Origin of the sequence: Flavobacterium sp. UBA2787, from assembly GCA_002352205.1 — a bacterium.
Classification (GTDB): Bacteria; Bacteroidota; Bacteroidia; order Flavobacteriales; family Flavobacteriaceae; genus Flavobacterium.
Map to the genome: position 1 here is coordinate 1 of DEHZ01000006.1, position 52867 is coordinate 52867.

General features: G+C 32.8%; 50 protein-coding genes and 1 CRISPR repeat array. Of the genes, 28 read left to right on the forward strand and 22 right to left on the reverse strand.

Features of this window, described 5'->3' with window-relative positions; translation table 11 throughout:
- Positions 1 to 189: 189 nt before the first annotated feature.
- Complete coding sequence (locus tag B4N66_RS05475) at positions 190 to 549, forward strand: hypothetical protein (RefSeq protein WP_291092987.1); 360 nt, start codon at positions 190 to 192, stop codon at positions 547 to 549.
- A 65-nt stretch (positions 550 to 614) separates the two neighbouring features.
- Here B4N66_RS05475 and B4N66_RS05480 read toward each other — a convergent pair whose 3' ends face one another.
- On the reverse strand, positions 615 to 1805 hold the full coding sequence (locus B4N66_RS05480; protein ID WP_291092990.1) for a pyridoxal phosphate-dependent aminotransferase: 1191 nt from the start codon (positions 1803 to 1805) through the stop codon (positions 615 to 617).
- A 124-nt stretch (positions 1806 to 1929) separates the two neighbouring features.
- Here B4N66_RS05480 and B4N66_RS05485 point away from each other — a divergent pair, with 124 nt between their 5' ends.
- On the forward strand, positions 1930 to 3258 hold the full coding sequence (locus tag B4N66_RS05485) for a PDZ domain-containing protein (RefSeq protein ID WP_291092991.1): 1329 nt from the start codon (positions 1930 to 1932) through the stop codon (positions 3256 to 3258).
- Positions 3259 to 3288: 30 nt separating this feature from the next.
- Here the strand turns inward: B4N66_RS05485 and B4N66_RS05490 are convergent, their stop codons facing one another.
- A complete protein-coding gene (locus B4N66_RS05490; RefSeq protein ID WP_291092992.1) occupies positions 3289 to 3723 on the reverse strand; it encodes a DUF1573 domain-containing protein in 435 nt (144 codons plus the stop codon).
- 179 nt (positions 3724 to 3902) lie between these two features.
- Between B4N66_RS05490 and B4N66_RS05495 the strand changes: the two genes are divergently transcribed.
- Positions 3903 to 6533, forward strand: coding sequence for a valine--tRNA ligase (locus B4N66_RS05495; RefSeq protein ID WP_291092993.1), 2631 nt, complete (start codon positions 3903 to 3905; stop codon positions 6531 to 6533).
- 53 nt (positions 6534 to 6586) lie between these two features.
- Here B4N66_RS05495 and B4N66_RS05500 read toward each other — a convergent pair whose 3' ends face one another.
- The 3 genes from B4N66_RS05500 to B4N66_RS05510 form a co-directional block, all read right to left on the reverse strand.
- A complete protein-coding gene (locus B4N66_RS05500; protein ID WP_256466602.1) occupies positions 6587 to 6721 on the reverse strand; it encodes a hypothetical protein in 135 nt (44 codons plus the stop codon).
- A 66-nt stretch (positions 6722 to 6787) separates the two neighbouring features.
- Positions 6788 to 7198, reverse strand: a complete 411-nt coding sequence (locus B4N66_RS05505) for a thiol-disulfide oxidoreductase DCC family protein (protein ID WP_291092995.1) — start codon at positions 7196 to 7198, stop codon at positions 6788 to 6790.
- Positions 7199 to 7204: 6 nt separating this feature from the next.
- Positions 7205 to 9376: an endonuclease MutS2 gene (locus tag B4N66_RS05510; RefSeq protein ID WP_291092996.1), complete on the reverse strand. Its 2172-nt coding sequence runs from the start codon at positions 9374 to 9376 to the stop codon at positions 7205 to 7207.
- Positions 9377 to 9483: 107 nt separating this feature from the next.
- Here B4N66_RS05510 and B4N66_RS05515 point away from each other — a divergent pair, with 107 nt between their 5' ends.
- On the forward strand, positions 9484 to 10149 hold the full coding sequence (locus B4N66_RS05515; RefSeq protein ID WP_291092997.1) for a uracil-DNA glycosylase: 666 nt from the start codon (positions 9484 to 9486) through the stop codon (positions 10147 to 10149).
- 8 nt (positions 10150 to 10157) lie between these two features.
- Here the strand turns inward: B4N66_RS05515 and B4N66_RS05520 are convergent, their stop codons facing one another.
- Positions 10158 to 10532 carry an RNA-binding S4 domain-containing protein gene (locus B4N66_RS05520; RefSeq protein ID WP_291092999.1) on the reverse strand — a complete coding sequence of 125 codons (375 nt, stop codon included), beginning with the start codon at positions 10530 to 10532 and terminating at the stop codon, positions 10158 to 10160.
- Between the two features lie 113 nt (positions 10533 to 10645).
- Between B4N66_RS05520 and B4N66_RS05525 the strand changes: the two genes are divergently transcribed.
- Positions 10646 to 11629 (forward strand): FKBP-type peptidyl-prolyl cis-trans isomerase, encoded by a 984-nt coding sequence (locus B4N66_RS05525; RefSeq protein WP_291093001.1) that lies wholly within the window; start codon positions 10646 to 10648, stop codon positions 11627 to 11629.
- Positions 11630 to 11701: 72 nt separating this feature from the next.
- On the opposite strand, the gene B4N66_RS05530 is transcribed toward B4N66_RS05525, so the two are convergent.
- Both B4N66_RS05530 and B4N66_RS05535 read right to left on the reverse strand, forming a co-directional pair.
- Positions 11702 to 12655 (reverse strand): transketolase family protein, encoded by a 954-nt coding sequence (locus B4N66_RS05530; RefSeq protein WP_291093003.1) that lies wholly within the window; start codon positions 12653 to 12655, stop codon positions 11702 to 11704.
- 16 nt (positions 12656 to 12671) lie between these two features.
- Positions 12672 to 13520, reverse strand: a complete 849-nt coding sequence (locus tag B4N66_RS05535; RefSeq protein WP_291093006.1) for a transketolase — start codon at positions 13518 to 13520, stop codon at positions 12672 to 12674.
- 191 nt (positions 13521 to 13711) lie between these two features.
- On the opposite strand from B4N66_RS05535, the gene tgt reads away from it, so the two are divergent.
- The 7 genes from tgt to B4N66_RS05570 all read left to right on the forward strand — a co-directional run bounded on the left by tgt (position 13712) and on the right by B4N66_RS05570 (position 21435).
- Positions 13712 to 14842, forward strand: coding sequence for a tRNA guanosine(34) transglycosylase Tgt (gene tgt / locus B4N66_RS05540; protein ID WP_291093009.1), 1131 nt, complete (start codon positions 13712 to 13714; stop codon positions 14840 to 14842).
- 51 nt (positions 14843 to 14893) lie between these two features.
- Positions 14894 to 15970 carry an LptF/LptG family permease gene (locus B4N66_RS05545; RefSeq protein ID WP_291093011.1) on the forward strand — a complete coding sequence of 359 codons (1077 nt, stop codon included), beginning with the start codon at positions 14894 to 14896 and terminating at the stop codon, positions 15968 to 15970.
- The gene (locus tag B4N66_RS05550) at positions 15957 to 16844 is read left to right on the forward strand and encodes a DMT family transporter (protein WP_291093014.1); all 888 of its coding nucleotides are present in this window, start codon (positions 15957 to 15959) and stop codon (positions 16842 to 16844) included. The genes B4N66_RS05545 and B4N66_RS05550 overlap by 14 nt, the downstream gene beginning before the upstream one ends.
- 58 nt (positions 16845 to 16902) lie before the next feature.
- On the forward strand, positions 16903 to 17286 hold the full coding sequence (locus B4N66_RS05555) for an agenet domain-containing protein (protein WP_291093016.1): 384 nt from the start codon (positions 16903 to 16905) through the stop codon (positions 17284 to 17286).
- Positions 17287 to 17387: 101 nt separating this feature from the next.
- On the forward strand, positions 17388 to 18341 hold the full coding sequence (locus B4N66_RS05560; protein ID WP_291093018.1) for an acetyl-CoA carboxylase carboxyltransferase subunit alpha: 954 nt from the start codon (positions 17388 to 17390) through the stop codon (positions 18339 to 18341).
- A 140-nt stretch (positions 18342 to 18481) separates the two neighbouring features.
- Positions 18482 to 20026, forward strand: a complete 1545-nt coding sequence (gene dnaB, locus B4N66_RS05565) for a replicative DNA helicase (protein ID WP_291093022.1) — start codon at positions 18482 to 18484, stop codon at positions 20024 to 20026.
- 224 nt (positions 20027 to 20250) lie between these two features.
- On the forward strand, positions 20251 to 21435 hold the full coding sequence (locus tag B4N66_RS05570; protein WP_414654095.1) for an asparagine synthetase B: 1185 nt from the start codon (positions 20251 to 20253) through the stop codon (positions 21433 to 21435).
- Positions 21436 to 21539: 104 nt separating this feature from the next.
- Here the strand turns inward: B4N66_RS05570 and cphA are convergent, their stop codons facing one another.
- Positions 21540 to 24164, reverse strand: a complete 2625-nt coding sequence (gene cphA, locus B4N66_RS05575) for a cyanophycin synthetase (protein WP_291093026.1) — start codon at positions 24162 to 24164, stop codon at positions 21540 to 21542.
- A gap of 285 nt (positions 24165 to 24449) precedes the next feature.
- Here cphA and B4N66_RS05580 point away from each other — a divergent pair, with 285 nt between their 5' ends.
- Positions 24450 to 25322: a cyanophycinase gene (locus tag B4N66_RS05580; protein WP_291093029.1), complete on the forward strand. Its 873-nt coding sequence runs from the start codon at positions 24450 to 24452 to the stop codon at positions 25320 to 25322.
- A 76-nt stretch (positions 25323 to 25398) separates the two neighbouring features.
- Entirely contained in the window at positions 25399 to 26241 is an 843-nt protein-coding gene (locus B4N66_RS05585) for an isoaspartyl peptidase/L-asparaginase (RefSeq protein WP_291093030.1), read from the forward strand.
- Between the two features lie 185 nt (positions 26242 to 26426).
- Here B4N66_RS05585 and B4N66_RS05590 read toward each other — a convergent pair whose 3' ends face one another.
- From B4N66_RS05590 to B4N66_RS05600, 3 genes are all read right to left on the reverse strand, one after another.
- The gene (locus tag B4N66_RS05590) at positions 26427 to 27038 is read right to left on the reverse strand and encodes a response regulator (RefSeq protein ID WP_291093032.1); all 612 of its coding nucleotides are present in this window, start codon (positions 27036 to 27038) and stop codon (positions 26427 to 26429) included.
- A complete protein-coding gene (locus tag B4N66_RS05595; RefSeq protein ID WP_291093033.1) occupies positions 27035 to 28660 on the reverse strand; it encodes a tetratricopeptide repeat-containing sensor histidine kinase in 1626 nt (541 codons plus the stop codon). Before B4N66_RS05595 ends, B4N66_RS05590 begins: the two co-directional genes overlap by 4 nt.
- Positions 28661 to 28836: 176 nt before the next feature.
- The gene (locus B4N66_RS05600; protein WP_291093034.1) at positions 28837 to 29319 is read right to left on the reverse strand and encodes a hypothetical protein; all 483 of its coding nucleotides are present in this window, start codon (positions 29317 to 29319) and stop codon (positions 28837 to 28839) included.
- A gap of 371 nt (positions 29320 to 29690) precedes the next feature.
- Here B4N66_RS05600 and B4N66_RS05610 point away from each other — a divergent pair, with 371 nt between their 5' ends.
- A complete protein-coding gene (locus B4N66_RS05610; RefSeq protein WP_291093036.1) occupies positions 29691 to 30074 on the forward strand; it encodes a nucleoside triphosphate pyrophosphohydrolase family protein in 384 nt (127 codons plus the stop codon).
- A gap of 50 nt (positions 30075 to 30124) precedes the next feature.
- Here the strand turns inward: B4N66_RS05610 and B4N66_RS05615 are convergent, their stop codons facing one another.
- A complete protein-coding gene (locus B4N66_RS05615; protein WP_291093037.1) occupies positions 30125 to 31192 on the reverse strand; it encodes a branched-chain amino acid aminotransferase in 1068 nt (355 codons plus the stop codon).
- A 300-nt stretch (positions 31193 to 31492) separates the two neighbouring features.
- Here B4N66_RS05615 and B4N66_RS05620 point away from each other — a divergent pair, with 300 nt between their 5' ends.
- The 5 genes from B4N66_RS05620 (at position 31493) to B4N66_RS05640 (ending at position 34248) form a co-directional block, all read left to right on the forward strand.
- Positions 31493 to 31987 (forward strand): DUF4920 domain-containing protein, encoded by a 495-nt coding sequence (locus B4N66_RS05620; RefSeq protein WP_291093038.1) that lies wholly within the window; start codon positions 31493 to 31495, stop codon positions 31985 to 31987.
- A complete protein-coding gene (locus B4N66_RS05625) occupies positions 31987 to 32439 on the forward strand; it encodes a hypothetical protein (RefSeq protein WP_291093040.1) in 453 nt (150 codons plus the stop codon). Before B4N66_RS05620 ends, B4N66_RS05625 begins: the two co-directional genes overlap by 1 nt.
- A 3-nt stretch (positions 32440 to 32442) precedes the next feature.
- Positions 32443 to 33102 carry a tRNA (5-methylaminomethyl-2-thiouridine)(34)-methyltransferase MnmD gene (mnmD, locus tag B4N66_RS05630; protein WP_291093042.1) on the forward strand — a complete coding sequence of 220 codons (660 nt, stop codon included), beginning with the start codon at positions 32443 to 32445 and terminating at the stop codon, positions 33100 to 33102.
- 54 nt (positions 33103 to 33156) lie between these two features.
- Positions 33157 to 33948 (forward strand): TIGR00266 family protein, encoded by a 792-nt coding sequence (locus tag B4N66_RS05635; RefSeq protein ID WP_414654094.1) that lies wholly within the window; start codon positions 33157 to 33159, stop codon positions 33946 to 33948.
- 102 nt (positions 33949 to 34050) lie between these two features.
- Positions 34051 to 34248 carry a hypothetical protein gene (locus tag B4N66_RS05640; protein WP_291093044.1) on the forward strand — a complete coding sequence of 66 codons (198 nt, stop codon included), beginning with the start codon at positions 34051 to 34053 and terminating at the stop codon, positions 34246 to 34248.
- A 33-nt stretch (positions 34249 to 34281) separates the two neighbouring features.
- On the opposite strand, the gene B4N66_RS05645 is transcribed toward B4N66_RS05640, so the two are convergent.
- Positions 34282 to 35226 (reverse strand): LysR substrate-binding domain-containing protein, encoded by a 945-nt coding sequence (locus B4N66_RS05645; RefSeq protein WP_291093046.1) that lies wholly within the window; start codon positions 35224 to 35226, stop codon positions 34282 to 34284.
- 106 nt (positions 35227 to 35332) lie between these two features.
- On the opposite strand from B4N66_RS05645, the gene B4N66_RS05650 reads away from it, so the two are divergent.
- The 4 genes from B4N66_RS05650 (at position 35333) to can (ending at position 38499) form a co-directional block, all read left to right on the forward strand.
- Positions 35333 to 35812 carry a Dps family protein gene (locus B4N66_RS05650; protein ID WP_291093048.1) on the forward strand — a complete coding sequence of 160 codons (480 nt, stop codon included), beginning with the start codon at positions 35333 to 35335 and terminating at the stop codon, positions 35810 to 35812.
- 66 nt (positions 35813 to 35878) lie between these two features.
- Positions 35879 to 36169 carry a hypothetical protein gene (locus B4N66_RS05655; protein ID WP_291093049.1) on the forward strand — a complete coding sequence of 97 codons (291 nt, stop codon included), beginning with the start codon at positions 35879 to 35881 and terminating at the stop codon, positions 36167 to 36169.
- Positions 36170 to 36240: 71 nt separating this feature from the next.
- Positions 36241 to 37842, forward strand: a complete 1602-nt coding sequence (locus B4N66_RS05660; RefSeq protein ID WP_291093050.1) for a SulP family inorganic anion transporter — start codon at positions 36241 to 36243, stop codon at positions 37840 to 37842.
- 21 nt (positions 37843 to 37863) lie between these two features.
- Positions 37864 to 38499, forward strand: coding sequence for a carbonate dehydratase (can, locus tag B4N66_RS05665; RefSeq protein WP_291093051.1), 636 nt, complete (start codon positions 37864 to 37866; stop codon positions 38497 to 38499).
- A gap of 30 nt (positions 38500 to 38529) precedes the next feature.
- Here can and B4N66_RS05670 read toward each other — a convergent pair whose 3' ends face one another.
- Both B4N66_RS05670 and B4N66_RS05675 read right to left on the reverse strand, forming a co-directional pair.
- Positions 38530 to 39723 carry an LETM1-related biofilm-associated protein gene (locus tag B4N66_RS05670; protein ID WP_291093053.1) on the reverse strand — a complete coding sequence of 398 codons (1194 nt, stop codon included), beginning with the start codon at positions 39721 to 39723 and terminating at the stop codon, positions 38530 to 38532.
- An 84-nt stretch (positions 39724 to 39807) separates the two neighbouring features.
- Positions 39808 to 40896 (reverse strand): M42 family metallopeptidase, encoded by a 1089-nt coding sequence (locus B4N66_RS05675; RefSeq protein WP_291093054.1) that lies wholly within the window; start codon positions 40894 to 40896, stop codon positions 39808 to 39810.
- Between the two features lie 86 nt (positions 40897 to 40982).
- Here B4N66_RS05675 and B4N66_RS05680 point away from each other — a divergent pair, with 86 nt between their 5' ends.
- Positions 40983 to 41678 (forward strand): DUF4294 domain-containing protein, encoded by a 696-nt coding sequence (locus tag B4N66_RS05680; RefSeq protein ID WP_291093056.1) that lies wholly within the window; start codon positions 40983 to 40985, stop codon positions 41676 to 41678.
- A 47-nt stretch (positions 41679 to 41725) separates the two neighbouring features.
- Positions 41726 to 42661 carry a TerC family protein gene (locus tag B4N66_RS05685; RefSeq protein WP_291093057.1) on the forward strand — a complete coding sequence of 312 codons (936 nt, stop codon included), beginning with the start codon at positions 41726 to 41728 and terminating at the stop codon, positions 42659 to 42661.
- 539 nt (positions 42662 to 43200) lie between these two features.
- Here the strand turns inward: B4N66_RS05685 and B4N66_RS05690 are convergent.
- From B4N66_RS05690 to B4N66_RS05715, 6 genes are all read right to left on the reverse strand, one after another.
- Positions 43201 to 46503 (reverse strand): T9SS type B sorting domain-containing protein, encoded by a 3303-nt coding sequence (locus B4N66_RS05690; RefSeq protein WP_291093058.1) that lies wholly within the window; start codon positions 46501 to 46503, stop codon positions 43201 to 43203.
- Positions 46504 to 46897: 394 nt separating this feature from the next.
- Positions 46898 to 47371, reverse strand: coding sequence for a PA2169 family four-helix-bundle protein (locus B4N66_RS05695; RefSeq protein ID WP_291093059.1), 474 nt, complete (start codon positions 47369 to 47371; stop codon positions 46898 to 46900).
- A gap of 820 nt (positions 47372 to 48191) precedes the next feature.
- The gene (locus tag B4N66_RS05700) at positions 48192 to 48401 is read right to left on the reverse strand and encodes a hypothetical protein (protein ID WP_291093061.1); all 210 of its coding nucleotides are present in this window, start codon (positions 48399 to 48401) and stop codon (positions 48192 to 48194) included.
- Complete coding sequence (locus B4N66_RS05705) at positions 48398 to 49012, reverse strand: hypothetical protein (RefSeq protein ID WP_291093063.1); 615 nt, start codon at positions 49010 to 49012, stop codon at positions 48398 to 48400. Before B4N66_RS05705 ends, B4N66_RS05700 begins: the two co-directional genes overlap by 4 nt.
- A 79-nt stretch (positions 49013 to 49091) precedes the next feature.
- The gene (locus tag B4N66_RS05710; RefSeq protein WP_291093065.1) at positions 49092 to 49496 is read right to left on the reverse strand and encodes a hypothetical protein; all 405 of its coding nucleotides are present in this window, start codon (positions 49494 to 49496) and stop codon (positions 49092 to 49094) included.
- Between the two features lie 12 nt (positions 49497 to 49508).
- Entirely contained in the window at positions 49509 to 50312 is an 804-nt protein-coding gene (locus B4N66_RS05715) for an endonuclease/exonuclease/phosphatase family protein (RefSeq protein ID WP_291093067.1), read from the reverse strand.
- 104 nt (positions 50313 to 50416) lie between these two features.
- Here B4N66_RS05715 and cas1 point away from each other — a divergent pair, with 104 nt between their 5' ends.
- Positions 50417 to 51301, forward strand: a complete 885-nt coding sequence (gene cas1, locus B4N66_RS05720) for a type II CRISPR-associated endonuclease Cas1 (RefSeq protein ID WP_291093069.1) — start codon at positions 50417 to 50419, stop codon at positions 51299 to 51301.
- Positions 51292 to 51621 (forward strand): CRISPR-associated endonuclease Cas2, encoded by a 330-nt coding sequence (gene cas2 / locus B4N66_RS05725; RefSeq protein WP_291093070.1) that lies wholly within the window; start codon positions 51292 to 51294, stop codon positions 51619 to 51621. The genes cas1 and cas2 overlap by 10 nt, the downstream gene beginning before the upstream one ends.
- Positions 51622 to 51726: 105 nt before the next feature.
- Positions 51727 to 52816: a CRISPR direct-repeat array (repeat unit 36 nt; unit sequence AATATCGTGTTTTCTAATCTTTAATCAAACCACAAC).
- Positions 52817 to 52867 lie beyond the last annotated feature (51 nt).

Below are 52867 nucleotides of genomic sequence, written 5' to 3' on the forward strand. Positions count from 1 at the left end.
ATTTTTCATTAAAAAGATAGAAATTAAAGCTAATAATAAAAAACTCCTGATTAACGTCAGGAGTTTTTTTTATCGATAAAAATCACTTCACTTTGAGTTAAACGTTTAAATCTTCACTTGAACGACTTTAGTGTTTATTATTTTTTCTAATGATTAGATTTACAGCAGTATATTTCTAAATATAGTTTAATGAAAAGGATTGTAGTAGTTTTTATAATAGGATTAATTTTAATTGGATGCGAATCAGAATCTGCGGAACTTGATACGCAAGGATTTAATTTACCAGAATGGCTGAAAGGAGATTACGAAGGAGTTCATACTGGTGAATATCTTCAAATTTCAAATCAAAACATTTTATTTAAAGTAGAAGAAGAAGTTTATCAATTTCAACCTAACATGATTATATCGGAAGAAGAAAATGAAAATAGATATATCATAATCACCGAAACCGATATTTTAATTTTTAACAAAACAACATTAGAAGAAGAAATAAACTTTCAGTTTAATGATTTGAATTTAGGCTGGTTCCGAAATGAAAAAATCGAATAACATCAAAATAAAAAAACCCAACAATTCAGATAATCGTTGGGATTTTTCATTTATGAATAATATTCCTATTTGTTGTAAACCTTTAAAGCTTCTTTTAAAATTCTAACAGATTTAATAAGGTCTTCTTTCTTTAATACATAAGCAATTCGCACTTCATCTAAACCAACATTTGGAGTAGAATAAAACCCAGCTGCAGGTGCAACCATCACAGTTTCGCCATTAAAATCATATGATTCTAATAACCACTGTGCAAAATTATCTGCATTTTTAACCGGAAGTTTAGCAATACAGTAAAAAGCTCCTTTTGGAGTAGCTACTTTTACACCTTCAATTTGATTTAATTCCGCAATTAAAGTATCTCTTCGGTCTTTGTATTCTGTAATTACTTCATCAAAATAGCTTTGAGGTGTATCTAAAGCTGCTTCACTTGCAATTTGAGCAAATGTTGGAGGACTCAATCTGGCCTGAGCAAACTTCATTGCAGCTGCCATAACTTCTTTGTTTTTTGAAACAATACAACCAATTCGAGCTCCACACATACTATATCGTTTAGAAACAGAATCAATCATAATAGCATGTTGTTCAATTCCAGGAACATTCATCACAGAGAAATGTTTGTCACCATCATAAATAAATTCGCGGTAAACTTCGTCAGCAATTAAAAATAAATCATGCTTTTTTACTAATTCAGCTAACTGAAATATTTCTTCTTTTGAATATAGATATCCGGTTGGATTTCCGGGATTACAAATTAAAATTGCTTTTGTTTTTGGTGTAATTAATTTTTCAAAATCAGCTATAGGAGGAAGGGCAAAACCTTCATCAATAGTTGAAATTACCGGTACAACTTTTACGCCTGATGCGGTTGAAAAGCCATTATAATTGGCATAAAATGGTTCAGGAATGATAATTTCATCATCGGTATCCATTGTGCTTCCCATAGCAAATAACAAGGCCTCAGAACCACCGGTTGTAATGATGATATCTTCAATATTAATTGGTAAATTATGTTTTTGATAATACTCAGATAATTTTCTTCGGTAACTTTCAAATCCGGCAGAATGACTGTATTCTAATACTTCTATATCAATATTTTTGATAGAATTCATAGCTACTACCGGGGTTTTAATATCGGGTTGACCAATGTTCAAGTGATACACTTTAGTACCTCGTTTTTTTGCAATTTCTGAATATGGAACCAATTTTCTGATTGGTGATTCTGGCATTTGTTGACCTTTTTTGGAAATCTTAGGCATACTGATTATTTTTTGAAATGCAAATTTGCGATTTTTTTTATTCAGACCCAATGCTTTTTAAGGATATATTTATATGAATTGGTTTTTAGAGGCAAAATTTGTATTTTTATTTAAAATATTGCTTATGAAATTCACTTTTGTCATTCTTTTATTTTTTTTATTTCCAACTTCATTTTACAGTCAAGAAGGATTTCAATATTATTCTAAGAAAGATAAAATTGTAATTCCGTTTAAATTGATAAATAACCTGATTTTCATTCCATTAGAAGTTAATGGTGTTGACTTAACCTTTCTGCTCGATACTGGTGTTGAGGAATCAATCTTATTCAGTTTGGAGGACAAAGAAGAATTGAAATTTAATAATGTTGAGAAAATAAAATTACGAGGTTTAGGAAGTTCTGACTTTATTGAAGGATTAAAGTCATCAGGAAACAGAGTGGTTTTTAAAGATGCTATTATTGATCAAAAACATGACATTTACATTATTCTTGACGAAGAATTTAACTTTTCCAGTAGTGTAGGAATTCCTGTTAATGGCATTATAGGTTATCAGTTTTTTAAAAATTTTAGAGTCGAAATTAATTATCTCAAACAGAAAATATTTGTTTACAATCCATCTAAGGAAATTAAAAGTAAAAAAATAAAAAAGTTTGAAGAGTTTACTATTTCTTTTCATAATAGTAAACCATTCATAAGTTCATTATTTGGATTTGATTCTGAAAAAGTTGACGGTAGATTACTTTTAGATTTGGGGAATAGTGATGCTTTTTGGTTTTTTTCTAATAGAATAAAGGATTTCAAATTTTCTGCCAATGCATTTGATGATTTTTTAGGAAGAGGTTTTAATGGTGCTATTTATGGTAAAAGAACAAAACTTGATTCTTTTACATTTGATAAATTCTGTTTTAAAAGTCCTTATGTTGCAATACCTGACTCAACCTCTTTACAAAATATAAAATGGGCGGAAAACAGAATTGGTTCAATTGGAGGTGAAATTTTTAAACGTTTTTCAGTCATTTTAGACTTCCAATCAAGCAAACTCTACTTGAAAAAGAATAAAAACTTTAATATGCCTTTTGAGTATAACATGAGTGGTATTGAAATTAATCACGCGGGTTTACAATGGATTCAAGAAGAAGTGAAATTGAATGTATTAACAAAAGATAAAACATCGTATGATAATTTAATTAAAGGGAGTGATAGCTTTAAATATAAATTTGTTCTAAAACCGGTATACATAATTGCTCATATCAGAAAAGATTCTCCGGCTGATATTTGCGGTTTAAAAAAAGGTGATATAATTGTTTCAATTAATGCTCATGGTACTGATAGATACTCACTTCAAGAAGTAAATGCTCTTTTGAAATCGGAAGAAGGGAAAAAAATTAATTTTGAAGTTGATAGGGGTAACAGACGAATGAAATTTACCTTTTATTTAAAAAGTATTTTATAAAAAAATCCCTTCTTTCGAAGGGATTAAATATTATTGCATCGGACCAACTTTTTTCTTTTCCATTAAATTAACCTCCGGACGTTCTAAAACTTCTCCTTTTATTTTAAGATGGACTTTTCCGCCTTCAACATTCACTGCGTTGGTTTCTACAGTGATGCTTTTTCTGATTGGACCAGTTGCCATATTATATTTTACCTCTATTTTATCCGATTTTCCGGGCATAATTGGCTCTTTAGGTTTAGATGGAACTGTACAACCACAAGTTGATTGAACATTGGTTATAAGTAAAGGTGCATCTCCGGTGTTTGTAAATTCAAATACTCGAACGCCATTATCATTGTCTTTATAAACTTTTCCGTAGTCTATCGTATTGTCTTTGGCCTTAAACTCAATTTTTGGGCCTTTCTGAGCAAAAGCAGTCAAGCTAATAAAGCTAAATACAGCAAAAAATAAAATTCTTTTCATGGTTATGTGTTTTTGGGTTCTGTAAAAATAGTCACTTTTGTTCAAATTACAAATACTAATTTCTTTTTTAATACTTCTGACTAAATCGTTACTTTTGCATCATAATACAAAAACCAGACCAAATTGAAATTTTTATCAAATAGATGATTTTTCAATTTATAACCATATAATTTATATTTATGTCTATTCCTGCTCAATTTGATGCCAAGCAAGCCGAACAAAAGTGGTATGATTACTGGATGAAAAACAATTATTTTCATTCTAAACCAGACCACAGAACTCCTTATACAATAGTAATTCCTCCACCAAACGTGACAGGAGTTTTGCACATGGGACACATGTTGAATAATACGATTCAAGATGTTCTAATTCGTCGTGCTCGTCTAAAAGGATTCAATGCGTGTTGGGTGCCGGGAACTGACCATGCTTCCATTGCAACAGAAGCAAAAGTTGTTGCCAAATTAAAATCAGAAGGAATAAATAAATCCGATTTAACGCGTGAAGAATTTCTAAAGCACGCTTACGATTGGACTGATAAGTACGGAGGAACTATTCTGGAACAACTGAAACAATTAGGTTGTTCTTGCGATTGGGACAGAACTAAATTCACCATGGATGAAGATATGTCAGCTTCTGTAATTAAATCGTTCGTAGATTTATACAACAAAGGAATGATTTATCGTGGTTATCGAATGGTAAACTGGGATCCGGAAGCAAAAACTACTTTGTCTGATGAAGAAGTTATTCATGAAGAACGTCAAGGAAATTTATATTACATTAATTATAAAGTTGAAGGCACTAACGATTTTTTAACCATTGCCACAACGCGTCCTGAAACAATTTTTGGTGATACGGCTATTTGTATCAATCCAAATGATGAACGATTTTTTCATTTGAAAGGCAAAAAAGCAATTATTCCAATTTGCAATAGAGTTATTCCCATTATTGAAGATGACTATGTTGATGTAGAATTTGGAACGGGTTGCTTAAAAGTAACTCCAGCTCACGATGTAAACGATAAAGTTTTAGGCGATAAACACAATCTTGAAATCATTGATATTTTCAATGAAGATGCTTCTTTAAACAGTTTCGGATTACACTACCAAGGAAAAGACAGATTTGTAGTTAGAGAAGAAATTTCAAAAGAATTAGAATCTATTGGAGCTTTGGTTAAAACTGAAATTCACATCAATAAAGTAGGAACTTCTGAAAGAACTAAAGCAGTTATTGAACCACGATTATCTGACCAATGGTTTTTAAAGATGGATGAATTGGTTAAGCCAGCCATCAAAGCCGTTTTAGAAACAGAAGAAGTAAAATTATATCCAAGCAAATTCAACAACACCTACCGTCATTGGATGGAAAATATTCGCGATTGGAATATTTCTCGTCAATTGTGGTGGGGTCAACAAATTCCTGCTTATTTCTATGGTGAAGGAAAGGAAGATTACGTTGTTGCAGAAAACATTGATGAAGCTTTAGTTTTGGCTAAAGTTAAAACGGGCAACCCGCAACTCGAAACCCGCAACCTTAAACAAGACGCCGATGCATTAGACACTTGGTTCTCTTCTTGGTTATGGCCAATGGCTGTTTTTGGTGGAATTTTAAATCCAGAAAATGAAGATTTTAAATACTATTATCCAACCAATGATTTAGTTACAGGTCCGGATATTTTATTCTTTTGGGTGGCTCGTATGATTATTGCAGGTTATGAATATACTGGTAAAAAACCATTTTCGAATGTTTATTTAACCGGTTTGGTTCGTGATAAACAACGTCGTAAGATGTCAAAATCATTAGGAAATTCTCCTGATCCATTAGATTTAATTGAAAAATTTGGAGCTGATGGCGTTCGTGTTGGATTATTATTGAGTGCTTCTGCCGGAAATGACATCATGTTTGATGAGGAATTATGTAATAACGGAAAAGCTTTCGCCAATAAAATTTGGAATGCATTTCGATTAATTAAAGGTTGGGAAGTTGCCGATATTGCTCAACCGGAAGCATCAAAAATTGCGATTGATTGGTACGAAGCTAAACTACAACAAACCCTTGCTGAAATTGAAGATAATTTTGAAAAATACAGATTATCCGATGCGTTAATGGGAATTTATAAGTTAGTTTGGGATGATTTCTGTTCGTGGTTCTTGGAAATTATCAAACCGGCTTACCAACAACCAATTGACAAAGCAACTTTTGATAAAGCGATTGAATTGTTAGAAGCCAATTTGAAATTATTGCATCCATTCATGCCTTTCTTAACCGAAGAAATTTGGCAATATATTGCAGAAAGAACTCCGGAACAAGCGTTGATTATTTCAGAATGGCCAACAATGCAAAACACAAATCCGGATTTAATTGCAGAATTTGATTTTGTTATTGAAGTTATTGCTGGTATTCGAACCATTCGTAAACAAAAAAACATTGCTAATAAAGATAGTATTGATTTAAAAATCATCAACAATGAGAAAAATGCCACTACTTTTGATGCTGTAATCATTAAATTAGGAAATATTGAAAACCTAGAATATGTAACAGAAGCAGTAAATGGAGCATTGACTTATCGTGTAAAATCAAATGAATATTTTATTCCAATTGCCGGAAATATTGATGTTGCCGCTGAAATTGAAAAACTGGAAGAGGAATTAAAATACATTCAAGGTTTCTTGAAATCAGTTCAAGTGAAGCTTTCAAATGAAAAATTTGTAGCCAATGCAAAACCTGAAATTATTGCCAACGAACGAAACAAAGAAGCAGATGCATTGGCAAAAATTGCCACCATCGAACAGAGTTTAGCAAGTTTAAAATAAAGCAAACACAAAAATCCCGATTTAATTCGGGATTTTTTTTGGATATAAATTTCTTATTTCTTTTTGTTTTTTTCGTTCATCATGAGCATTACAGCTCCAATTAGTCCAAAGATGACTAACAAGAAAACGCCAATCATGATGAAGGCACCGTTATCCCAAGAGTATAAAGCAAAAGTTTGTTTAATCATTTTGTTAGGTTTTAAGTTAAGTCAAAATTAAAAACCTAACAGCAGATTTTTTATGATAATTATCAGTTATAAAAATTTTGCTTTTAATTCAGGAGTCGGAATCATGCATTCCTCTTTTTTGCCATACCATTTATAACGGTTTCTGGCGATAAAATCATACACAAAATTGCCAAAGCTTCCTGTAAATGATAAGTAACCAATAATTTTGTGCCAAGAATCTAATTCTTTTGCGATTCGCATCGCTGCTTCAGCTTTGTGAAAATAGGCAACACCGGGTTCATAAAGCACGATACTGTCAACTTTCATCGGATTAACACCAATATGTTTCAGAATTTTTTGACCTAATTCTGACTGCAAAGCAACAAACCGAAAAATATCTTTTTTGTCGTGTTTGATTATGAATTGAACCGAAGAATCACATAAATTGCAAACTCCGTCAAACAAAATTATTTTTTTATCGAGTGGTAATCCTTCCATAGTTTTTTATTTTTTTGCTTCTACTAATTCAAGTGCATCTAAACTCACCTTTGAAGTGAAAACACCATAATTAACGGTTGCTTTGTTTTTTTCAACCGCATCTAAAGTTCCAACTGCTTTTCCGTCTATCATTCGAACACGATCGCCAATTTTTAAGATTGGTTTTGGTTTTTCTGATTCTATTTTTAATGCCTTTGCCTTCTTTTCTTTTTTGACAACTCTAATTTCGTCAATTTTTGTGGTGACTTCTTGAATAATTTGTTTTTGAATTACTTCTTTATCCTTTATTTCTTTGACGGTCGCTTTTTTTCGTTTGGAATTTTCAATTTCAACAATTTTCAAAAACTCACCAATTAATACTTTTTTGTCTTTACTATTGAAATATTTATTCGAAAGATCATCAATTTTTTGTCCAATGTAAATTAAACGCTGATTGGCATCATACAATTCCTGATATCTTTCTAACTTATCCTGAATTTTAGCATTGATGGTTTCCATCTTTTTGCTTTCTTCACGGGCTTTGGTTTCTTCTTCTTTTAAATTAATCGAAGTCTTCTCTAACTTAGAACGTTCTTTTTGCAATGTTGCAATGGTTTTATCAAAACGAACTTTTCCACCTTCAATTTTCTTTTTTGCTCGATTAATCAATCCATACGGAATGCCATTTTTTTGTGCTACTTCAAACGTAAATGAACTTCCGGCTTGACCTAATATCAATTTATACATTGGTTCCAACGATTTTTCATCAAAAAGCATGTTTGCATTGGAAGCAAAAGGTAATTCGTTGGCTAGTATTTTTAAATTGGAATAATGTGTTGTAATAATTCCAAAAGCTTCTCGATGATAAAATTCTTCTAAAAAAGTTTCGGCCAAAGCACCACCTAATTCAGGATCGGAACCCGTTCCGAATTCATCAATCAGGAATAATGTTTTATCATTACATTTCTTTAAAAAATAGTTCATGTTTTTGAGTCGGTAACTGTATGTACTCAAATGATTTTCAATCGATTGATTATCTCCAATATCGGTTAAAATTCTATCAAATAAAAACGTTTCACTTCGTTCGTGAACAGGAATCAGCATGCCGCTTTGCAACATCAATTGCAATAATCCAACTGTTTTTAACGAAATGGTTTTTCCACCCGCATTGGGTCCGGAAATCACAATAATTCTACTTTTGTTGTCTAATTCAATAGTCTGTGGATATGTAATTTCGTTTTTACTTTTGTTATTCAAATATAAAATAGGGTGGTAGGCATCTCTAAAAAACAACCTCTTTTCTTCAATAATAGTAGGTAGAATGGCATTAATTTTTAAAGCATATTTTGCTTTTCCGGCAATCACATCAATATCACTCAAAAATTCTTGATACTGACTCAAAAGTTCTTTGAAAGGACGAATATCGTTGGTTAATTTTTTTAGAATTCGAGTAATTTCTTCACGTTCTTCGTATTCTAAATTACTCAATTCTCTTGAATAACGCAACGTGGCTTCGGGTTCAATATAAGCAATGCTTCCGGTTTTGGAACTTCCTAAAATAGAACCTTTCACTTTTCTTCGATACATGGCTAAAACCGCCAAAACACGACGATTTTCTACAAAACTTTCTTTAATTTCATCTAAATAGCCCAAACCGTTATATTGACTTAAAGCCAATCCGAAACTTTGGTTTACTTTGCCACGAACAGAACTCATTTCTCTTCGAATATTGATTAAATCCGGCGATGCATTGTCTTTTATTTCGCCATATTTATCAACTACTTCATCAATTTTTTGTACAATGAATTTTGTAAACTCAATCGCCAATGATTTTTGATGTAAAGTGGGATAATAGTCGTTGAATTTTTTCAAAAACAGCAAAATCGTATTAGTTGTTTCCGATAATTGAGCAATTTTTCTAAAACTGCCAACTTCTAAGTAACTATCTTCGATACCAATAAATTTAATTTCGTTGCTGATGTTGTCAAAACCATGATTTGGTAACGCATTATTGTTAGAAAAAGAAGAAAGATATTCAGATGTTTGCAAAAGCGAATCCATTAGGAGATTTTTATCTCTAAACGGAACAATTTCCAAAGCCTTCTGCTTGCCCAGTTCGGTATTACATCGATCTGAAATAGTTTGCAAAATGGTAGAAAATTCTAAATCTTTTAGGGTTTTATCGGTGATTGAAATCATTTAGTTGTATAGCAATTTTAGGCAAATTTAGCGATAATTTTTCTTTGTTTGAATGGGATTAACTTCAAATTGAGAACTATAATTATCTTTGTGAAAATATATCCTTTATGCAAGTAAAAATCCATCCGTCTTGGCAAACGATTCTTGAAGATGAATTTACAAAGCCTTATTTTGAGCAGTTAATTTCTTTCGTTAAAAATGAGTATAATCAACATATTTGTTATCCGAAAGGAAATCAAATTTTTGCTTCATTTGATCATTGTCCGTTTGATAAGCTGAAAGTCGTAATCATCGGTCAAGATCCTTATCACAGACCAAATCAAGCGAATGGTTTGTGTTTTTCAGTGAATGATGGCATTCCATTTCCACCTTCTTTGCAAAACATTTTTAAAGAATTAGAAAAGGATTTGCAAATTCCATATCCCAAATCCGGCAATTTAGAACGTTGGGCAGATCAAGGTGTTTTGTTGCTTAATGCTACCTTAACTGTTAGACAATCTGAAGCAGGAAGTCATCAAAATAAAGGTTGGGAAATCTTTACGGATGCGGTAATTCAAGAAATTTCAAACCAAAAAGAAAACGTTATTTTTCTACTTTGGGGCGGATTTGCGAAAAAGAAAGGTGCTAAAATCGATAGAAAGAAGCACATTGTTTTAGAGACCGGACATCCTTCGCCATTGAGTGCAAATCGTGGACTTTGGTTTGGAAATAATCATTTTAGTAAAACCAATCAACATTTAAAACAGATGGGGAAAGAAGAGATTGTTTGGTAGTATTTTACTTATTCAAGCGTATCATCTGTATAATTCTCCAAATCTCTCCGGTCTTTTTTAGTCGGTCTTCCTTCACCTGTTTTTCGGTAATGTTCTTTAGATAATTTCATTAATTCTAAATGAGCAAAACTTTCCGGTGGTGTTTCGTCTTTTCTGTAAATATCAACCAATTTAGCACCTACACGACTCTCAGGAATGGCTAAAACTTTGATTTTATAGATAATTTGCTCTTTTCTAAAAGTAACATCATCACTCGGAAAAACTTCTCTTGAAGGCTTAGCAACTTGACCGTTTACCGTAACATGGTTTTTTTTGCAAAGCTCAGTAACCATATTTCGGGTTTTGAAATATCGAACACACCACAAGTATTTATCTACACGCATACCTTTTTTCAGAATTCTTCGTTAATTATTATACAAAAATAAATCAAAATTGTATCTTGCGGCACTTATTTTAAGATATTATTATACTAAACCTGAACAATAATTTTAAAAAAATGCTATTAAAGAGATTTAAAAATGTTTTACTGATTACACTGTTGTCTACAGTAATTTTTTCATGTAAAAAAGATGATGATGATGCAACGATTACTCCACCAAAAGACAGAACTGTTCAATATGGTGAAGATGAAAGTACAATTAACACCTATTTTGAAGAAAATTACATGACAGTTGACGCTGATATGAATGTTACAATTGCAAAAATTACTGATCCTCTAACTCAAGTTTCTATAAAAGATCAAACAGATTATCCTTTGCAATTTATTGAAAATGTAAAAAATGATTCTCGACAAACCTATTTAAAAGGAGGAAGAGTGGAAGATCCCGTTAATTATAAACTTTATTATATCATCTTGAATGAAGGTGGAGGTCAAAGTCCAACAACTGTTGATTCATCATTTGTAGATTACAGAGGTTGGAATTTTAGTAATGTTGAATTTGATAGAACTTCTTCACCGGTTTGGACATCTTTTCCATCGAGTACGAATGAATTTATATCCGGCTTCAGACAAATTTTACCAAAAATAAAAACTCCGGAAACTGTAACACCAAATGATGATGGCACTATCTCCTATACAAATTATGGAAATTGTGTTGTTTTTATACCCTCAGGTTTAGCCTATTTTAATTTGTCGAGAGGAACAAATATTCCTCCTTATTCAAATATTGCTTTTCAAATAAAGTTAAAAGGATTACGATATAACGATCATGATAGAGACAAAATTTTGTCTAAAGATGAAATTTACAATCCTTCAGGAGATACAGATATCGGTTTATTTAACCAAGATTCTGATGGTGATGGAATCCCTGATTTTTTAGATTCAGATGACGATGCCGATGGTGTTTTAACTCGAAATGAATTAAAAATTCCAGGTACAAATCCACAACAATATTATCAATTTAATGATATTCCTGATTGTTCTGGTAATCAAGTTGATCCAAATAGAACAAAAAAACATTTGAACCCTATTTGTCAATAATCAAGACAGTAACATAAAAAAAATCCCGATTCAATTTGATTCGGGATTTTTTTTGGAGGTAAAAAGGGTAAACTATTTTCGATTGATAACTTTCTCAGCTTTTGCAATAATTGCTTGTGAATTCAATTGATATTTTTCCATCAATTGAGCAGGTGTTCCACTTTCGCCAAAACTATCTTGAACAGCCACATATTCTTGCGGAACAGGATTGTTTAGCGATAATGTTCTTGCAACACTTTCGCCTAAACCACCTAAAATATTGTGCTCTTCAGCAGTAACCACACATCCCGTTTTAGCAACTGATTTTAAAATGGCTTCTTCGTCTAATGGTTTTATTGTATGTATATTAATTACTTCGGCAGAAATTCCTTTCTCTTCCAGTTTTTCGGCAGCAAGTAAAGCTTCCCAAACTAAATGGCCTGTTGCAATGATGGTTACGTCTGTTCCTTCATTTAACATAACAGCTTTTCCAATTACAAATTCACCATTTTCAGGTGTGAAATTGGCCACGCTCGGACGACCAAAACGCAAATAAACCGGACCATGATGATCGGCAATAGCTAATGTTGCTGCTTTGGTTTGATTGTAATCACATGTGTTGATTACAGTCATGCCTGGTAACATTTTCATCAAACCAATGTCTTCCAAAATTTGGTGTGTTGCACCGTCTTCACCTAAAGTCAATCCTGCATGCGAAGCACAAATTTTTACGTTTTTATCAGAATAGGCAACCGATTGACGAATTTGGTCATAGACTCTTCCTGTAGAAAAGTTTGCAAAAGTTCCTGTAAAAGGAATTTTTCCACCAATCGTTAATCCGGCCGCTATACCAATCATATTCGCTTCGGCAATTCCGATTTGAAAAAAACGTTCGGGATGATTCTTTTTAAAATCATCCATTTTTAATGATCCGATTAAGTCGGCACACAGTGCAACTACTTTTTCGTTTTTCTGACCAAGTTCGGTCAAACCTGCTCCAAAACCGGAGCGGGTATCTTTATTTCCTGTATTTATATATTTTTTCATGAGATTGTTCAAAGTTTTAATAATCGCCTAAAGTTGGTAAGTTCTGAGCCAATGCTTTTTCTAATTGCTCATCATTTGGAGCTTTTCCGTGCCAAGCGTGGGTGTGCATCATGAAGTCAACGCCATTACCCATTTCAGTGTGTAATAAAACACAAACAGGCTTTCCTTTACCGGTTTTTGCTTTGGCTTCAGTCATTCCGGAAATTATTGCTTCAATGTTATTTCCTTCTTTAATTTCTAAAACATCCCAACCAAATGCGACAAATTTTGCTTTAATATCACCCATATGGAGCACTTCGTCGGTAGTACCGTCAATTTGTTTTCCATTTAAATCGATGGTAGCAATGTAGTTATCCACTTTATAAGCTGAAGCATACATCATTGCTTCCCAATTTTGACCTTCTTGCAATTCACCATCACCGTGAAGCGAATAAACTAAATGCGAATCATTATTTAATTTTTTTGCTAATGCAGCTCCGATTGCAACAGACATTCCTTGTCCAAGTGAGCCCGATGCCACGCGAATTCCAGGTAAACCTTCGTGCGTAGTAGGATGTCCTTGTAATCTTGAATTAATTAATCGAAAAGTTGCTAATTCCGATACAGGAAAATAACCACTTCTGGCTAAAACACTGTAGAAAACAGGCGAAATGTGACCGTTTGATAAGAAAAATAAATCTTCCTCTTTTCCATCCATATCAAAGCCTTCTTTTCTGTCCATCAAAACTTGATATAAGGCGACAAAAAATTCTGTGCATCCCAAAGAACCTCCTGGATGTCCGGAGTTTACGGCGTGAACCATACGAAGAATGTCTCTTCTGACTTGTGTTGAAAAGTCGTTTAGTTGTTGTGTGTTGGGTTTCATTTTATGATAAAAAGTTAAACTGCGGCAAAGGTAAATCAATTATTAGATTTTGACTAATTCGCTTAACTAGAATTTGTGAAAGTTTTCAAGAAAAATTGTTAGTAAACCTGAGATTGTCTTGTATAAATTATTCATAAAACAGACACAACAAATACGAATTCTTTTATCTTTGCCAACTGTAAAAAAAAGATATGAAGTTTGATTTATTGACGACTGACCCTCATTCGCAAGCCCGAGCCGGTTCGATTACCACCGATCATGGTGTGATTGAAACACCCATTTTTATGCCTGTTGGAACGGTCGCTTCCGTAAAAGGAGTCCATCAACGAGAGTTGAAAAATGACATTAATCCCGATATAATTTTAGGAAACACCTATCATCTATACCTTCGACCTCAAACCCAAATTCTTGAAAAAGCCGGTGGATTGCATAAATTTATGAATTGGGATCGTAATATTTTGACAGATAGTGGCGGTTATCAGGTTTATTCACTTTCTTCAAACAGAAAAATTAAAGAAGAAGGGGTGAAGTTTAAAAGTCACATTGACGGTTCTTATCATTTCTTTTCGCCTGAGAATGTAATGGAAATTCAACGTACAATTGGAGCTGATATTATTATGGCTTTTGACGAATGTACGCCTTATCCTTGTGATTATAATTATGCCAGACGATCGATGCACATGACGCATCGTTGGTTAGACAGATGCATCAATCATTTAGAAAAACTTCCTTTTAAATATGGTTATGAACAAACTTTTTTTCCAATTGTTCAAGGAAGTACATACAAAGATTTACGTCAACAATCCGCTGAATATATTGCCAATGCCGGAGCACAAGGAAATGCGATTGGCGGACTTTCTGTAGGTGAGCCAGCAGAAGAAATGTATGCAATGACCGAAGTTGTTACGGCCATTTTACCTCAAGATAAACCTCGTTATTTGATGGGTGTAGGAACTCCAATCAACATTTTGGAAAATATCGCATTAGGAATTGATATGTTTGATTGCGTTATGCCAACCAGAAACGCACGAAACGGAATGCTTTTTACAGCAAACGGTTCCATCAACATCAAAAATAAAAAGTGGGAAGATGACTTTTCACCAATTGACGAAATGGGAATTACTTTTGTTGATACCGAATACACAAAAGCGTATTTACGTCATTTGTTTGCTGCAAATGAGTATCTTGGCAAACAAATTGCAACCATTCATAATCTAGGATTTTACATGTGGTTGGTTCGCGAAGCCAGAAAACATATCATTGCAGGAGATTTTCGAGTATGGAAAGATCAAATGGTGAAACAAATGAGTCAACGTCTGTAAATCCAAAAATCTAACAATCGAATAATCTAAAAATCCAACATCATTTTCTAAATGAAAATAATTGATAAATACATCCTTAAACGATACTTAGCCACTTTTACGGTGATGCTTTTACTATTCATACCCATCGGTATCGTGATTGATGTAGCCGAAAAAATCAATAAAATTTTAGAAAGTAAAGTGCCACTTTCGGCGGTTGCAATTTATTATTTAGATTTTACAGTTTATTTTGCCAATTTATTATTTCCGATATTTTTATTTCTTTCTGTAATCTGGTTTACTTCAAAATTGGCCAATAATACCGAAATCATCGCCATTTTAAGTTCCGGGATTTCATTTTCAAGATTTTTGAGACCTTATATCATGGGTGCAACGATTGTCTCTGTTTTTGCTCTGTTGATGGGATTTTTTCTCGTTCCAAAAGCCAGTAAAGGATTCAATGATTTCCGCTACACTTATTTAAAAAACAATAGAGAAATAAGGCAAAATTCAAATGTTTTTCGTCAAATTAGTGATGATGAATTTTTGTATGTCAGTAATTTTAATTCTGTTTCAAAAACAGCTTTCAATTTTACTTTAGAAAAATTTAAAGGAGAAAAACTGGATTACAAAATTACAGCTAATCGATTGAAATGGAATGAAAAGGACAGTACTTACACCATGTTTAACTATCAAAAAAGAAAAGTAGGCGTTTATGGTGATATTTTGGAAAAATCTGAAAAAAAGGATACCATTTTTAGTTTCGATTTAGAAGATCTTACTCCGGTTATTTATATTGCAGAAACCCTTACGTTGCCTGATTTAGTTCGGTTCATTGATAAAGAAAAAGCAAGAGGTAACGCAAATATCAATACGTATTTAGTTGTTTTATATAGAAAATATAGTTTACCTGTTGCAGCATTTATATTAACAATTATTGCAGTTGCAGTTTCATCCATGAAACGAAGAGGAGGAATGGGGGTAAACTTAGCTATCGGTATTGTGATTGCATTTACTTATATTTTCTTTGATAAAATTTTTGGAACAATGGCAGAAAAATCTAGTATTCCGCCGTTTGTAGCCGTTTGGTTTCCCAATTTTGTATTTGGTTTATTAGCTATTTATTTGCTCAGAAATGCAAAACGATAACGTAAAAAGTTATTTACACCTTCATTTAATCGTCTTCATTTGGGGATTTACCGCTATTTTGGGTGAATTAATTTCGCTTGATGCATTGCCGCTCGTTTGGTTTAGAATGCTAATGGCGGTTGGTTTTATCGTTCTTTTTATGCTTTATAAAAAAACCGATTTAACAATTCCTCGCAAAACAATCATGGTTTTTTTGTTTTTAGGATTAGTGATTGCTCTTCATTGGCTTACATTTTTTAAAGCTATTAAAGTTTCTAATGTTTCTGTGACGTTGGCATGTTTATCAACAGGAGCATTTTTTACATCATTCTTAGAACCAATTCTATATAAAAGAAAAGTTATTTGGTACGAAGTTTTCTTTGGATTGCTTGTTGTAGCAGGACTTTATATCATTTTCAATTTTGAAGGAGATTACTATTTAGGAATTATTTTGGCGTTAACATCTGCATTTTTATCAGCACTTTTTTCAGTTATTAATGGAAAGTATGCTAAAATGTATGACTCAACCGTTATTTCGTTTTATGAACTTTCCGGCGGTGTTCTTTGTTTTTCAGTATATCTTCTGTTTACAAATGGTTTTTCAAAAGAGTTCTTTATTCTTCAACCTTCAGATTGGATTTACCTAATTATTTTGAGCTCAATTTGTACTGCTTATGCCTTTATCGCTTCTGTAAAAGTGATGAAATTTATTAGTCCGTACACCGTGATGTTGACCATCAACTTAGAACCAATTTATGGCATAATTTTAGCACTGCTCATCTTTAAAGATAAAGAAAAAATGAGTCCTGAGTTTTATTTGGGTGCGATAATAATTCTTATAACCGTTGTTTTAAACGGCATTATCAAATATAGACTTAAAAATAGAAGAGATTAATTTTTTCTTTAAATTAACTAATTTTATTAAATTTGTTTAACTCACAAAAATCAATTTTATGAAAAAACTATTCCTATTAATTGTTTTGCTTTTTGGATTTAATGCTGTACAAGCTCAAAAAGTAAATGAAAAAGTTCAAATTGAATCCAACGGAAGTTGGTATGAAGGTAAAATTTTAGAAATTAATGATGAAGAAGAAACCTATTTTGTTTCGTATGACGGTTGGGGCGAAATTTCTAACGAATGGGTTTCTAAAGACCGATTGAAATTTAAAAAAGCAACTGGTAAATATAAAGTAGGTGACAGGGTAGAAGTGGAATACGGAATGATTCCTGAACCCGCCACAATTATTGAAGTAGGTGAAAACAAATACCATATTCAGTATGACAAAAAAGCATTCAAGTCGAAATGGGTCACCGAAGGTCAAATAAAAAAGTTGTAATTTCCTTCGATTGTTTAAAAGTTAACATTAAAAATAGCTTTTCTTAACAAGATAAAATTCTATCTTTGCTAATCAAACTAAACTAAAATCTGTCGAAACCTATGGAATATTTAGATTTTGAACTTCCTATTAAAGAATTGGAAGATCAATTGGACAAATGCCAAATTATCGGTGAAGAATCTAACGTTGATGTTACCGCAACTTGCAAACAAATTGAGAAAAAATTAGAAGAAACTAAGAAAAAAATATACAAAAACCTTTCCGCTTGGCAACGTGTACAATTGTCTCGTCATCCAAGTCGTCCATACACAATGGATCATGTGAGAGCTTTGTGTGGCGGAACTTTTTTAGAGCTTTTTGGCGATAGAAATTTCAAAGACGACAAAGCAATGATTGGCGGATTAGGGAAAATTGGTGGTCAGTCGTTTATGATTGTTGGTCAGCAAAAAGGGTTTAACACCAAAACACGTCAGTTTAGAAATTTCGGAATGGCAAATCCGGAAGGATACAGAAAAGCTCTTCGTTTGATGAAAATGGCTGAAAAATTTGGAATTCCGGTTGTTACTTTAATCGACACTCCTGGAGCTTATCCAGGTTTAGAAGCCGAAGAACGCGGTCAAGGTGAGGCAATAGCCAGAAATATTTTTGAAATGCTTCGTTTAAAAACACCAATTATTACCGTTATCGTTGGTGAAGGTGCTTCCGGTGGAGCATTGGGAATTGGAGTAGGAGACAGAGTATATATGCTAGAAAACACTTGGTATTCTGTAATTTCTCCCGAATCTTGTTCATCCATTTTATGGAGAAGTTGGGAATATAAAGAACAAGCTGCAGAAGCTCTAAAACTAACTTCTTATGACATGAAAAAACAGAAGTTAATTGATGAAATTATTCCTGAACCACTTGGAGGAGCCCATTACGACAGAGAAACAACATTTAAAACTGTTGAACAATATATTATCAAAGGATATAACGAATTAAAAGATTTATCAACAACTGAGCTAGTGGCTCAAAGGATGGATAAATACAGTAAGATGGGCGAGTTCAAAGAATAATTCTTACATTATCATACTAAAATCCGAAGCCCTGAAACTTCGGATTTTTTTTGCGTTATCAACAATAAAAATAAGTTGTTAACATCGTTTTACTAACAAATACTTCAGGTATTTTTTTATATTATAGTTACTTTAGCCTAATGGAAAATTTACGAAATATTAACCCGATTAAAGTAGATAAAACTACTATAATAAACTTAGAAAAAGGAAAGCTACCTCCACAGGCTCTTGACTTAGAAGAAGCAGTGTTGGGTGCGATGATGATTGATAAAAAAGGGGTTGATGAAGTAATTGATATTCTGCAACCAGATGCGTTTTACAAAGAAGCTCATAAACATATTTTTGAAGCAATAGTTCAATTGTTTACTGATACGCAACCCATTGACTTATTAACTGTTTCGGCACAATTAAAACGAAATGCAAAATTAGAATTGGCTGGTGGTGATTTTTACCTGATTCAGCTTACGCAAAAAATTTCTTCTTCGGCTCACATTGAATTTCATTCAAGAATTATTCTACAGAAATTTATTCAACGAAGTCTGATAAAAATATCTTCAGAAATTATCGAAGAATCGTATGATGAAACCACCGATGTTTTTGATTTATTAGACAAAGCCGAATCAAAATTATACGAAGTAACGCAAGGAAACATCAAACGAAGTTCAGAAACTGCACAAAGTTTAGTTATCCAAGCGAAAAAAAGAATCGAAGAAATTGCTAATAAAGAAGGATTAAGCGGAGTTGCTACCGGTTTTGATAAGTTAGATAAAGTAACTTCAGGTTGGCAACCCAGTGATTTGATTATTATTGCTGCAAGACCAGGTATGGGAAAGACAGCGTTCGTACTTTCAATGGCTAGAAATATGGCTATTGACTTTCATCAACCGGTTGCTGTTTTCTCGTTGGAGATGTCTTCCGTTCAGTTAATTACGCGTTTAATTTCCTCAGAAACAGGATTGTCTTCCGAAAAATTAAGAACCGGAAAACTAGAAAAACATGAGTGGGAACAATTGAGTGTAAAAGTAAAAAACCTTGAAAAAGCTCCACTTTTTATTGATGATACGCCTTCTCTTTCCATTTTTGATTTACGTGCAAAAGCGAGACGTTTGTCATCGCAACACGGAATAAAATTAATAATTGTCGATTACCTTCAATTAATGACTGCCGGCGGCGGCGGAAAAGGCGGCGGAAATCGTGAACAGGAAATTTCAACGATTTCGAGAAATTTAAAAGCATTAGCCAAAGAATTAAGTGTTCCCGTGATTGCATTGTCTCAGCTATCTCGTGCGGTTGAAACGCGTGGTTCAAGCAAAAGACCATTGCTTTCCGATCTTCGTGAATCGGGTGCAATCGAGCAAGATGCCGATATTGTATCGTTCATTTATCGTCCGGAATATTATAAAATTGATGAATGGGATGACGATGAGCGTTCGCCAACAGAAGGTCAAGCCGAATTTATCATCGCAAAACACCGTAACGGAAGTTTAGAAAATATTCGTTTGAAATTCATCGGAAACCTTGGTAAATTTGATAATTTAGATGACTATTCATCCGGTTTTGGCGATTTACCTTCACGAATGAATGCGGAAGAAACTACCTTTATTACCAAAAATCTTCCTTCTGCCAACGAAGCTTTTGGAAGTAATATGAATGCGGAAGAAGACGATTCGGATGTACCGTTTTAATAGTTAAATTTTTACCATATAAGTCTTATAAGTTATTTCTTTTTACTTACATGACTTATATGGTTATGATTTTTTTATCATTTTCTTCACACAAAATCATTTATCTTTGACTTAAGAACTTTTTTTGCCAATTAAAAAAATTGCAGATTTTGAAAAAAACGATTTTTTACTTATTTATATTTTTGATTTCCTTGACGGTAAAAGCCAATTTCATCCTTTTACCGATGGATGAAAGCACGCAACAAAATCACTTAAAAGCCTACGGAATAACGTATTGGGCTTTAGAAAATGATTACAAAGCCAGTTGGTTACTCAATTATCGTGGTGGTTCGTTTTTATTACCTGATGCTCCTGAAATTAGAAAAGAATGCCAAATTCGAGGGGTTTCTTTTGAACTGTTATCCGAAGGTCAAGCCAATCAAATTTTGGAAGAAATCAGTAGTCCATCCCAAAATATGGAATCGGTTGTATTAGAAAAAGCTCCTATAATAGCGGTTTACACTCCAAAAGGAAAACAACCTTGGGATGATGCCGTAACATTGGTTTTAACGTATGCCGAAATTCCGTTTAAAGCCGTTTATGATGAAGAAGTTTTATCTGATCAATTACTTTTGTATGATTGGTTGCACTTGCATCACGAAGATTTTTCCGGACAATATGGAAAGTTTTTTGGAGCGTATCGAAATGCTCCTTGGTATATTGAACAGAAAAAAGAAGCTGAAGCTTTAGCTACAAAATTAGGTTATTCAAAAGTTTCTGAATCTAAATTGGCTGTAGCCAAAAAAATTCGTGACTTCGTGATTGGTGGCGGATTTATGTTTGCGATGTGTTCGGCAACCGATAGTTTTGATATCGCCCTTTCTGCCGAAGGCGTTGATATTTGCGAACCGATGTTTGACGGCGATGAAAGCGAACCCAATTATCAATCAAAAATAGATTATTCCAGAACTTTTGCTTTTAAAGATTTTATTTTGGAAAGAACACCAACCGTTTATGAATTCTCGGATATTGATATGACCACAAAAAGACGAATGCCTATGGAAAAGGATTATTTCACGTTGATGGAATATTCTGCCAAATGGGATCCAATTCCAACAATGCTTTGTCAAAATCATACCATGTTAGTCAAAGGTTTTATGGGACAAACTACTTCTTTTGATAGTGACTTAGTAAAATCGCACGTCTTAGTGATGGGACAAAATCAGTACAACGGCGAAGCTCGATACATCCACGGAACCAAAGGAAAAGGAATGTTCACCTTTTTTGGTGGTCACGATCCGGAAGATTACCAACATTTAGTAGGCGATGCACCAACGGTTTTGGATTTACACCCAAATTCGCCCGGTTATCGTTTAATTTTAAACAATGTTTTGTTTCCAGCGGCGAAGAAAAAGAAACAGAAGACGTAATTTTTCAATAAAAAAAATCCAAAATTAAGGTTTAATTAATTTTGGATTTTTTTATAAGGTTAACTTTGACAAAGTTCAAAACTTTGTCAAAGTTTTATATCAAATTAACTCAAATTCTCCTCATTTTCCTTATCTAAATATTCCTGAACAATTCCAATAGCATTGGTAACCACATCGCTTAAAGCAGTGATAAATGTTCCGTCATCTGCGATATTAATGGCGTGCTTGATGGCTTCAATTTCTTTAGGAATAATTTCATAAGTAACCGGACGATTCGCTTTTTGAATTCCTTCCAAAATTAAATCGATAATTTCCTGTTCTGTTCTTCCACGTAAGTGTTTTTCCTGACGGATGATAATGTGGTCGAACATTCGGGCAGCAATTTCAGCACAATCACGAATATCTTCGTCTCTTCTGTCGCCAACTCCGGCAATAATTCCGATTTTTCGAGTAGCTTCAATATTGCCCAATAAATCTTCAATGGCCAAATAACCTGCCGGATTATGAGCAAAATCAATCATCACTTTGAATCGTTTAAATTCAAAAATATTCATTCTACCCGGTGTTTGAGCAACACTTGGAATAAACGTTTGCAATGAAAGACTAATGTCATCGGTTTTAAATCCATACAGATAACTGGCTAATGTGGCGGCCAACACATTCTGAATCATAAACTTCGCTTTTCCGCCCAAAGTCAACGGAATATGAAGAGCTTTTTCGACTCTAATTTTCCAATCTCCTTTTTTAATGGTAATGAAACCATTTTCATAAACCGCTACAATTTTTCCTTCTTTGCTCAATTTTTTGACAAGTGGAGTATCTTCATCCATCGAAAAATAAGCAATGTTGCAACTTAAGTCGTTGGCAATTTTCATGCAATATTCATCTTCAGCATTCAAAATTGCCCAACCGTCTTTTTTCACACTTCGAACAACAACGCTTTTTACACGAGCTAAATCATCTAAATTATCAATGTCATTTAGACCCAAATGGTCTTCACGAATGTTGGTAATCAAAGCAATATCACATCGATTAAAACCTAATCCGGATCGCAAAATTCCACCTCTCGCTGTTTCCAAAACCGCAAATTCTACTGTTGGATCTTTCAAAATATATTCGGCACTAATTGGTCCGGTCGTATCACCTTTTTCCAACATGTGATTTTGAATGTAAATTCCATCCGAAGTCGTAAAACCAACTTTATATCCATTATTTTTTACAATGTGAGCTAATAATCGGGTAGTGGTTGTTTTTCCATTCGTTCCTGTTACGGCAATAATCGGAATTCGACTTGGTTTTCCCGGAGGATAAAGCATATCGATTACCGGAGCAGCAACGTTTCTTGGCAATCCTTCCGAAGGAGCTAAGTGCATTCTGAATCCCGGAGCGGCATTTACTTCCAAAATCACACCACCATTTTCTTTTAAAGGTTGCGTTAGATTTTCTGCCATAATATCAATTCCGCAGACATCTAAACCAATTACACGTGAAATTCGTTCGGCTAAAAAGATGTTTTCGGGATGCATCATATCGGTCACATCCACTGAAGTTCCACCTGTACTTAAATTTGCAGTTGATTTCAAATAAACCGTTTCGCCATTATTTGGGATAGTTTCTAACGAATAATTCATTTTCTCCAACAAATCAGATGTGTCTCTGTCAACTGTAATTTCGGTTAACACATTCTCGTGACCATAACCTCTTTTTGGATCTAAATTGGTAACATCAATCAATTCTTGAATCGTTTTTTTACCATCACCAACCACATGAGCAGGAACTCGTTTTGCTGCAGCAACTAATTTATTATCAATAACTAAAACTCTAAAATCGAAGCCGGTGATAAATTTTTCAACAATCACACGACGACTATATTTTTGAGCATGAGCCAAACCTTCCACGGCATCTTCCCAAGTCACAACATTTATGGATGCACCTTTTCCGTGATTTCCATCCAATGGTTTTAATACTATTGGATAACCAATTTTTTTGATTGTTGCTTCCAAATCTTCTACATCCACGCAAATAGAACCGCTGGCAACCGGAATGGAAGCCATGTCTAACATACGTTTGGTTTCTTCTTTATTACAAGCAATATCAACTGCAATATTGCTCGTTTTGCAAGTAATTGTCGCTTGAAAACGCATTTGATGAACGCCATATCCAAGTTGAACTAATGAATTTGTACCTAAACGAATCCAAGGAATATCTCGTGAAACGGCTTCTTCAACGATACTTCCGGTTGAAGGTCCAAGTCGAACACGTTCTCTGATTTCCCTCATTTTTTGAATATCAGCTTCCAAATCAAAATCGGTTCCTGCAATTAAAGCTTCGGCAATTCTAACCGAACTTTCAGCGGCAAACATTCCAACATTTTCTTCGGTATAACTAAAAACTACGTTATAAATTCCGGGTGTTTTGGTTTCTCTGGTTCTTCCAAAACCGGTTTCCATTCCGGCAAGGGTTTGAATTTCGAGAGCAATATGTTCAATAACGTGTCCCATCCAAGTTCCTCTTTCAATTCGCATAAAAAATCCGCCTCGAACACCTTCAGAACATCTGTGTTCAATCATTGTAGGAAACATAGCTTCAAGACGTTCTCTGAATCCGTCAATTTTATTGGTAGGGAATTGTTCCATTTCTTCCAAATCCAAACGCATTTGAATTAATTTTTTTCGTTGAACACTCCAAATGTTTGGTCCGCGAAGAGCTTGTACTTTTAATATTTTCATAAAACTTAAATTGAAAGAGTGGTTAGTTTCGTTTTTTTGTAATGATTTTGTTAAAAATAAGAAATATTTACTTTACTAAAATATTTTTTTTGTGTGGTTTATCAAAATTTATTTGAATTGTCATTATAAATGAATTTTTTGTTTTGATTTTCAGAATTTTATAGTTCTAAATTTTTTATTGAAGGGGCATTAATTTATGCTATTATTAATGAATTAATTGTTATTTGTAGAATTCATTTATAGTAAAACTTCGATTTAGTTTTAAGATTTTGTTATTTTTGCTGCATGAATACCAAAGGAAAATTAATTATTATTGGTGGAGCTGTTGATAAAGGCAGTTTTACTGAATCGAGTTTTGATAAAGACGTTTCGAAAAATATGAATTTTTTTGAAAAAGGAATCATCAAACGAATCATCGAAGAATCAAAACATAAAGAGAATTCACGGATTGAAGTTATTACGACCGCATCAAAAATCCCAAGAGAAGTTGGTCCTGAGTATGTTAAAGCTTTTCAATATTTGAATGCTTCCAACGTTGATGTACTGCATATTGAAAGACGTGAGCAAGCCGGTGACGAGGAAGTTTTAAAACGTATCAAAGCAGCAGACATTGTGATGTTTACGGGCGGAGATCAACTTCGATTGTCATCTATTTTAGGCGGTTCTAAGTTGCATGACATCATTTTGGATAAATACAAAAATGAACATTTTATTTATGCAGGAACTTCGGCCGGAGCTGCGGCAGCATCCAATAATATGATTTATCAAGGAAGTAGTCACGAAGCACTTTTGAAAGGTGAAGTAAAAATCACCAGTGGTTTGGGCTTAATTGATGATGTGATTATTGATACACATTTTGTTCAACGTGGCCGAATAGGTCGTTTGTTTCAAGCGGTTGTTGGAAATCCGAAAGTATTGGGAATTGGTTTAGGAGAAGATACCGGGCTTTTAATAACTAATAATACGAAAATGGAAGCTATCGGTTCCGGACTAGTAATTTTGGTTGATGGTCGTGAAATAAAAGATACAAATTTAACGCAAGTTGAATTGGGTCAGCCTATTTCGATTAATCATTTAGTTACACACGTTTTGAGTATTCACGATACGTTCGATTTGAGTACGTTTAAAATGCACATTCATTCTTCACAATATATTTAAGAGGGTACATGGTTATGGGTAAAAGGTAATTGGTATTTCCTTTCACCCATTTCCCATTACTCATTACCATAAAAAAATGAAAATAATAATTCACGGCGGATTTTTCTCCGAATCATCAACCAATCTTGAAACAAAAATTGCTAAACAAAAAGCATTAATTCAGATTGTAAGAGATTCTTATGACTATTTACAAATACATTCTGCTTTAGAAACTGTTGTTTATGCTGTTTCGTTGTTGGAAGACGACGAATTGTTTAATGCCGGAATTGGTTCGCAAATTCAAAGTGACGGCAAAATCAGAATGAGTGCCGCTTTGATGGACGGAACTTCGATGAAAATGAGTGGTGTAATTAATATTGAAGAAGTGAAAAATCCCATTCAAGTTGCCGAAGTTTTAATGAATGTAGATGATCGAATTTTGGGTGGAAGCGGAGCAACAAACTTTGCAAGAAAGCATGGTTTTGAAGCTTTTTCAACTGAAATTCCACAACGCAAAGCAGAATATGAGGCAAAATTGAAATCATTAGGAACAGGAACTGTAGGCTGTGTAGCGTTAGATAATGATGGAAAAATTGCGGTTGCGACTTCTACTGGCGGAAAAGGTTTTGAAATTCCGGGACGTGTTTCTGATTCGGCAACGATAGCCGGAAATTATGCCAATGAATTTTGTGGTGTAAGTCTAACCGGTGTTGGCGAAGATATTGTGAGTGGGGCAGTGGCAACCAAAATTGTAACACGCGTAACCGATGGTTTTTCAATTGAAGCTGCTTTTGAGAAAACTTTCAATGAACTAAAACCTTTCGACGGTTTTGCCGGAGCAATCGCGATTGATAGCAAAGGAAATATTTTTCATCAAGATTCGCATCCAAGTATGGTTTTTGCTAGTTTTGATGGAGAAAATGTAGAAGTTTTTGGATAGTTTTCATAATAATCCATCTAAAAAAATAATTGAAAAATACCTATTTATAGGGATGTTTTGGTATTATTCTATACACTAACTTTGTTGAAGTTAATTTGTTAATTAATAACTCTAACCGTGTTAGTAGTTTTTGGAAATTTAGAAGAAAGTCCTTGTAGTGGGGGCTTTCTTTGTTTTTTAATACATCAAAAATCATATTTTCGTTCCACTGCAAACCGAATCAAATCTGTTTTTCCGTGAATGTTGATTTTTTTGATGATATTTTTTCGGTGAGTGTCAACCGTTGTTTTACCAATGAATAAAGTATCAGCAATTTCTTGAGATGTTTTGCCTTCACCGATGAGTTGTAGAATTTCTTTTTCGCGTTTGCTAAGTATTATTTCTTCTTTGGTTAGCGAATCGTGGGTTGTAATCGCATCATCAAAATAAATTCCTCCTTTTGCAACAGTTCTGATGGCTTCTAGTACTTTTTTTAACGAAGAATTTTTAAGAATATATCCTTTTGCTCCGGCAATTTGCATTTGACTAATGGCTTCGGTTTGTTCAAACATGCTAAAGCCAATAACTTTTGTTTCAGGAAAATTTTCCATGATAGCTTTGGTGGCACAAATTCCGTCACATTTTGGCATTCGGATGTCTGTTAAAACAATATCAGGTCTTTTTCGCTTTACAATTTCTATTAATTCTTCACCATCATTTGCTTCGCCAATAACTTCTATGTCAGACTCAAATTCAATCATGAGTTTGATTCCGTCAATTAAAGCTTGATGATCTTCTGCAATTACGATTCGTATCATAGTGGAATATCAATTATAATAGTTGTTCCTTTATTTTTGATGGTATCAATAGAAAAAGTTCCGCCCATTTGTTCTACTTTCTTTTCAATGTTTTTCAGTCCCATTCCATCACTTGATTTTACAGCTTTTGGATCAAAACCAATTCCGTTATCTTCAATGATTAAGTTGATATCTGTTCCATTGTGTTGTGTTAAATAAATGTTTACTTCACTTGCTTTGGCATGTTTAATAATGTTGGTACACAACTCCTGAATCATTCTGAATAGACTAACTTCTAATTTATTATCTAATCTGTCTTTTAAGCCAAAAGGGATAACATTCATTTCCAAAAGGTTTAAAACACTCATTTTATCGGCCATTTTTTTGACAGCTGGAACCAAACCTTCATTTCCAACTATGCCTGAATTTTTAAAATGTGCCATATCACGCACTTTTTGATAGGCTTCTTCAATTAAATGATCCGTTTTTTCGTAGAGTTTGTTTTCTTCGTCAATTAATCCTTCCTTTTGACGTTTTAAATTTTGGAAGTTTAGCTTTAAAGTTGCCAACATACTTCCTAAATTGTCATGGAGTTCATTGGCCATTTTTATTCGCTCATTTTCCTGACTTTCCAACATTAAATCAATATTTTGAAGTTCATGTTCTTTTAATGTTGTGGCTAATTTTTGTTTTTCTAGTAGTTTTTCTTGTTCGGCAATTAGTTGCTTCTTTTTTGCATTTTTAATTGTTAATAATGAAATCAAGATTATAGAAATTAAAACACCAATTAAAACAAAAAGCACTAAGAGGTTAATTTTACGTTTACTTTCTAACAAACTATTTTGATTTTTTAAAGATATGTTTTCAAGGTCTTTTTCTTTGGTTTCATAGAAAATTTGTAGTTCAGACACTTTAATATCCTGCATTTCTGCGTTTATTTTGTCTTCAAGAATTTTGTATTCAAAAAGATTATTATAAGCGTTTTCATAATCACCTAGAGCTTCATAATTAAAAGAAATAAATTTATGAATTAAACTTTTTGTTTTATTTCTATACTTTTTAATATCTATTTCTTGGGCTTTGTTTAAAAAATCAATTGCTTTTTTGTGTTCACCTTTATAGTAATAAGCTCCAGCAATATTTATATAATTTGTACACACTTCGTCAACATCATTGTTTTTGATAGAAATATCTAGGTTTTTGTAGTAAAAATATAATGCAGAATCAGGTTTTGCTAGTCTTTCACTATACAATACGCCAAGATTATTGTTAATTGTTGAATATGTTTGTTCATTAAAAGATTTGGTGTTGTGAGCTAGTGCTTTTTTAAAATATTTTTTACTTTCCTCCGGATTGTCAACAATATGCATGGAGGCCCAACTTTCATAGCCTTTTGCAATTAAATCATCTTTATCCATTTCTTTTGCAAACAAAATGTATTCTTGGATGAGGCCTTTAGCTTTTTCAAAAGTGTGTTTTTGAGTGCTAAATAAATATGCGATATCAAGAGTAACCTCCATGGCTTGCTCTTTTTGTCCGGCCGAGAGATAAGTTATTTCAGATTTTTTATAAAATTCAAAAGATTTTCCGCTTTGGTTTTCATTACTATATGCTTTTGCGATATAACTGTAAGCTTTAGCCAACTCAGATTTATTTTTAAGTGATGTAAATGAGTTTAAATATTTAATAGCACTATAATTTCTGCCTTCTAATAATAAACTGTCAACTTTTTGATAATTTGGTGATTGCGAAAAAACAAACCCACTCGTTATAAAAAAAATAACAAGTGGGATTATTCTATTGATTTTTTTTAATTTCATTACCTCTTAATAATACTCATTCCTACTGTTCTTGGTTTTCCTCCTAATATAGGATCCCCTTTTTGGTATGCTTCTGAAATATAATTACTTTTAATTTTTGCCATGCCATAATATTTGAAAATATCACTTTTAATTTCTCTAATATTATCTGCAGAAAGTAAATTATCATGTACTAGCAAAAATAAAATTTCTGAATTTGATAAATCTAATTCAGGCACATTAACTTCAGAAATAATAGTATCAGTATTTAAATTTATATCCAGTTTATATTCATAGCTCGCCATTGCTTGAAATTCAGTTTCTGGCCTTTTTAAATTTACCATCAGAACATTTAATAAATGATTTTCGCTTAGTTTTACAGATAAATTGTAAAAATCCAATTCATTTTTAGGCACAACATTCGCAGGAATGCCTATTTCGAGGGTCAAGATTTTGCTTATCTCGTTAGAATACCCAATTGCTGTGTAACGTACATCTGTCATCGTATTTAGTTTTTAAGTTGGAGTCAAAAGTCGAAAGTAATTTACAAAAAAAAATCCCTACAAATAGGGATTTTTATATTTTGATTATTTTTTTAAATACATTTTGATGAGAAACAATAAAAATATAAAAAAAAGAAAGCTCAAAAGCACTTTAAAACTTCCTTTGTAATGCAGTTTATGAAGTGGCACATCTTTTCGGTACACATAAATCATTACCGCAATAAAACATACTACAAAGAAACCTGCAAAGATCATCTGACCGGTTGAAAACATAACTTTAATTTTTCAACAAAAATAGTTAATTGTTTTTGAATAGCTCTTTCAAACCACATTCAAAAAACAGTTATTTTTATCGAAATAAATTAGAAAGTATGCAAAAACAAATTTCAGCCGTTAAAGAATTTCATACGGCATTCGGATTAGGTTTTAAAGAAGAACCAACTATAAATTTAGGTGAAAACAAAAATTTACTTCGTTTTAATTTGATGAAAGAAGAAAACGAAGAATATTTAGAAGCTGCAATGAATAATGATATTGTTGAAGTTGCAGATGCGTTGGGCGACATGCTTTATATTTTATGCGGAACAATTATCGAACACGGTTTGCAACACAAAATCGAAGAAGTGTTCGACGAAATTCAACGCAGCAATATGAGCAAATTAGGCGAAAACGGAAAACCAATTTACCGTGAAGACGGAAAAGTTTTAAAAGGACCAAATTACTTTAAACCAAATTTTGAAGCCATTCTAAAATAAAAAATCAGTTGTCGGTATCCATAATCAGATAACCGACAACTGTCAACCGACTAAACTTTAACCGTCCAACCAAACGTATCTTCAGCTAATTTATATTGGATGTTAGTCAATTTTTCTTTTAGTTGAGAAGCATACGAATTTTCCATTTTAGGTAATTCATAATACGTATCTTGATAGGAGAAACCTACAATCGGATTTACAACTGCAGCCGTTCCTGCACCAAAGATTTCTTTTAGAGAACCATCTTTTGCGGCTTCAATTAATTCTGAAACCAAAACCGAACGAACTTCCACTTCAATTCCGTCACGTCTTGCTATATCAATTAAACTTTTACGTGTAACCCCATCCAAAATTCGTTCTCCGGTTGGTGCTGTATATAAGGTATCATTTATTCGAAAGAAAACATTCATCGTTCCGGCTTCTTCCAATTTGGTATGCGTAGCATCGTCTGTCCAAATAATTTGCTGAAAACCTCTTTCATTTGCTAATTTCGTTGGATAAAATTGAGCTGAATAATTTCCGGCAGCTTTTGCAGCACCAATTCCGCCGTTTGCTGCACGACTGTAATGTTCAGCGATAATCACTTTCACTTCCCCCGAATAATACGAACGAGCAGGTGAGAGAATAATCATAAATCTGTATTGCGTTGAAGGTTGTGCAATTACACCCGAACCAATTGCAATCATAAAAGGTCTGATATATAAGGTGTTTCCTTTTCCTTTTTTTACCCATTCACGTTCTAAATCTAAAATAGCTTTTAATCCGCCAATAAAAATATCTTCGGTTACTTCCGGCATAGCCAAACGTTTAGCAGAATGATTAAAGCGTTTAAAATTTTCATCGGGTCTAAACATCCAAACATCATCACTTTCATCTTTGTAGGCTTTCATTCCTTCAAAAATCGCTTGACCATAATGAAAAACTTTTGCCGATGGGTCAATCATAAACGGTTCATACGGTTTGATAATCGGTTTTTGCCAAGCACCATCTTTAAAATCGCACATCAACATGTGATCTGTGAAAATATTTCCAAAAGTGAGGTTTTCAAAATCTACACTACTGATTTTTGATGTTGAAGCTTTAACTATATCGATTTCGTTAATAAGATTTGAACTCATTTAAATATGATTTTATTATAAAAATTTAAATTAAATTGTTGATAAACAGTGTTTTACGATTTTAATTAGTAAAAAAGCAAAAAGAGGTTTATGATTTGGCTAAAATATAAAAAAAACAGTAATTTTTTGAATGTTTTATAAAAACATCACAAAAACAAACCACTTTTTTAAATTTCTTTAAACTGAATATAAATTAATGAGAATTTAGCATTTTGAACTAAAATTTTTTGGAAATTTAATCTGAAAAGAATTAAACTACTTATTTTTGTGTTTCAATTAAAAAAGTAAAAAATAAAGATGATGAAGAAAATAATTCTAGTTGCGATTACCGTTTTTTTGATGGTTGCCTGTAAAAAAGAAGAAGTAAAAGAAGTTGCAGAAGTTAAAACTGAAAATTTCAAAACGTTTGGCGATTCAATTTCGGCTGATGGAGTGATTTCGAAAGAAGATTTATTAGCTAAATATGAAACCTTAAAAGAAGGTGATACCATTGAAGTTAAATTCCGTTCAGACATAAAAGATGTTTGTCAAAAGAAAGGTTGTTGGATGAACATGAGTTTAAACGAAGATAAAAATGCGTTTGTTCGTTTTAAAGATTATGGATTTTTTATGCCATTAAATGCTGCAGGAAGTGAAGCAATCGTAAACGGAAAAGCTTTCATATCTGTTGAAACGGTGGATGAATTGAAGCATTACGCCAAAGATGCAGGAAAATCACAAGCGGCCATCGATTCGATTACAGAACCAAAAGTTTCGTATTCGTTTTTATCAAATGGCGTATTAATTAAAGAATAATGAAAAAATTTTTAGTTTTTGGATGTACGGTTTTATTCGTTTTTAGTTGTCAGAAAAGGACAGAATCTAATGATGAAAAAGTTGATTCTACGGCTACAATAGAAAAAAAGTCATTTGAGATGTATGAGCTTTCCGAAATGGCATTGCTTATGGAACAAATGTATGTTGATAATGAACGATTGAAACAACGCATTGAAAAAGGCGAACCGGTGGGCGAATTCCCATCGCATTTTGCGGATATTCACAAAGCTATAATGACTGATCCATCCGAAAACGACCAATTTTTTAGAGATAACGCCAATCTATTTTTAAGAGCCCAGGAAATGATTTACAAAGATCCTGAAAATGCAAAAGAACATTATTCTAATGCTGTACAGACTTGCATTTCTTGTCACGAAGTAAAATGTTCCGGACCAATTCCGAGAATTAAAAAACTACAACTCAAACCATAAAATTTGAAAAGAGAAATTATTATCACTTCCGATGGATCCACTTCCATTCATTTACCCGAATGGGATGAGAGTTATCATTCGAAACACGGAGCCATTCAGGAAGCTCAACACGTATTTATAAAAAACGGATTGTCACTTTGCAAAAGGCAATCCGTTTCTGTTTTAGAGATTGGTTTTGGAACCGGTTTGAATGCGTTTATTACTTTTTTAGAAAGTCAGAAAAGCAATCAAAACATTGACTATGTTGGTGTAGAAGGTTTCCCTATTTCTGCTGAAGAAGTTTTGCAAATGAACTACGTTAATCAGTTGAATGCGAATCAATTTGAATTAGAATTTAAAAAGATGCATCAATCGGATTGGGAAGAAAATGTAACAATTTCAGAACACTTTCGACTAACAAAACGAAAACAATTATTCAATGACATCAACGACAAAAATCAATTTGACATCATCTATTTTGATGCCTTCGGATATCGCGTTCAACCGGAATTGTGGAGTGTAGAAATTTTCATCATAATGTTTGAAGCGTTAAAAGAAGGCGGAATTTTAGTCACCTACGCATGTCGCGGACCAATTAAAAATGCGATGAAAGAAGCAGGTTTTCAAATTGAAAAGTTGTCCGGACCACCGGGGAAAAGAGAAATGTTGAGAGGCTGGAAGTAGAAGCTGTCAGTTATCAGTTTTCGTTTTAAAAAATCTTAATCAAAAATTATAAACATGTACAAAGTCACAGATTACACCATTTACGGTGAAGAAATGCAGTATGTTGAAATAAATTTAAGTCCTTCAGAATCGGTCGTTGCCGAAGCAGGAGGCTTTATGATGATGGAAGATGGAATCAGAATGAAAACAATTTTTGGCGATGGCAGTGATGCCGGTGGAATTATGGACAAACTATTTTCAGCCGGAAAAAGATTGCTCACAGGCGAAAGTTTGTTTATGACTTTATTCGAAAATAATTATCCAAACCAACGCAAGATTTCATTTGCTTCGCCTTATCCGGGAAAGATTTTACCAATTGATTTGAATTCCGTTGGCGGAAAATTTATTTGTCAGAAAGATGCTTTTTTATGTGCAAACCAAGGTGTGAAAATTGGTATTGAATTTTCCAGAAAGTTAGGTCGTGGTTTGTTTGGTGGCGAAGGTTTTATCATGCAAAAATTAGAAGGTAGTGGAATGGCTTTCGTTCATGCCGGAGGAACAATGGCAAAAATTGATTTACAACCTGGCGAAATGATTAAAGTAGATACCGGTTGTGTGGTTGGATTTACTCAAAATGTTGATTATGATGTGCAACTTGTAGGAGGAATACGAAATACTATTTTTGGCGGCGAAGGGTTATTTTTTGCTACTTTAAAAGGTCCCGGGACAATATACGTACAATCGCTTCCATTTAGCCGTTTGGCAGGCAGAATATGGGCTGCAGCTCCACAAGGTGGTGGAAAGCATAAGGGCGAAGGAAGTCTTTTAGGTGGTTTAGGAAACCTTTTGGATGGCGATAATCGTTAAACTTTAGCCAATTGGGATGTTAAAAAAATAGATTGTATTTTCTTTTTTTTTAAATTTACACAACGTTCTTTTTAATCAACTTCTACAATAAAAAATCACAAGATGACAAGACCGATGTTTGCTTACACAAAACGTATTTTGGAAAGCGTAAGTTTTGATCCTAAATTATTTAGTAAAGAATTAGAGAAAGCATTAAAGCAGTTATTGCCTTATGAAATTGAGCAACTTAGAGATTGGTTGTTTAGCTTTACTAAAGAAAAACCTGAGTTAAAAAGCTGTTTAATCTATGTTAATCTATAAAACTAAAGGAGCCTAAATAGCTCCTTTTTTTATTTATTTCTTTTGAATCGGACTAATTATCTGAATGTCCTGAAAAGCAATCGCTCCCCGAACGACGCCACTAATCACATTGCGTAAGGCATCAATGATGTGAATTTTTAATTCGTTTTTAGGGTAAATTAAACTTACTTCACGAGCCGGTTTTGGGTCTTTAAAATGTTTAAGTTTTGCTTTGTCTTTCTCTTTTAAGTCTAAGGTGTGAAGATAGGGGAGAAGTGTAGTTCCTAATCCTTCATCGGCCAATTTTATTAAGGTTTCAAAACTTCCACTTTCAATGTGAAAATTAAATTTATCAGAGTTTCCGGGATTGTTTTTGCATAAATTCAAAATTCCGTCTCTAAAACAATGTCCGTCTTGAAGCAATAAAATTTCGTCTAAATTCAAATCAGAAACTTCAATTTCTTTTTTATCAAAAACAGAATGACTTTCCGGGATATAGGCAACAAATGGTTCATAAAACAAAACCACTTCTTTAATTTTTTCTTCTTCCAAAGGGGTAGCGGCAATAGCAGCATCTAAATGACCATTTTTTAATTTGACAATTATTTCATCGGTGTTTAATTCTTCTATAATCAAATTAACCTTCGGGTATTTTTTGATGAAATTATTCAAAAACATCGGCAGTAAAGTGGGCATAACAGTTGGGATAATTCCTAATCTGAATTCGCCACCAATAAATCCTTTTTGTTGATCTACAATATCTTGAATGCGATTCGCTTCGTTTACGATGTTTTTGGATTGGTTTACGATTTTCTGACCTATTTCTGTGAGTTGAATTGGTTTTTTGGTTCTGTCGAAAATTTGAATGCCAAGTTCTTCTTCAATCTTTTGAATTTGCATGCTCAATGTTGGTTGAGTAACAAAACATTTTTCGGCAGCTAATGTAAAATTCTTGTGTTCTGCTACAGCTAACACATATTGTAATTGAGTAATTGTCATTTTGATAGTAAAATTTGATGCAAAGATAAAAACTATCAATTTTATTTATATTATATAACCTTATTTTTTTGTAAATTTATTATATAAAAATTTAAAATATTATAAAATGAAAACGAACAGTTTAGGTTTAGATGTAAAGAAAACAGAGGTTTTAGCAGCCGAATTAAATATTTTATTAGCCAATTTCCAAGTGTATTATCAAAACTTGAGAGGATTGCATTGGAACATACGCGGAAAACGCTTTTTTGATCTTCATGTTAAGTTTGAGGAATTGTATAATGATAGTCAATTGAAAATTGATTTAATAGCAGAAAGAATACTCACTTTAGGTGGAAGACCATTACACACGTTTGAAGATTATATTAAAAACAATAAGTTATTTGTTGGTAAAGATGTTTCAAAAGATGAAGAAGCTGTTGGTTTGATTGTAAGCTCCTTAGCTCAGCTTTTAAAGATTGAAAGAGTAATTTTACAGCAGTCAGACGAAGCATCGGATGAAGGAACGAATTCGATGATGAGTGATTTCATCAAAGAACAAGAAAAAACAATTTGGATGATGAAGGCTTGGTTAGAAGAAGAAATATAGTTAATTTTTTTTTAAATTATTAGATTTTTTTAACAAATCCACATCCTAAAAGGTATATTTGCAATTATGAAAATAGTTGTTCACATAGTTATATTTCTGTTTATATCATTTTTGTCTTTGCCCACAATTGTTGGTTTTTTGGATAATGATGATACAGATGTTTCTATTGTTTACAGCATGTCTGAAGAAGAGGAAGTACACAAAAACTTTAATTTAAAAGAGGCTCTTAAAACGAGCAAACAAGTTTTTTCTCTTCGTTTTCAAATGCCTACTTCAAAAAAAATTGTTACTGAAAATCATATTCAATATGATTCAGTTTTAGAGGAAATTTTTTCTCCACCTCCTGATTTATCATAATGAAATAGTCTTCGTTAATAAACGAGATTAATAGTTTTTGCTATTTATTCATTATCATATTTTTAAGGTCAATGACAAAAAAAACCAATCTTTTAGGTCACCTAAAATCAGATTTTGCATCAGGTTTGGTGGTATTCTTAGTGGCACTTCCTTTATGTTTAGGAATTGCTTTGGCATCCGGAGCCCCTCTTTTTTCCGGAATAATTTCAGGTGTTATCGGTGGTATTATAGTTGGATTTCTCAGTAAATCTCATATTAGTGTTACCGGACCGGCTGCAGGTTTAACGGCAATCGTATTAACAGCCATAACCGACTTAGGTGCTTACAACATATTTCTAACGGCTGTAATTATCGCTGGTTTAATCCAACTAATTTTAGGGTTTTTGAAAGCAGGTAGTATTTCTAATTACTTTCCAACAAATGTAATAGAAGGTATGCTTGCCGGTATTGGAATTATTATTTTCTTAAAACAAATTCCCCATGCCGTTGGATATGATAAAGTTACCGAAGGAGATACGTCTTTTTTTGAGCAAGGTGGTTCAAATATGTTTGAAACAATAATCGATTCTTTTAATTACATCAATTATGGTTCAATCATTATCACAGCAATTGCATTGGCTATTTTGATTTTGTGGGACAAAGTTCCGTTCTTGAAAAGTTTAAAATTAGTTCCGGCTGCTTTAATTGCGGTATTTTCAGGAATAATTGTTAATGAAATTTTCATTAGAACAGGAAGTTCACTTCAAGTGTCAAGTGACCATTTAGTTATGTTGCCAACACCATCTACTTTTACAGAGTTTCAAGCGATGTTTGTAATTCCTGATTTTTCTGTTTCTACCTTCAGTAATCCAAAAGTCTGGATTGTAGCCGTTACAATTGCCATTGTGGCCTCTATTGAAACACTATTGTGTATTGAAGCTGCGGATAGAATGGATCCATACAAACGTTTCACGAATACTAATGTAGAATTGAAAGCTCAAGGAATTGGAAACTTATTAAGTGGTTTAATTGGTGGTTTACCAATGACTTCGGTAGTTGTTCGTTCTTCTGCTAATGCGAATGCAGGTGCCAGAACAAAAGCTTCTGCTATAATTCACGGACTTCTATTAATGATTAGTGTGCTTTCAATTGCACCTTTTTTAAATAAAATTCCATTAGCTACCTTAGCGGCAATATTACTTTTAATTGGATACAGACTGGCTAAACCAGCCCATTTTGTACATTTTATTAAGAAAGGTAAATACCAATATATTCCATTTATTGCTACAGTAGTTGCTGTTGTGTTTTTAGATTTACTAAAAGGAGTTGCATTAGGTATGTTAATTAGTATTTTCTTTGTATTGAGAGGTAATTTCAAGCGAGCCTATTCCTTTAAAAAAGAAGATTATCATGACGATGATGTAATTCATATCCAGTTGGCTCAAGAGGTTTCCTTCTTAAACAAAGCAGCTATCAAAAACACATTGAATAACTTACCTGAAAAATCGAAAGTAGTAATTGATGCTTCTGATACAGTTTACATTGCTCACGATGTACTTGATTTAATTGAAGAATTCAAAGACATTAGAGCAGTTGAAGATAATATTGAGGTTGTGTTGGTTGGTTTTAAAGATGCATATAACTTAGATAATAGTGATGAAGGACAGCATGTTTCCTTTAAAAAAAATGATTAATATTTTAAAAATAAATAAAAAATGAGTGAGTTTTATAAAAAAATACTAGACAACAACAAACAGTGGGTTGAAAATAAATTAAAAATAGACCCAGATTTCTTTGAAGGATTATCAAAAGGACAAAGTCCACCTTTATTATGGATTGGATGTTCAGATAGTAGAGTTCCTGCAAATGAAATAATTGGGGCTGCACCGGGTGAAGTTTTTGTACATAGAAACATAGCAAATATGGTTGTTCATACAGACATGAATATGTTAAGTGTACTCGATTATGCTGTAAATGCACTTAAAGTAAAACATATTATTGTTTGCGGACATTACGGTTGCGGAGGCGTTAAAGCAGCCATGGGAAATAGCTCTATTGGTGTAATTGATAATTGGATTAGACACATTAAAGATGTTTATCGTTTTAATCAATCTGAATTAGATGCTATTGAAAATGAAGACGAACGATTCAATAAATTTGTAGAATTAAACGTAAAAGAACAAGTTTTTGATTTGGCTAAAACGTCAATTGTTCAGTCGGCTTGGAAATCCGGACAGGACTTAACAATTCACGGATGGGTTTACGGATTGAATTCCGGTTACGTAACCGACTTAGGTGTAAACTTCAAGAATAACGATGAGTTAGACGAAGTTTATCAATTGAAATTTTAAATTTAAAGCCATCTTCGGATGGCTTTTTTATTAATCCAAATTCTCATTAAATGCCGATGGAAGCATTTGTGGAATAAATTTTATCAAAATTGGTAAAAGCAAACTTCCACCCGGAAGCAAAAAAATAGTTAACGATGGAATTGTTTTACAAACATCCAGCAATTGCTTTTTCATTCGTTTTTTTTCATTGGCGTCTAATTCTCGGGTAGTTGAGGCGGCGAGAAGTTTTACCAAATCTTTGCTATCTATTAATTCTTTATGCAAGCGTTTCTTGTTTCGCGAAATAAGCATAACAACACTTTGCGTAGTTTGATCATAAAAATGCTTTATCGGATTGGAATAGTTAAAATACGGAATATCATTTCGGTATTTCTTTATAAATTCATCAATCACTATTAAACTTTCAACAATATAAAAACGTTCTAACTTTAAAATTGAACCTAAATCATATAAAAAAGCTCCTTCATTTTTCTCCATTTTTTCATCACTCCAAATCGCCATTCCTGCCAAATCCATGACATAATATTTTTCTAAATCAGTTTTAAGGAAATCTAAATTCAACGCATTTAAATCACTAATCTTGAAACCTGAAAATTTGGTGTAGCGAACAGATGTTTCAAACAATTTTATCAATAAATCATCATAATGCGATTTGTTTGATTTTGTTGTTAAAGAAAGCGTCACAACACCAACAATAATTTCTTCCAATTTCTGAATATAACCTTTGGTTAATTCGCCATTTACCAGATAATTATGAAAAGCTAACACATCAATAAACAAAAGTGCATTCGTAACAATGTGCGAAAAATTTTTGCTCACAATATTATCATTCGTTTGAACTCTGGAATCAATGATTTTTTCTAATTGAATCGCTTTACTTTCAGAAGGCAAAATCTTTTTAAAAAACGAAAATCCCTTCGGATGCATGAGATTATAAAAATCTAACGTTAAATCTACAAAATTCGATTTTTCCGGATTTTTTTCAGTTAACTGATAAATGCCAAAAAGAGTATTCAATAATGCAACTTTAGAAACTTCTTCAGATGTCCAACCTTGCATCGATAAAGGCTCAAGAGTATCAATACTCACTACATGACCATAGATAAACCCAGTCTCTCTTGTTCTACAATAAAAATCCTTTGTGTTGTATAAATAAGGTGAATTCAACAAATAATATTTGCTGAAAAATTTATCTACCCAACCTTGTGCAGAAGGATTAATCATTGTTTCAATTTTTATGCAAAGCTATTGCTTTTAAAACAAAAATTCCCGAAAATTATAGTCGGGAATTTTAAATTTTAGTTATTTTTATTTGAAGTAAGAGAAGGTTTCATTATTCTCAATTTTCAACAAGGTTTCATAAATTAATTTAATCACATTTTCCACATCGTCACGATGAACCATCTCCACGGTTGTGTGCATGTACCGAAGTGGCAACGAAATTAAGGCAGAAGCAACTCCGCCATTACTATATGCAAACGCATCAGTATCCGTTCCTGTTACTCGAGAAGAAGCCAAACGTTGAAACGGAATTTTCTTTTCTTCTGCTGTGTTAATGATTAATTCACGTAGATTATTTTGCACCGCCGGAGCGTAAGTAACAACCGGACCTTTTCCAATTTGAGTTTCACCTTCAATTTTTTTGTCAATCATTGGTGTGGTTGTGTCATGACAAACATCGGTAACAATTGCAACATTTAGTTTAATGGTTTTAGTAATCATTTCGGCACCACGCAAACCAACTTCTTCTTGAACAGAATTGGTAATGTATAGTCCAAAAGGCAATTTCTTTTTGTTTTCATGCAATAATCGGGCAACTTCGGCAATCATAAATCCGCCCATTCGGTTATCAATGGCACGGCAAACAAATTTATTTTCATTCAACACCATAAATTCATCAGGATAAGTGATGACACAACCCACATGAACGCCCATTTTTTCAACTTCTTCTTTGGTAGAACAGCCTAAATCGATAAATAAATTATCAATACGAGCCGTTTCTTCTTTGCCACGGTTTCTGGTGTGAATAGCCGGCCAGCCAAAAACTCCTTTTACAATACCTTTTTTGGTATGAATATTTACGCGTTTGGAAGGTGCAATTTGATGATCGGAACCACCATTTCTGATGACATAAATTAATCCGTTATCGGTAATATAATTCACATACCATGAAATTTCATCCGAATGACCTTCAATCACAACTTTATAAGGAGCATCGGGATTTATAACGCCAACAGCAGTTCCATACGTATCAGTAATAAACGTGTCAACATACGGTTTTACATAGTCCATCCAAAGTTTTTGACCCTCTGATTCATAGCCTGTTGGAGAAGCATTATTTAAATAATTCTCTAAAAAAGTGAGCGATGATTTTTTTAGTATGGTTTTTGCAGACATAGATTTTGTATTTTTTTGCTAAAATATAAATAAGATAACACAGTTATAGTATAAATCTTTACTTTTGATTTTTATTTATGAGAAAAATGAAACCCAATCTACTATTTTTAGTATTCTTTATCGTCTCTACGGTAACTTTTGGTCAAGAAACTAAGAAAGATTCTACCGTAATTTATTATTTAATTGAGAATGATTCTGTTTTAAGAACTTCGCTTGATTTGGAAGAAGTTGTTGTTACTGGAAAAAAATCAAATAAAGAAGATGAAGATCGTAAAAAATTTCTTTTACTTCAGCAACGTGTTCTAAAAGTTTATCCTTATGCTAAAGCAGCAGCAGATAATTTGACTAAGTTAAACCAAAACATGGGCAAATTTAAAACAGAACGTGAAAAAAAGAAATATTTCAAAATAGTTGAAAATTATCTTGAAAACGAATTCGAAGAACAACTAAAAAAATTGTCACGCAAACAAGGTCAAATTTTAGTAAAACTTATTCATCGTCAAACCGGAAAAACAACCTATACCTTGGTTAAGGATTTAAAAAGTGGTTGGAAGGCATTTTGGGCTAGTAATACTGCAAAAGTGTTTGATATCGATTTGAAGGAAGAATACAATCCATTTACTGTTACCGAAGATTTTCTTATTGAAAGTATTTTGATAAAAGCTTTTAACGAAGGAAGATTACAACGTCAACCACCTGCAAAATTTATTGATTATGATGATCTTTCCGCAATTTGGAAAGAAAAAGTTCAAAAGGCAAAAGACAAACAAGCCGAAAATTAATTTTTATTTTTGATTCATATTTCTGATTACATTTACACAAAAAAGAAATGCTTGTCTGGATTATTTTCATCGCTTCAATTTTATTGTTTTTAGCCTTAGATTTAGGTGTTTTTAATAAAACCCCTCACATTATTAGTTCAAAAGAGGCTGGTATTTGGACAGGTATCTGGGTCACTATGTCCTTTATTTTTTCCGGAGTTATTTATTGGCTTTACCAAAATCAACACATAGCTAATCCTGAAAATTATGAGCCCGCCATTGCCTCAATGAAGTTCATCACCGGATACCTCATTGAGTTGTCGTTGAGTGTGGATAATATTTTTGTGATTGCCGTTATTTTTTCTTCGTTTAAAATTCCACAGAAATACCAACATAGAGTTCTCTTTTGGGGAATTTTGGGAGCGATTGTATTTAGAGGTCTTATGATTTTCTTTGGCGTGATTTTGATTAATAAGTTTAGTTGGATGACTTATATTTTTGGACTCTTTTTGTTGTTTACAGCGGCTAAAATGTTGTTTAAAAAAGACGAAGAACAATTTAATCCTAAAAAATCATTCATTTATCGAAACCTCAGAAAAATAATGCCCATCACCATGCACATGGAAAAGGAGCATTTTTTTGTTAAGCGGAGACATATTACAGCCGCTACACCTTTATTTGTGGCATTAATCGTAATTGAGCTGATGGATGTTTTGTTTGCCTTAGATAGTGTTCCGGCAATATTAGCAATCACACCAGATCCTTTCCTAGTATTTAGTTCAAATATTTTTGCTATTTTAGGTTTGCGTTCCATGTATTTCTTTTTGTCGCACATGCTTAATAAATTTGCTCACCTGGAGTATAGTTTGATTGCAATTCTTTCATTTGTAGGTATAAAAATGTTATTGGTACATCACATTAAATTCCCGGAATGGGTTTCATTGGGGTTTATTGCACTTGCTTTAGGGATAGGAATTGTTGTTTCTCTAAGAAGTAAAGACTAGAAATGCTTGAAAAATAACCTTTTATCGATTTTATATTCCTATTAACAGAATTATTTTTTTTAACAGAAACACTAACATACTTTTGAATCACCATAAGTTAAGTAGGTTAAGTTTATGGAATAAATTTGGGGCAAAAAGGGTGAAAGTAATTTCACCTTTTTTTTTGGAATAAACTGAACAAAAAAAAGACTTTTGAAAACAAAAGTCTTTTTACGTGTAGTGGTTTTTGGTTTTTGGAATTATATAAAAAAATATATTTCGTAAAAAAACGAAATTCAGATAATATAATAAAAAAAGGGATTTTTTGTTTTGGATAATCAAAGTTATAAAATTAAAATTAAATAGCATAAAAAAAGCTCCTCAAAAAAGAGGAGCTTCTTCCCAAATTTATTCTTAACCCTATAAAGGTAACTTAAAATCAAAGATAAATAAAACAGTAAGGGTAACCAACTAAAAAAACGCATTTTCGATGAAATGCACTAATTAACAGTTCGTTAAGACTATAAATTAAGCAAAAAAATTAAATTTGAAAGTGTGATTTAACGTTTTAAACTGAAATGTCCTCTATGAACACGTCCGTCGTTTCTATATATCATAAACCAATAATCAGAAGAAAATAAAGGTTGACCGTTAAACGTTCCATCCCAGCCTTCACTTTTTGAATCAAAAACGGTGATTAATTTTCCATAACGATCAAAAATGTGGACAATGAAATTTTCTTCTAAACCAGAATCTTTAATAAACCATCGTTCATTATATCCGTCGCCATTTGGGGTAAAGAATCGTGGGTAATATAAAAGCCAAACCAATTCGGTTACTGTTCCACAACCAATGGTGTCTTGAACATATACTGTATAAACGCCTGGCAATAAATTGATGAAAATATTTTCGGTTTGATAATTTATTCCATCTATTGAGTAAGTATGAAAACCAATATTATTTGAGTTTACGGTGATTTCATTCTGATTTTCTGTCCAGTCTATAGTAGTTATAGAATCGATAATAGGTGGTTCCGATATTGAAAATGTAATTTCTTTAGTATTTTCACAAATTAAATTAGAATTATTAAAGGTGGTTATGGCAGTAACACTAATAGTGGAAATTCCTAATGTTGAAGTTGTATATGAATCACCAACTGTGCCATTTGACCAAGTATAAACTGTATTAGGTAAAGGATTATTTACAGTGATAGTAAAAGGTAATTCATCACACACTAAATAATCTGAACTTAAATTAATAGAAGGAATCTGTCCCACAAAAACATCAAAACTTTTAACTTCATAACAGGAGGGAAGAAGATTGAGAATAATTCGGCTGTAAATAGTTTGAGGATTTGAAACGGGATTAAAGTTGGTCGGATTTGTAATAGGGTTAAGATTTTGTTGAGCATCGCTAAGCGAAGTATGAAAAGTAACTGTATACTCTTCCAAATCGTCAGCGTTAATCATTGTTGGAATCTGATTTATTAGATTAAACCGTTCATTATTAGTAATTGAAGGCACACAAACGGTCATGTCTGCAGGATCAAGACTGTTAATGACTGACTTTAAAGTATCTACATCAAAAACTTGCGTTTTGATATTTCCACAAGAATCTTCAATTTGAAGCGTATATAAACCCAAAGGTAGGCTATAAAATATAGAGGAATTACCATTATCTAAATTAATAATTTCACCATCTTTAAGAATTAGTTTGTATTGAATTGGAGCTTGTCCTATGGCGTTCACCACAACATCCAATGTGCCACTATCTGTACAAGGAGAACGATTAATGTCGATAATCTCCAGAGCTTCGTTAAATTCAAAACTCGGATTAAAAATTTCTAAACAAACTTTAGTTGCGGAAGCTTGATTTGTAATTTCATTTCCATTTTTATAAGAATTGAACTTTCTAACAATTCTAAATTCACCATTAAAAACAAAGTTAAAATTAGTAGCATTATTTGTCAATGCAATCGAGTTTGTTCCGTTTGGAGCAGAATCCGGTTGATAAACGACATTTGTTTCAGGATGTCCCCAAGTATCTGTTATCGGATCAATTAATTTTTGAATCCAAAACGACTGTCCATTGATTCCATTACTCAAAAAACTTAAATTAACATCAAATGAACCACAATTAAAGATAGGGTTAAAACTCGAACTATTAATTATATATTCATTTAATGTAACTGTAATAGAATTAGAAAAACCACATTCATCATTCACATCAAATGAATATTCACCTGGAGGCAAATTGTTCATAAAAAATACGCCGTCATTGGGTGTAATAAAACTGGAAGCATTAAACGGAATGCCCTGTCCAAATGAATTAGGGGCATTCGTAATAATAATGTTGGTTATACTAGCATTGTTACTGTCAATTCTGATTGATGTTTTACCCAATTCACAACCAACTCTTTCGGTTATTTCTAAACCCTCATTTTCGTATATAGGAACTTCAATATCATTAATTTCATAGGAAGTGTTACATTCATCAACAATTGTAATTTCATAAAAACCTATAGGAACCGGATCCAATCTAATTACTCCATTAACCAATTGATCACTAACATCATGAGGAAGGGGAAATGGGTAGGATGAAGGGGCTACCATCACTGTTGCTCCCACTATTTCATTAACTGGAATTGCTATTCTGATAAAACCATCATTAACATAACAGCCATTATTGCCGGTGGTTATGTTAGGAACAATATTATTTTGTATGATAGAAAAAGCAACCGTTTGGTCTCTTCCACAAGAATCTGAAATACTAAAACTGTAATTTCCTAAAGGGACTAAATTATCTTGACTACCAAAAACAATAGACGTTGAGGTAAATGGACCAGGATAGTCAACATTAAAATTTTCAGGGATAAATCCTGGTGGTATTGTAGAAAAGTTAAGTTGAAACGGTGGCGATAAATTAGCTGTATTAATAGTGAAGTAATTAGAATCACATGGTTGTCTGTTTAATGTGACAGATACCGAACCTGCTAGATTAGCTGTAAAATTTTGGTTGGAAGTTATACCACAATTATCAGTAATTTCTATAGAATAAGAAAAATTAGTAGAATTAAAGTTTGGAAAAGTAGAACTGATAGATGTTTCCAAAGGATCTCCAGACATTATTGTTTGATTGATTGTATAGGTTGGAGAACCATCAGGAGGGAAAACGGTATAGGTAACTTGAAGTGGATAAGCAATTGATGTCCCAACATCCGGAACAATTGAATTAGAAATTAATGTAAAATCACACGATGGAGGAACAGTATTGTTCAAAATAGGACTTCCAATCGTCAATCCTGACGGAGAATATGAAACCGTAAATGTTGTAACAAATGCAATTCCACACACATCAAAAACGCGTATAGTATATGTTCCTTCCGGTAAATTGGAAAAAATGTTTGATGTTTGTGGAGGAAACAAAATCGGTCCAGCGGTGATTTCAAAACTAGAGGCTATTCCAGAGTTTATATTTACAGTAACATTGCTCATGTCACTACATGATTGATTAAGATAGTTTACAGAGTAGGATAGAGGCGTAAATGTATTTGTGATTGTGATTGTACTTTGTTGTGTTGTTGTTTGATTTCCTACGGTTTCAGTTGCAACAACTAAATAATCACCGGCAGTTAGTCCATTAATAAGCGGAATAGTCGGCGTAGCATAAGGAACAGAGGTGTTAGGTAGCTTAAAAACAACATACGAAATTGTTCCGGTAGGATCTGGATTAGAAATCACAAACTCAATCGAACCGTTGCCTGGACAGCTTTCGTTAGTGCTGGATAAATTAAGTTCAAAAGCACATATAAACTGAGCGATCAGCAAGCATGTTAGCGTAAATACTGTTCTGAAAATGCTCATTTCAACAATTTTATCAAATTTAATGCTTACTATAGTAATTCTTTTTGTTTAACTTAAAAGAGCTAAACATTTCACCTGAATTATTTGAGTTAGGAAGGCACAAAATGTCTATCGTAGAATGAACTTCGGCTAATTCTGAATAATTGCTTGGAGTATAAATTATTTACAAATGTAAGTATTGTCTACTTGATGGAAAAATTTATAAGTATAAAACGTCAAACTATTTTTTTATATTGTTCAAATACGTTTTAATAAATCATTAAAAAAAGTTATAATGTCAGCATGAGCCTGCACAAAATCTAACCACAAATAGTTGCAAGCTCAATTTGACATATTACTAAAATTTTTTCACGAGATTCTTAGAGTTGAAAGAATAATAATTATTGTAACTTTTTTAAACTTCTTCTTCTCTTTCTTCTTGAAAATAGTTATGCAACTGATTTATTCTCTCATAGTCTGCTTTTAGCAGCTTATATTGCCTGTAAAGAACACTTTCACATTCTAAGTTTTGTTCAGAAACACTTCCATTAATTATTTTAAGGTATTCTCTAAGCACCACGTTTTCTCCGTGCTTACAAGAATATAAAATTGTTTGACGATCATCTTTTTTTATTGCTTTTTTCATTTCTCGCCAAACGTTAAAGAATTTTCCGGTTTCTCTAAATCCGTTATTCCTTTTGCCTCCTATTTTTTTTAATTCCTGAATAAGCTCTTTTCTACAATCCAAAGAGGTTTGTGCTAATGTTGAAAACATTATTTTGATATCTACTTCTTTTGCTTCGTAAATGGCAGATTTATATCCTTCAACTCTATCATTGTTAATACATAATAATGTGTTGAGGTTTTCAATGGCTTTTTCAGTTATCATAAGTATGGCATTAAAGAGTTTAATTTTATTGTGTAAATTTCAGATATTTATCTCAGTCGTGATTTATATAATTTTGGAATTATATTACATCATTTTTGGATTAAGAGAGGAGTAAACTATTTAGATGATCAAATCGTTTACATGTAATTAATGTAATTTTTGATTTAAAAATATCAAATATGAAAGTAAATTTGACTTCAGCTAATGATCGCTTGTAAAAAAATAATTATTTTAGAAAATAATGAATTTGGTAGATTTATGTTCAAGAAGAAAAAAATATTTCTAAAGTAGAAGTAAATAAAATTGAAAAAAGCCTTGTAATCAGTTGATTTACAAGGCTTTTTGCGGAGAAAGAGGCTCCGTGTATCTTTAAACAATATCTGTATTTTCAAGGCTTCGCAAAGATTAGTTTTTCTTAGGTACACCTATAGGTACACTACTTTTGACTACTTTGTTTTAAGCAGTGTAAAGATATGAAATTTGATGTTAAATTAAAATAAATATTTAGAATTTTCAGTTTGCCAATTCATGACCTTTTACGAAGCTTGAAAACGTTAATCTGCGTGCTCTTGGAATAGTACCAATTTTGATACAAGACATTTTCTATTTTAAGAGTTTTTTGATTTCTTCTTCTTTGCCGGTTAATTTTAATATGGATGACTTACTAATTGAACTTCCTGGTATAATTCCTTCTTCTTGAGGGCTAATTAGACTTTTGTTCGTCAGTAATATCAATAAGCCTCAAAAAGAGATGAATAAAAAGCAATACCGATTATAACTTTTGAAATATCTGTAACATCAGTATCCAAACAGCTTGCTATCAATCCTCCCAGCCACATAAGGTCAGCCCCAAATCTTTGGCTTCTTTTAAGGTAACTTTTTTAGTTTCTTTTTTGCAAGCACCCAAACCACGACAAAATTCTTTTTTATGGTATTTGGTGGCGTTTTTGCTGTTACAGATATATACGTCTTCTGCCATATCAGAACCTGAAAGTAAAGGAAAAAGTAAAATTAAGAGTAATTTTTTCATGGTTTCTTTTTTTTGTTCGGAATCATATCAATAAATACCTCATTAAGTTTTTCGAATTTTAGAATGTCAAAACTTTTGCTCGGAAGCCAAATACCATCTTGTTCAATGTATAGAATTGAAAAATCTTCGGTATTCAAATATTTTTTTAAAAGCGATTTTGCTTTATTTCGGTTAATTGTCAGTGTCCGTTTATATTTTTCAAAATATTTTTTTTGATCATCAAAAGAGTTTGGAACAGAAGTTATCGTTAATTCATTAATATCAGTTTGGGCAAATGTTTGAAAGGCAACATAAACTATATCCCTCTTTACTAATTCATCCTTCAGATCTTCCATGTCATTATCAACAATTGGTTTTGAAACTTGAACGTGTAACTTGTCTAAAGAGATGAATATTAGTGACCCAACTTCTTCACTAAAATCCCCTGACGCTTCAAACATTTCTTTGATAGTGGCATAATTGGGTAATTTTTCTGTACTGGAAGATTTTTCAACTGTTTTAGTATTTTCGATAAGGTTGTAATTGTCTTCGGCTTCATTGGTGAAAGAGGTAGTATCTTTTTTACAACTCATAATGAATAGGGCTAATAATAGTAAAAGGTTTTTTTTCATAAAGTTTTTTTTATAGTAAAAGTTTGGACTGTGAGCATATTTTTTTCATAGTCTTGAATTGGATTATAAATATACCTTTTTATTCGGCCACCAAAAAGTATTCATTCCCTTTTTCATCCTTAGTTAATAATTTTCCATAACCAATCCATTCTGCGGTCACATCAAAAGTTTTACCATCCGAATTGGTTAGTTGACCATTGCCGTATTTGTCTTTGATCGTGATGTTGCCACTCACTTTACTACCCTTTTTATCTTCGCCAATTACATCATAGTTGTACGTGTAATCGCCCGATTTGCCAATGCGGTATTCATATTGAGTGGCAGTATCTTCATGATAGGTAGGTTCTGCCTCCGGTTCCTCTAAAACAGTGGATGGTGCATAAAATGGTTTAGGCGTGACATCCGGTTTCGTCTCTAGTTTTTCTTTTCTGCAACTGCTTAAAAAGAGTTGCATTACAGAACATATGAGTAGTACTTTTTTCATATTGTTGAATTTTTAAAGTAAATCAAATTGAATCCAAATAGGAATATGATCCGATATTTTTCGAGCATCATTCAGCGAATCAAAATGCACATAAAAAGGTATGACACCTTGCTTAATAATTTTTATTTTATCCAACCGATAATACATATTGTCATACGGCGAAGCCAAACAATCCTGTTCAAGACAATTGGATCGCAAGGTGGTTTTCTGATTTTCAAAAGCGGGAAAATACCCCATTTTTTTCAATGGGTTGAACACGGTATGTGTTTCCGGACAATTAAAATCGCCTACAAAGATTAAGTTTAAATGAGGGTATTGTTCAGGTAAAAATTTAAAATATTTTATCTCGGTTTCAGGTTGTCTTTTTTTGGTAATGGCATGAAAATTCACCACCGTAAATTCTTTATCTTGGTAGTGAAATGTAGCATAAAAAGGTTCGCGATCAATTTCCAACGCATATTTCTTTTCGAGCCACGGTTCGCCAACAAGTTGTACTTTTGCCATCTGCCACAAATAAGCATACCGTTCCGTTTTGTAAGCACTGCTACTCGTCGGGTCACTAATAGCATAATCCCACTTCTTTCCTGTTCGGTTGAGTTCATCTGCCAATTGAGCCACCGCTTGAGCACCACTGGGGTTAACTACTATTTCCTGCAAGGCAACAATGTCGTAGTCTTTGATTTGATTGGCGATGAATTGGATTGTGGTGTCGGATTTGGTGGAGCCGAGGTTGGAGAGGTTCCAGGATAGGAGGGTGGGTTGGGCGTTTACAACTATGGTCAAGAAGATAAAAACACCAAATATCTTTTTATTCATTGTGATTTTTTGTAAAAATATCTATTCATTTTCTTATATAATTGCGGATTTCCGTAAAGAGGTCATTTTTTATAGGTTTAAATTAGTTAAAAATTTAATGCACTATGCTTAAAAAAACAATTTTACTCGAAAAAAAAGCATCAATTTCTTGTAAAAATCTTCAATTGATTATTAAAACAGAAGAAAGAGAAGCAACTATTCCTATAGAAGATATAGGGTTTATTGTGTTGGATCATCCGGAAATTTACGTAAGTATTCCTGCGATGAACTTACTTATTGAGAACAATTCTTCTTTCATTATTTGTAATGCTAATCATTTGCCAAACGGTATGTTTTTAAATCTCAATAGCCATCATATTCAACAGGAAATTTTTAAGAAACAAATTGATGCTTCTGTTCCTTTAAAAAAGCAATTATGGCAACAAACTATTGTTGAAAAGATTAAAAACCAAGGAGTTTTATTGGAAAAAATAACTGGTTCGAAAAATCATTTTGAGTTTTTAGCTTCGAAAGTGCAAAGTGGTGATACTACTAATATGGAAGGTGTGGCAGCCAGCCAATATTGGAAATCATTTTTTGAGATTGATTTTAAACGGGAACGTTTTGGCGATTATCCTAATAACTTTCTTAATTATGGTTATGCAATTTTACGGGCTGCCACTGCGAGAGCTTTGTCTGGAAGTGGTTTATTAAATACTCTTGGTATTCATCATAAAAGTAAGTATAATGCTTTTGCATTAGCCGATGACATTATGGAACCTTTTCGACCCATTGTAGATGAAAAGGTTTTTGAATTAATGCAAAACTACGATGGACAGGAGTTGAATACGTTGCTTAAATCAAAGCTATTGCAAATTTTAACTAGAACGGTTTATTTTAAAGAAGAGAAAAGTCCGCTGATGGTTGCATTGCAAAAAACAGCCAGTTCATTACAGCAATGTTATTCGGGAGATCGAAAGAAAATAAAATATCCAAAATTATGGATCTAAACGGATACCGAATTATGTGGCTATTTGTATTTTTTGACTTACCAACCGAAACCAAAAAAGACCGAAAAAATGCTTCCGGCTTTAGAAATAACTTGCTAAAAGATGGTTTTAGCATGATGCAGTATTCGGTTTATGTGCGTCATTGTGCGAGTAGCGAAAGTGCTGATGTGCACGAAAAACGAATTCATAAACTCTTGCCACCTTTAGGAAAAGTGAGTGTTTTGCGAATAACCGATAAACAATTTGGAAATATTTTAAATTTTTGGGGCAAAGCTGAAGTGCCAAAAGCTCAGGAACCTACTCAGTTAGAATTGTTTTAAAATAAAAAAATGCCTCAATCTTACCTTATCACTGCAAAAAAGAAGCATTTTTTATCACGATATGTTCCGATATTCTCTTGATTATTAGAAGTTAACGAGCCAACGAATATCGTGTTTTCTAATCTTTAATCAAACCACAACTTGAATCGCTTCATTTGTCATCCCTTTTTGAATATCGTGTTTTCTAATCTTTAATCAAACCACAACCTTCGGTTCTCCAATCGTAAATGGGATAAAAATATCGTGTTTTCTAATCTTTAATCAAACCACAACGCTTAAAATTAGCGGAATTGCCATTTGTTGAATATCGTGTTTTCTAATCTTTAATCAAACCACAACTTTTATTCTCGAATAAATCATTGCAATGAAAATATCGTGTTTTCTAATCTTTAATCAAACCACAACTTATACACTTCGTACACAAACTACTCAAACAATATCGTGTTTTCTAATCTTTAATCAAACCACAACTTACTCGATGCCCCAATACCATTGATAGCAATATCGTGTTTTCTAATCTTTAATCAAACCACAACTGCTAGTTTTGGTGATCTTAAGGATAATCAAATATCGTGTTTTCTAATCTTTAATCAAACCACAACTTTATGGCAAGGTTTTTTGTTGCCTGATTTAATATCGTGTTTTCTAATCTTTAATCAAACCACAACTTATTCGTATCACGAAAGATTCAGTGTATGAATATCGTGTTTTCTAATCTTTAATCAAACCACAACGTATCTGTTAGTGTTACCATTTTATCCTGAATATCGTGTTTTCTAATCTTTAATCAAACCACAACATTAAATAGTTAATAATTGATAAATAAAGCAATATCGTGTTTTCTAATCTTTAATCAAACCACAACGAGCCACCCAAAACGGCAGAGGAAAGATTTAATATCGTGTTTTCTAATCTTTAATCAAACCACAACTTAAGTCTGCCCACGTGGTAAGCAAATCGAAATATCGTGTTTTCTAATCTTTAATCAAACCACAACTACTCGAAGCGAATTTAATCGGTTGTATATAATATCGTGTTTTCTAATCTTTAATCAAACCACAACATATTCCATCTTCTTGATGTTGCTATTAGTAATATCGTGTTTTCTAATCTTTAATCAAACCACAACACAGTAGTAGAATGAACTATTATCAAATACAATATCGTGTTTTCTAATCTTTAATCAAACCACAACATGGGAAGCGACAAAGGTGCTCAACTTACTAATATCGTGTTTTCTAATCTT

Excerpts from the sequence above, each read along its gene's own strand:
- B4N66_RS05660 (WP_291093050.1), top strand. The coding sequence starts at position 36,241 with ATGACAAAAAAAACCAATCTTTTAGGTCACCTAAAATCAGATTTTGCA.
- B4N66_RS05560 (WP_291093018.1), top strand. The coding sequence starts at position 17,388 with ATGGAATATTTAGATTTTGAACTTCCTATTAAAGAATTGGAAGATCAA.
- B4N66_RS05505 (WP_291092995.1), bottom strand. The coding sequence starts at position 7,198 with ATGGAAGGATTACCACTCGATAAAAAAATAATTTTGTTTGACGGAGTT.
- dnaB (WP_291093022.1), top strand. The coding sequence starts at position 18,482 with ATGGAAAATTTACGAAATATTAACCCGATTAAAGTAGATAAAACTACT.
- cas1 (WP_291093069.1), top strand. The coding sequence starts at position 50,417 with ATGCTTAAAAAAACAATTTTACTCGAAAAAAAAGCATCAATTTCTTGT.
- B4N66_RS05590 (WP_291093032.1), bottom strand. The coding sequence starts at position 27,038 with ATGATACGAATCGTAATTGCAGAAGATCATCAAGCTTTAATTGACGGA.
- B4N66_RS05650 (WP_291093048.1), top strand. The coding sequence starts at position 35,333 with ATGAAAACGAACAGTTTAGGTTTAGATGTAAAGAAAACAGAGGTTTTA.
- B4N66_RS05705 (WP_291093063.1), bottom strand. The coding sequence starts at position 49,012 with ATGAAAAAAAACCTTTTACTATTATTAGCCCTATTCATTATGAGTTGT.
- B4N66_RS05485 (WP_291092991.1), top strand. The coding sequence starts at position 1,930 with ATGAAATTCACTTTTGTCATTCTTTTATTTTTTTTATTTCCAACTTCA.
- B4N66_RS05710 (WP_291093065.1), bottom strand. The coding sequence starts at position 49,496 with ATGAAAAAAGTACTACTCATATGTTCTGTAATGCAACTCTTTTTAAGC.
- B4N66_RS05580 (WP_291093029.1), top strand. The coding sequence starts at position 24,450 with ATGAATACCAAAGGAAAATTAATTATTATTGGTGGAGCTGTTGATAAA.
- B4N66_RS05535 (WP_291093006.1), bottom strand. The coding sequence starts at position 13,520 with ATGAAACCCAACACACAACAACTAAACGACTTTTCAACACAAGTCAGA.
- B4N66_RS05645 (WP_291093046.1), bottom strand. The coding sequence starts at position 35,226 with ATGACAATTACTCAATTACAATATGTGTTAGCTGTAGCAGAACACAAG.
- B4N66_RS05690 (WP_291093058.1), bottom strand. The coding sequence starts at position 46,503 with ATGAGCATTTTCAGAACAGTATTTACGCTAACATGCTTGCTGATCGCT.
- B4N66_RS05500 (WP_256466602.1), bottom strand. The coding sequence starts at position 6,721 with ATGATTAAACAAACTTTTGCTTTATACTCTTGGGATAACGGTGCCTTC.
- B4N66_RS05530 (WP_291093003.1), bottom strand. The coding sequence starts at position 12,655 with ATGAAAAAATATATAAATACAGGAAATAAAGATACCCGCTCCGGTTTT.
- B4N66_RS05670 (WP_291093053.1), bottom strand. The coding sequence starts at position 39,723 with ATGATTAATCCTTCTGCACAAGGTTGGGTAGATAAATTTTTCAGCAAA.
- B4N66_RS05510 (WP_291092996.1), bottom strand. The coding sequence starts at position 9,376 with ATGATTTCAATCACCGATAAAACCCTAAAAGATTTAGAATTTTCTACC.
- B4N66_RS05475 (WP_291092987.1), top strand. The coding sequence starts at position 190 with ATGAAAAGGATTGTAGTAGTTTTTATAATAGGATTAATTTTAATTGGA.
- B4N66_RS05490 (WP_291092992.1), bottom strand. The coding sequence starts at position 3,723 with ATGAAAAGAATTTTATTTTTTGCTGTATTTAGCTTTATTAGCTTGACT.
- B4N66_RS05620 (WP_291093038.1), top strand. The coding sequence starts at position 31,493 with ATGAAGAAAATAATTCTAGTTGCGATTACCGTTTTTTTGATGGTTGCC.
- B4N66_RS05655 (WP_291093049.1), top strand. The coding sequence starts at position 35,879 with ATGAAAATAGTTGTTCACATAGTTATATTTCTGTTTATATCATTTTTG.
- B4N66_RS05570 (WP_414654095.1), top strand. The coding sequence starts at position 20,251 with ATGGATGAAAGCACGCAACAAAATCACTTAAAAGCCTACGGAATAACG.
- cas2 (WP_291093070.1), top strand. The coding sequence starts at position 51,292 with ATGGATCTAAACGGATACCGAATTATGTGGCTATTTGTATTTTTTGAC.
- B4N66_RS05625 (WP_291093040.1), top strand. The coding sequence starts at position 31,987 with ATGAAAAAATTTTTAGTTTTTGGATGTACGGTTTTATTCGTTTTTAGT.
- B4N66_RS05515 (WP_291092997.1), top strand. The coding sequence starts at position 9,484 with ATGCAAGTAAAAATCCATCCGTCTTGGCAAACGATTCTTGAAGATGAA.
- B4N66_RS05640 (WP_291093044.1), top strand. The coding sequence starts at position 34,051 with ATGACAAGACCGATGTTTGCTTACACAAAACGTATTTTGGAAAGCGTA.
- B4N66_RS05680 (WP_291093056.1), top strand. The coding sequence starts at position 40,983 with ATGAAACCCAATCTACTATTTTTAGTATTCTTTATCGTCTCTACGGTA.
- B4N66_RS05550 (WP_291093014.1), top strand. The coding sequence starts at position 15,957 with ATGCAAAACGATAACGTAAAAAGTTATTTACACCTTCATTTAATCGTC.
- B4N66_RS05695 (WP_291093059.1), bottom strand. The coding sequence starts at position 47,371 with ATGATAACTGAAAAAGCCATTGAAAACCTCAACACATTATTATGTATT.
- B4N66_RS05685 (WP_291093057.1), top strand. The coding sequence starts at position 41,726 with ATGCTTGTCTGGATTATTTTCATCGCTTCAATTTTATTGTTTTTAGCC.
- B4N66_RS05715 (WP_291093067.1), bottom strand. The coding sequence starts at position 50,312 with ATGAATAAAAAGATATTTGGTGTTTTTATCTTCTTGACCATAGTTGTA.
- can (WP_291093051.1), top strand. The coding sequence starts at position 37,864 with ATGAGTGAGTTTTATAAAAAAATACTAGACAACAACAAACAGTGGGTT.
- B4N66_RS05675 (WP_291093054.1), bottom strand. The coding sequence starts at position 40,896 with ATGTCTGCAAAAACCATACTAAAAAAATCATCGCTCACTTTTTTAGAG.
- B4N66_RS05480 (WP_291092990.1), bottom strand. The coding sequence starts at position 1,805 with ATGCCTAAGATTTCCAAAAAAGGTCAACAAATGCCAGAATCACCAATC.
- tgt (WP_291093009.1), top strand. The coding sequence starts at position 13,712 with ATGAAGTTTGATTTATTGACGACTGACCCTCATTCGCAAGCCCGAGCC.
- B4N66_RS05585 (WP_291093030.1), top strand. The coding sequence starts at position 25,399 with ATGAAAATAATAATTCACGGCGGATTTTTCTCCGAATCATCAACCAAT.
- B4N66_RS05525 (WP_291093001.1), top strand. The coding sequence starts at position 10,646 with ATGCTATTAAAGAGATTTAAAAATGTTTTACTGATTACACTGTTGTCT.
- B4N66_RS05610 (WP_291093036.1), top strand. The coding sequence starts at position 29,691 with ATGCAAAAACAAATTTCAGCCGTTAAAGAATTTCATACGGCATTCGGA.
- cphA (WP_291093026.1), bottom strand. The coding sequence starts at position 24,164 with ATGAAAATATTAAAAGTACAAGCTCTTCGCGGACCAAACATTTGGAGT.
- B4N66_RS05615 (WP_291093037.1), bottom strand. The coding sequence starts at position 31,192 with ATGAGTTCAAATCTTATTAACGAAATCGATATAGTTAAAGCTTCAACA.
- B4N66_RS05495 (WP_291092993.1), top strand. The coding sequence starts at position 3,903 with ATGTCTATTCCTGCTCAATTTGATGCCAAGCAAGCCGAACAAAAGTGG.
- B4N66_RS05545 (WP_291093011.1), top strand. The coding sequence starts at position 14,894 with ATGAAAATAATTGATAAATACATCCTTAAACGATACTTAGCCACTTTT.
- B4N66_RS05555 (WP_291093016.1), top strand. The coding sequence starts at position 16,903 with ATGAAAAAACTATTCCTATTAATTGTTTTGCTTTTTGGATTTAATGCT.
- B4N66_RS05700 (WP_291093061.1), bottom strand. The coding sequence starts at position 48,401 with ATGAAAAAATTACTCTTAATTTTACTTTTTCCTTTACTTTCAGGTTCT.
- B4N66_RS05520 (WP_291092999.1), bottom strand. The coding sequence starts at position 10,532 with ATGCGTGTAGATAAATACTTGTGGTGTGTTCGATATTTCAAAACCCGA.
- B4N66_RS05635 (WP_414654094.1), top strand. The coding sequence starts at position 33,157 with ATGTACAAAGTCACAGATTACACCATTTACGGTGAAGAAATGCAGTAT.
- B4N66_RS05600 (WP_291093034.1), bottom strand. The coding sequence starts at position 29,319 with ATGACAGATGTACGTTACACAGCAATTGGGTATTCTAACGAGATAAGC.